Consider the following 55,789-nt stretch of genomic DNA (forward strand, 5'->3'; position numbering starts at 1 on the left):
GACCGGCACGGTACGGGGCCGCAACCGGATCGCCCGCGAGAGCTACGCGCGGGTCGAGTCCCACGGGGACTGCCGGACGCTGGTGAGCGAGGCCGGGATCAGCACCACGGGTGCCGGGCCCGACGGCTCCACCGTCGACTGGCAGGGCTTTTCCGGGTACTGCGAGACGCCGGAGCTGTTCGTGCTGAGCGAGAAGCGTGGACGCGCCCTCGTGGCACTGCCCAAGCGGGGCGCGACCGACCCCGCCGACCTGGCGCGCGTACGGGCCCTGCTGGACGGCAAGCTGCGCCGGTTCTAGCCGGCCGCCGCGCAGTCCGCGCAGGTGCCGAAGATCTCCACCGTGTGGGCGACGTTCACGTAGCCGTGCTCCGCCGCGATGGCCTCCGCCCACTTCTCCACGGCCGGACCCTCCACCTCGACGGCCTTGCCGCACTTGCGGCAGACCAGGTGGTGGTGGTGGTCCCCGGTGGAGCAGCGCCGGTAGACGGACTCGCCGTCACTGGTCCGCAGCACGTCGACCTCGCCGGCGTCCGCGAGGGACTGCAGGGTGCGGTAGACGGTGGTCAGACCCACGGAGTCGCCGCGGTGCTTGAGCATGTCGTGGAGTTCCTGGGCACTGCGGAACTCGTCCACCTCGTCCAGCGCCGCCGCTACGGCGGCCCGCTGTCGGGTGGATCGTCCTCGTACTGGCGCGGTATTCATCTCGCCAGGCGCAGTCGCCACCGGTTCCTCCTCGTTTCGGCCTCGGCCCATTGTGCCAGGCGGCCGAGTGCCCGAGCCCTTCAGACCTTCACGTCGTCCCGCGTACAGACCTCTTCGGCGGCGTGGGCGGCCCTGGCCCGGCGCCGGGCCAGGGGAGTGGACACGGCGGTCATCACCATGAAGACGGCGATGGCGAACAGCACGATCGTGGCGCCCGAGGGCACGTCGATGTAGTACGTGGTCGCCGTGCCGGAGAGGGAGACCAGCACGCCGATCACCATGGACACGGTCAGGGTGGCGGTGAACCCGCGGGTGACGCGCTGGGCGGCGGCGACCGGGATCACCATCATGGCGCTGACCAGCAGCAGGCCGACGATGCGCATCGCGACGGTGACGGTGACGGCGGCGGTGACGGCCATCAGCAGGTTCAGGAAGCGCACCGGCAGGCCGGTGACCCGGGCGAACTCCTCGTCCTGGCAGACCGCGAACAGTTGCCGGCGCAGACCGATGGTGACGGCGACGACGAACAGGGCGAGGATCACGACCGCGGTGATGTCCTCGGCCGAGACGGTGGTGATGGAGCCGAACAGGTAGCTGCTCAGGTTGGCCGTCGAGCCGCCCGGAGCCAGATTGATGATCATGACGCCGCCGGCCAGGCCACCGTAGAAGAGCATGGCCAGCGCGATGTCCCCGCTGGTCCGGCCGCGGGAGCGGATCAGCTCCATGCCGACCGCGCCGATGACCGCGACGAGGGTGGCCATCCACACCGGGCTGGTGTTGAGCAGGAAGCCGAGCGCGACGCCGGTCATGGCCACGTGCCCGATGCCGTCGCCCATGACCGCCTGGCGGCGCTGTACGAGGTACGTGCCGATCGCGGGGGCCGTGACGCCGACCAGGGCGGCCGCGATCAGGGCCCGCTGCATGAAGGCGTAGTCGAGGATGTCCATCAGCTCAGCAGTCCCGTCCGGAGCGGCTCGGCGTCGTGCGCCGAGTGGGGGTGTACGTGGTCGTGGCCGGGCAGCGCGTGCTGGCCCAGGGCCTCCGGGGGCGGGCCGTCGTGCGTGACGCAGCCGTCGCGCAGGACGACGGCCCGGTCGATGAGCGGCTCCAGCGGGCCCAGCTCGTGCAGGACGAGCAGCACGGTGGTGCCGGCGGCGACCTGGCTGCGCAGGGCGTTCGCCAGGACCTCCTGGTTGGCCAGGTCCACGCCGGCCATCGGCTCGTCCATGATCAGCAGCTCGGGCTCGACGGCGAGCGCGCGGGCGATGAGTACCCGCTGGTGCTGGCCGCCGGAGAGGGCGTTGACGGAGGCGTCGGCGTACGAGCCCATGTCGACCAGGTCCAGCGCGCGTTCCACGGCGGCCCGGTCGCTCTTGCGCAGGAACCCGAAACGGGTGCGGGCGAGCCGGCCGGCGGAGACGACCTCGCGGACGGTGGCCGGGACCCCGCTGGCGGCGGTGGTGCGCTGGGGCACGTAGCCGATGCGCGACCAGTCGCGGAACCGCTTGAAATCGGTGCCGAAGAGGGAGAGGGCGCCGTCGCTCAGCGGGACTTGGCCGACCACGGCGCGGACGGCCGTGGACTTGCCGGAGCCGTTGGCGCCGAGGAGGGCGACGACCTCGCCGCGGCGGACGGTCAGGTCGACGCCGCGCAGCACGGGGCGCGAGCCGAGCGAGGCGGTGGCCCCGCGCAGGGATATGACGGGCTGGTCCCGGGCCTCGGTGGGCTTGGACTCCATGGCTCGCGCCTCCGTTGCTGCTACTGCTGCCATTACTTGCTGCCGAGCGCCTTCTGGAGGTTCTTCAGGTTGGCCCGCATGACCTCGAAGTAGTCAGCGCCCTGGGACTTGTCCGTGATTCCCTCCATGGGATCCAGGACGTCGGTCTTCAGGCCGGTGTCCGCGGCGAGGGACTTGGCCGTCTTGTCGCTGGCCAGGGTCTCGAAGAACACCGTCGTCACATTGTCCTGCTTCGCCAGGGCCTGCAGGTCCTTCATCCGGGCCGGGCTCGGCTCCGACTCGGGGTCGACGCCGGAGATGCCCTCCTGGTCGAGGCCGTAGCGCTCGGCGAGGTAGCCGAAGGCGGAGTGGGTGGTGATGAAGGTCTTGGAGGCCGTGTTCTTCAGGCCGTCCTTGAACTCCGTGTCGAGCGTGCCCAGTTCGGCGACCAGCTCGTCCGTGTTCTTCTTGTAGTCCGCCGCGTGGTCGGGGTCGGACTTCTCCAGGGCCGCGCCGACGCCCTTGGCGATCTCCGCGTACTTGACCGGATCGAGCCAGACGTGCGGGTCCTGGCCGGCCTCGCCGTCGTTGTGGCCCTCTTCGGCGGCGTGATCGTGGTCGTCGTGACCGGAGGTGCTGTGCACCTCCAGCTCGGTGAGGCTGGCGGCGTCGACGATGTTCTTCACGCCGGACTGGGCGACGGCCTTGTCGACGGCGGGCTGCAGCGTCTTGAAGTAGAGGACGACATCGGCCTCGCCGAGCTGTGCGGTCTGCTTCGGGGTGATCTCCAGGTCGTGCGGCTCGACCCCCGGCTTGGTCAGGGTGTCGACCTTCACGTGGTCCTTGCCGATCTGCTCGGCGAGGAACTGCATCGGATAGAACGACGCCATCACGTCGAGCTTGCCGTCCTTGGCTCCGGCGGCTCCGGCCGTGCCCGAGCAGGCGGTGAGGGCCGTGGCGGCGAGGGCAGCGGCGCCGGCGAGGGCGGCGGTGGGTATGAGGCGTCGTCGTACGTTCATGACATCCATTTTCATCAAAGATGGAAACGATTGTCAACAACGCTGGTGGGAGGGGTGCCGGGGGCCGTGGGCGGGGGGCCCGATTTGAAGGAGGGGGTGCGGGCGCCGGTAACCTTGAGGCTTCGCCGTTCGTCCTCGTAAATGAAGAGAGCACCGTGGCCGCCGACAAGATCGAAACCATCGTCAGCCTGAGCAAGCGCCGTGGCTTCGTTTTCCCGTGCAGTGAGATCTACGGCGGCTCCAAGGCCGCCTGGGACTACGGCCCGCTCGGTGTCGAGCTCAAGGAGAACATCAAGCGCCAGTGGTGGAAGGCGATGGTCACCGGGCGTGAGGACATCGTCGGCCTCGACTCGTCCGTGATCCTGGCCCCCGAGGTCTGGGTGGCGTCCGGCCATGTCGGTACCTTCTCGGACCCGCTGACCGAGTGCACCTCCTGTCACAAGCGCCACCGCGCCGACCACCTGGAAGAGGCGTACGAGGCCAAGCACGGCCGCACGCCCGCCAACGGTCTCGCCGACATCAACTGCCCCAACTGCGGCGTGAAGGGCCAGTTCACCGAGCCCAAGCAGTTCTCCGGCATGCTGGAGACCCACCTCGGCCCCACCCAGGACACCGGCTCCAAGGCGTACCTGCGCCCCGAGACGGCCCAGGGGATTTTCACCAACTTCGCCCATGTCATGACCTCCTCGCGCAAGAAGCCCCCCTTCGGCATCGCGCAGATGGGCAAGTCCTTCCGCAACGAGATCACGCCCGGCAACTTCATCTTCCGCACCCGCGAGTTCGAGCAGATGGAGATGGAGTTCTTCGTCAAGCCGGGCGAGGACGAGCAGTGGCAGGAGTACTGGATGCAGGAGCGGTGGAACTGGTACCGCGACCTCGGCATCCGCGAGGAGAACATCCGCTGGTACGACCACCCGAAGGACAAGCTGTCCCACTACTCGAAGCGCACCGCCGACATCGAGTACCGCTTCAACTTCGGTGGCAATGAGTTCTCCGAGCTCGAAGGCGTGGCCAACCGCACCGACTTCGACCTCAAGGCCCACTCCGCCGCCTCCGGCCAGGACCTCGTCTACTTCGACCAGGAGACCAAGGAGAAGTACACCCCGTACGTCATCGAGCCGGCGGCCGGTGTGAACCGCGCCATGCTCGCCTTCATGCTCGACGCGTACAACGAGGACGAGGCCCCCAACGCCAAGGGCGTCATGGAGAAGCGCGCCGTGATGCGCCTCGACCCGCGCCTGGCCCCGGTCAAGGTCGCCGTCCTGCCGCTGTCCCGCAACGCGCAGCTGTCGCCGAAGGCCAAGGGCCTCGCCGCCGACCTGCGCAAGTTCTGGAACATCGAGTTCGACGACGCGGGCGCCATCGGCCGCCGCTACCGTCGCCAGGACGAGATCGGTACGCCGTTCTGCGTCACCGTCGACTTCGACACCCTCGACGACAACGCGGTGACCGTGCGCGAGCGCGACACCATGAAGCAGGAGCGCGTCTCCCTGGACCAGATCCAGAGCTACCTCGGCAGCCGTCTGCTCGGCTGCTAGGTTCCCGCCGCGAGAACGCTGTGGCCCGGTGCGCGACGCGCACCGGGCCACAGCCGTATCCGACGCAGGTCAGGCGGGCACGGGACCGGGCCCGGTGGCGGTCGCCAGAGCCGCTGCCCTGGCCTTGCCCTCGGCCTGCGTGCGCTTCGAGAACCGGACGGTCCAGAAGATCAGCGCGACAAGGAAGCCGTAGATCAGGACGGGGCTGACCACGACCATCGTGTCCACGCTCAGCGCGTAGGCCAGCGCCACCCGCAGCGAGGCCTCCACCAGGTACGCGACGCCCCACACGGTGGTCATCAGCCGCATCGCCTTGCGGAAGTCGGGGTACTGCCAGAGGCCGTTGAAGTACCCCACGCCCTCCTTCGTCCCGTCGGTCCCGAACTTCCGGCCGAAGTAGAACATCAGCGGCCGGGGAGTGAACAGGGTGGCGATGCAGAGCGCGCCGAACAGGCCGGTCACTCCCGAGTCCTTGACGAGCAGGGCGCGGGCCGAGTGGGTGCCGATCAGTGTGACGAGGGCGGTGATCACCAGGAAGACCAGGGTGACCACGGCGAATTCGTCGATCTTGCGCCGCCAGGCGAGGTGGACGAGGGAGTCGACCACCGGCCAGGCGCCACTGACCAGGAGCGCGGAGAACTCGCTCCAGCCCCGGTCGGTGAGCATGTTGTACGTGAGGATGGGCGCGACCACGTTGAACCCGATGGTCAGGATCCAGCCGATGGCGGCAGCGGCTCCGGACCGGGCCGGCGGCCCGGACTGTGCTGCCGGTACTTCTTGAGCGGACAAAGTTCCCCCTGGAACAGACCTGATGATGTGCGGTAGGGGGAACGTAGGAACACGGCCGGGGTGTGGCAAGGCCTGCCGCCCCAAGAAATGATCAAGCTGTCCGGAGTGGCCGATTCCATCCGGCCCTCGGACCCTGCCCTGCAGAGCGAACTGCCCGCCCCAAGAGGCATGTCCTAGGCGCGCAGACCCCGGATGACCAGGGCGGTGACCGCCTCGAACTCGGTGGTGATGGTCGGTGAGAGCCAGTCCGCCGCGTACTGCGGATCGTGGAAGCGGCCGGTGGCATCGAATACCGCGCGTGCGGCGGCCGGCACGTCGGGGGCGGTGAACGACCCCGCCGAGACCCCCTCGCCGATGATCCGGGACAGCTGCTCGATCAGCGCGGTCAGGTGGTCGTCGACCACGCCGCTGTTCTCGCCGAGCAGCACGATGTACGTCGCGAACAGCTCCGGGTCGTCACCCGCCTTGTGGCGCTTGGCATCGAACAGCGCCTCCAGCCACGACTCCAGCTTGGAGGGGGCAGGCTCGGCCGGCGCCGAGGCGATCTGCTCCAGCACGATCACGCTCTTGGCGAGCCAGCGGTCCGTGACGGCCTCGCGCAGCGCCGCCTTCGACGGAAAGTGCCGGTACACGCTGCCGTGGCTGACGCCCAGGGCGCGCGCCACGTCCACCACGGTCGCCTTGGTCGGGCCGAAGCGGCGCAGCACTTCCTCGGTGGTTTCGAGGATGCGCTCGGGGGTGAGGGGTTCGGCGGCTGCGGGTGGCATGAGGACGACCGTACAGCCGGATCAGTGCTCACTGTCCAGGTGGGCCATCTGCGCCGCCGGGTACCGCTCGCCGAAGGCCGCCCCGGCCGGGACCGCGTCCTCAATGGCCGCGAGATCGGCGGGGGTCAGCACCACCTGAAGGGCGCCCAGTGCCTCGGTGAGCCGGTCGCGGCTGCGGGCGCCGACCAGCGGCACGATGTCCTCGCCCCGGGAGAGGGCCCAGGCGATGGCGGTCTGGGCGACGGTGACGCCCTTCTCGTCGGAGACCTTGCGCAGGGCGTCGACCAGGTCGAGGTTCCGGTCGAGGTTGTCGCCCTGGAAGCGGGGGCTCATGCCGCGGAAGTCGCCCGGAGCCAGTTCCCGGTCGCGGGTGAAGTGTCCGCTGATCAGGCCGCGGGACAGCACCCCGTACGCCGTGATGCCGATGCCGAGCTCGCGGGCGGTAGGCAGGATCTCCTCCTCGATTCCGCGGGAGATCAGGGAGTACTCGATCTGGAGGTCGGAGATCGGAGCCACGGAGGCGGCACGGCGCAGGGTGTCCGCGCCGACCTCGGAGAGCCCGATGTGCCGGACGTGCCCGGCCGTGACGGCCTCGGCGATGGCGCCGACGGTCTCCTCGATCGGTATGTCCGGGTCCAGGCGGGCGATGCGGTAGATGTCGATGTGGTCCCGGCCGAGCCGCTGGAGCGAGTAGGCCAGGAAGTTCTTGACGGCCTCGGGCCGGCCGTCGTACCCGGTGAAGCCGCCCTCCACCGTGCGTAGGGCGCCGAACTTCACGCTGGTCAGCGCCTTGTCGCGGGCCGCGGCGGATGCGGTGCGCAGGGCTTCGTTGATGAGGAGCTCGTTGTGCCCCATGCCGTAGAAGTCGCCCGTGTCGAGAAGGGTGACCCCGGCGTCGAGGGCGGCGTGGATGGTGGCCAGGGACTCCGCCCGGTCGGACTCGCCGTAGAGGGCGGACATCCCCATGCAGCCCAGTCCCAGGGGGAAGGCGGCGGGGCCGGTGGTCCCGAGAGTGCGGTGCGGTGCCTTGAGCTGCGCTGAGGTGTTCCCGTTCGTCGTCATGAAACGAGAGTGGCATGACGGGTGACAGATTTCAATATCTGTCACCCGTCAGGGTGAGGGTGCGGTCGGAGTGGGGGTGTCCGGTCAGGCCGCCGCGCGCAGGGTCAGGGCGGCGGCCGCGACCACGGCGAGGACGGCCGCCGGGGCGAGCTCGTAGTCCTTCGCGCGCAGGTGGGTGAGGACCGCGCCGATGAAGTAGAGCGTCACGCCGACGGCGGCGGCTATGCCCAGCGGGGTCAGCCACAGGCCTGCGACCAGGCCGATCGCGCCCGCCACCTTGAGTGCGGCCAGGCGGGGAAGCCAGGAGTCCGGCACTCCGACCCTCTCCATGTTCGCCGTGATCGCGGGGTTCCGCTGCAGCGTGAAGGTGGCGGACGCGAGGAGGACGAGGGCGAGCAGTCCGGCGACGACGGCATAGGCGATGAACATGATGGGCTCCAACGATCGATAACGTATAACCATTGAATAGCATCAACGATCGGCAGAGCGCAATCATTTCCCGGTTGTTACGATGTGGACATGACGGCGCTTCAGGACTCCCCGGAACCCGCGGACCCCCCGCAGCGGCTGGGCATGCTGCTGGCCTGGCACGGATCGGTCGCCCAGACCCGCATGAAGAAGGCGCTCAGTGCCGCCGGACTCACCCCGCGCCACGCGATGACCCTGACGCACCTGGCCGACGGCCCCATCAGCCAGCGCGCGCTGGCCGAGCGGCTCGAAGTGGACCCGAGCGTGCTCGTCGGGATCCTCAACGACCTGGAGGGCGGCGGCCTCGCCGAGCGCCGACGCGACCCGGCCGACCGCCGCCGACACAACGTCGCCATCACCGACGCCGGCACCAGCGCCCTGGCCAAGACCAACGAGGCCCTCGACGCCGTGGAACTCGGGCTGTTCGCCGGCCTCTCCGACCAGGAGCAGGACCTGCTGCGCGGCTTGCTGGGCCGGATCGACTCGCACGCCGAGGACTTCGCCTGCGGCGAATAGCCGGAAGCCGGAAGCCGGAAGCCGGAAGCCGGACAGCCGGACAGCCGGGCCGCCGGGCCGCCGGACGGGAAGCACCGACGCGGCCCGCGTCAGTGCCGCGGCGCGGCGTCCTTGCGCAGAGGGCCGGCCGCGGGCTCCAGGGCCAGGGCCGTGCGCCGGGCCGTCTCCTGCGCCCAGTTCCCGCTGGTGGCGAAGCCGACGAAGAGGACGAGCAGCCCGCAGGCCGTGATGATCCACCAGGCCGGCTGGGCCGCCGCCGCGAAACCGGCGGCGGATCCGGTCCCGCCCCCGGCGCCGCCCGCCATCCCGGCGGCCAGGACCGCGCCGACGATCGCCACGCCCAGCGCCCCGCCGGTCTGCCGGCTGGTGGAGGCCACCGCCGCGGCCACTCCGGCCTGGGCGCGCGGCATCCCGGAAACGGCGGTGTTGGTGATCGGCGCGTTGACCAGACCGAACCCGATGCCGAAGAGCACGTACCCGCAGAACAGCAGCGGCGTCGAGCTCTCGGCCGAGAACGCGGCGAACAGCAGCCCGCTGGCCCCCATCGTCACGCCCGCGACCAGCAACGGCAGCCGCGGTCCCCGGGTCGCCACGAGCCGCCCCGAAACGGGTGCGCAGAGGAAGGCGAGCACGGCCATCGGCAGCATGTACAGGCCGGCGTCCAGGGCGCCGAGGCCCCGTACGTCCTGTAGGTACAGGGTGTTCAGGAAGAGGAACCCTGACAGTGCGGCGAAGGCGCTGACCGCGATCACCGTGGCCCCGCTGAAGGGGGCGCTACGGAAGAACCGCGGGTCGATCAGGGGCTCCGCCCGCCGTGACTCGTACGCCAACAGTCCGGCCAGGGACAGGACGGCGACGAGCCCGCACCCCAGGATCAGCGGAGAGCGCAGTCCGGCGGAGGGGGCCTCGATGATCCCGAACGTCACCGACCCGAGCAGCCCGGCGACCAGCAGCTGCCCGACCGGGTCGGGGCGGCGCGGGTGCTCGGCCCGGGACTCCGGGATGTAGCGCAGGGTCAGCACGAGGGCGAGGATGCCGACGGGGAGGTTGATCCAGAAGATGGAGCGCCAGCCGACGGAGTCCACGAGCAGGCCGCCGATCAGCGGGCCCGCGGCCATGGAGATGCCGACGACCGCCCCCCACACGCCGATGGCGCGGGCACGCTCGCGCGGTTCGGTGAAGGTGTTGGTGATGATCGACATGGCGACCGGGTTGAGCATCGAGCCGCCGACGGCCTGGATCATCCGGAAGGCGATCAGCCAGCCGAGGCTCGGGGCGAGCGAGCAGAGCACCGAGCCGGCGGTGAAGAGCACGACGCCGACGGTGAAGACCTTGCGGCGGCCGATCCGGTCCGCCGTGGAGCCGGCCAGCATCAGGAGTGCGGCCAGGACCAGCGTGTACGCGTCGATCGTCCACTGCATGCCGGCCACGGAGGCGTCCAGATCGCGGCGCATGGCGGGGAGGGCGACGTTCAGGACCGTGTTGTCCAGACTGACGATGAGCAGGCTCATGCAGCAGATCGAGAGGATCAGCAGGCGCCGCCGAGGGGTCAACTCGTCCATGGGCCGATAGTACGCCTAACTAAAGACATGCGATCAGTGGCGCGGCTGAGCCACAATGGTGGAATGACCACGCTCCCCCCGCCTCTCGCGATCGGCCCGCACACCGTGCAGCCCCCGGTGGTGCTCGCGCCGATGGCCGGCATCACCAACGCCCCGTTCCGTACCCTGTGCCGCGAGTTCTCGGGCGGCAAGGGGCTGTTCGTGAGCGAGATGATCACGACCCGGGCCCTGGTCGAGCGCAACGAGAAGACCATGCAGCTGATCCACTTCGACGAGACCGAGAAGCCTCGCTCGATCCAGTTGTACGGAGTCGACCCCGCGACGGTCGGCAAGGCGGTCCGCATGATCGTCGAAGAGGACCGCGCCGACCACATCGACCTCAACTTCGGCTGCCCGGTGCCCAAGGTCACCCGCAAGGGGGGCGGCTCGGCCCTCCCGTACAAGCGGAACCTGCTGCGCGCGATCCTGCGCGAGGCCGTCGCGGGCGCGGGCGACCTGCCGGTGACCATGAAGATGCGCAAGGGCATCAACGACGATCACCTCACCTACCTCGACGCCGGCCGGATCGCCGTCGAGGAGGGCGTCACCGCCATAGCCCTGCACGGCCGCACCACCGCCCAGCACTACGGCGGCACCGCCGACTGGGATGCCATCGCACGGCTCAAGGAGCACGTGCCGGAGATCCCGGTGCTCGGCAACGGAGACATCTGGTGCGCCGAGGACGCGCTGCGCATGGTCCGCGAGACCGGCTGCGACGGGGTGGTCGTGGGACGCGGCTGCCTGGGGCGGCCGTGGCTGTTCAACGACCTGGTCGCGGCCTTCGAGGGGCGCCCCGAGGACTTCCACAAGCCGACCCTGCGGGAGGTCGCGCACACGATGCTGCGCCACGCGGAGCTGCTCGGTGAGTGGATCGGCGACGAGGCGCGCGGGGTGATCGACTTCCGTAAGCACGTGGCCTGGTACACCAAGGGCTTCTCGGTGGGGTCGGAGATGCGGCAGAAGCTCGCCGTCACCTCCTCCCTGGCCGAGCTCGACGCTCATCTGAGCGAGCTGGACCTGGATCAGCCCTGGCCGGACAGCGCGGACGGTCCGCGGGGCCGTACGTCCGGAAACAACCGGGTTGTCCTGCCCGAGGGCTGGTTGAAGGATCCGTACGACTGCGCGGGTGTGAGTGAGGAAGCCGAACTGGACACGTCCGGAGGCTGAGAAACACCTGACAAACTGTGCCGTCGACGGCGTGACATACGCCACGCATGGGTGAGGTTTCGCTCAGATGAGCGAGATGGTCACGGGTAAGACTTTCAAAGGGTGGCACTGGGTGCCACCCTTTGTTCGTTCAAGTCTTGAACGCAAATGTATCGATGATCGCTCATCCGAGCGTAAGCAAGCCGGAGTGAGCCCCTCATCCTTCGGGAGATGAAGACTCTTCGTAGGTTTTGGCTACTGGCCAGTTACATTCGATCTGCTGGCACGCAGGTGGTTACGGCCACGTGACGGCCAAGTGGACGTACCCATAAGCCTTCGATCTGGGTATGTTCCTGGCCGTCAGGGCAGCCACCGAGCCTCGAGGAGTCGAGACCCGTGTCGGAAAACAAAGATCAGAAGTTCGTCTACGACTTCACGGAGGGCAACCGCGACCTCAAGGACCTTCTCGGTGGCAAGGGTGCCAACCTCGCCGAGATGACCAACCTGGGTCTGCCGGTCCCTCCCGGCTTCACCATCACCACCGAGGCCTGCAAGGTCTACCTCGACAGCGGCGAGGCCCCGGCCGACCTGCGCGAAGAGGTCAGCGCGCACCTCGCCGCCCTCGAGGCGAAGATGGGCAAGAAGCTCGGCCAGTCGGACGACCCGCTGCTGGTCTCCGTGCGCTCCGGCGCCAAGTTCTCGATGCCGGGCATGATGGACACCGTCCTCAACATCGGCCTCTCCGACAAGTCGGTGATCGGCCTCGCCTCCCAGTCCGGTGACGCGCGCTTCGCCTGGGACTCGTACCGCCGCCTCATCCAGATGTTCGGCAAGACCGTCCTCGGCGTGCACGGCGAGCTCTTCGAGGACGCCCTCGAGGAGGCCAAGGCCGCCAAGAAGGTCACCGTCGACACCGATCTCGACGCCGCCGACCTCAAGAAGCTCGTCACGCGCTTCAAGAAGATCGTCGCGAAGGACGCCGGCCGCGAGTTCCCGCAGGACGCCCGCGAGCAGATGGACCTCGCCGTCGAGGCGGTCTTCAACTCCTGGAACACCGACCGCGCCAAGCTCTACCGCCGCCAGGAGCGCATCCCCGGCGACCTGGGCACCGCGGTCAACATCTGCTCCATGGTCTTCGGCAACCTCGGCCCCGACTCGGGCACCGGCGTCGCCTTCACCCGTGACCCGGCCAGCGGCCACGCGGGCGTATACGGCGACTACCTCCAGAACGCCCAGGGCGAGGACGTCGTCGCGGGCATCCGCAACACCGTGCCGCTCGCGGACCTGGAGTCCATCGACAAGGCCTCGTACGACCAGCTCATGACGATCATGACGACGCTGGAGAACCACTACAAGGATCTCTGCGACATCGAGTTCACCATCGAGCGCGGCCAGCTGTGGATGCTCCAGACCCGGGTCGGCAAGCGCACCGCCGGCGCCGCCTTCCGCATCGCCACCCAGCTCGTGGACCAGGGCCTGATCACCGAGGGCGAGGCCCTCCAGCGGGTCACCGGACACCAGCTCGCGCAGCTGATGTTCCCGCGCTTCGACGAGGAAGCGAAGGCCGAACTGCTCGGCCGCGGCATCGCCGCCTCCCCGGGCGCGGCCGTCGGCAAGGCCGTCTTCGACTCCTACACGGCCGTCAAGTGGTCCCGCTCGGGCGAGAAGGTCATCCTGATCCGCCGCGAGACCAACCCGGACGACCTCGACGGCATGATCGCCTCCGAAGGCATCCTGACCTCGCGCGGCGGCAAGACCTCGCACGCGGCCGTCGTCGCCCGCGGCATGGGCAAGACCTGCGTCTGCGGCGCCGAGGACCTCGACGTCGACACCAAGCGCCGCCGCATGACGGTGGGCGGCACGGTCATCGAAGAGGGCGACGTCGTCTCCATCGACGGCTCCACCGGCAAGGTCTACCTCGGTGAGGTACCCGTCGTACCGTCCCCGGTCGTCGAGTACTTCGAGGGCCGCATGCACGCCGGCGCCGACGACGCCGACGAGCTCGTCGGCGCGGTGCACCGGATCATGGCGTACGCGGACCGCGTCCGCCGCCTGCGGGTGCGCGCCAACGCCGACAACGCCGAGGACGCGCTGCGCGCCCGCCGCTTCGGAGCCCAGGGCATCGGCCTGTGCCGCACCGAGCACATGTTCCTCGGCGAGCGCCGCGAGATGGTCGAGCGCCTGATCCTCGCGGACACCGACGACGAGCGCGAGGAGGCACTCAGTGCCCTCCTGCCGCTGCAGAAGAAGGACTTCGTCGAGCTGTTCGAGGCGATGGACGGACTGCCCGTCACGGTGCGCCTGCTCGACCCGCCGCTGCACGAGTTCCTGCCCGACATCACCGAGCTGTCGGTGCGCGTCGCCCTCGCCGAGTCCCGCAAGGACCACAACGAGAACGACCTGCGCCTGCTCCAGGCCGTGCACAAGCTGCACGAGCAGAACCCGATGCTGGGTCTGCGCGGCGTCCGCCTCGGCCTGGTCATCCCCGGCCTGTTCAAGATGCAGGTCCGGGCGATCGCCGAGGCCGCGGCCGAGCGCAAGAACGCCAAGGGCGACCCGCGCGCCGAGATCATGGTCCCGCTGGTGGGCACCGTCCAGGAGCTGGAGATCGTCCGCGACGAGGCCGACGCGGTCATCGCCGAGGTCGAGGCCGCCACCGGCACCAACCTCAAGCTGACCATCGGCACCATGATCGAGCTGCCCCGCGCCGCCCTCACCGCCGGCCAGATCGCCGAGGCCGCGCAGTTCTTCTCCTTCGGCACGAACGACCTGACCCAGACGGTGTGGGGCTTCTCCCGCGACGACGTCGAGGCCAGCTTCTTCACCGCCTACCTGGAGAAGGGCATCTTCGGGGTCTCGCCCTTCGAGACCATCGACCGCGACGGCGTCGGCGCGCTGGTCCGCAGTGCCGTCGAAGCCGGCAGGGCCACCCGCCCCGACCTCAAGCTCGGCGTCTGCGGAGAGCACGGCGGCGACCCCGAGTCCGTCCACTTCTTCCACGAGGTCGGCCTGGACTACGTCTCCTGCTCGCCGTTCCGGATCCCGGTCGCGCGCCTGGAGGCCGGCCGGGCCGCCGCCGAGGCGAAGGGCAGCGACAGCCGCTGACCGCTCCACGGCCCTGACGCCCAGGGCCCCCTCGACTGCGCCTGCCCCCGGGTTCCCTGACGCCCGGTGGCAGGCGCGTCCATTTTTTCGGCGTTCCCAGAGGTTCCCGGGGGTTCCCAGAGGTTCCCGGGGGTTCCCGGGGGTTCCCGGGGGTTCCCGGGCCGTGTCGGCGTTCTCGGGGTCTTCCCCGGCCTTACCCGGCGGGCAGTATTAGTTCAATGTTGTTCCACATGACTTAACGGCAACAGGCAGTGGACGGATCCCCACCCGTCCACTGCCTGTTGCCAATCCGCCGGACACGTCGGCGCTTCCCGGTGCGACCGACCGCCAGGCCCCGCAAAGCCCCCCACGGCCTTCGCGGAGCGTTTCGGTCGCGCCGGAGTGTGCCCGGCGGAGTACAGGATTTCGGTTGTCACACCCTCGCCGAAAGGGGTTTCAACTGTGGCTGAAAGGCCATGGTGACCACGTGTGACGGCGTGCATACTCGAGGGGCGGGGGGATTGCGGTTGCACAGGTGGGGGTTCGGGTGCTGCGTATCCATTTCACTGGAGTGGACCTCGCGCGCGTAAGGATGGCAGGGCGTCCGGATGCGTTGTGGGAAACGATTCTGAGTTTTCACCGGTTAAGAGACCGACGGGATAGCCGGCTCTTCGGCGATTGGCGTGCCGAAGCCCGCACCCGGTTGAATGGTGAAACACGACTTCTCGGTGCGCTGATACCGAGCCGGGGCTATTTCCCCGATTTCCTCACCCCCGTGGAGGGGCGCTACGGGTGGGACGTGGGCCTCGACGCGCTACGGGGGATCCGCCCCGAGCGGCTGCGGCGCGAGCTCACCCTGCTCGGCCGGGGCATAGAGGCCGGCTCCGGCATGGCGGCGGCCTTCGGGATGCCCCCCGCGGCCGACGGGGGCGCCTACCGCGGCGCCGAGACGCCGGTCCCCAGGCGGCTGCGGGACTTCATGGAAGGGGACACCGCGCACCTGCCCCGGCTGCTGGGGGAGCTCCGCGGCTACCACCGGGCGGCCGTGGAGCCGTACTGGACGCACATCCAGGCCCAGATCGAGGCCGAGCGGGCCGCGCGAGGGCGGGCGCTGCTCGACGGGGGAGCGGACGAGCTGCTGGCCTCGCTGCCGCCGATGCTGCGGTGGCGGGCTCCGGTGCTCGAGTGCGACTACCCCGTGGACCGGGACGTACGGCTACGGGGGCGCGGGCTGCTGCTCCAGCCCTCCTTCTTCTGCCGGCGCACGGCGGTGACCCTGCACGATCCGGAGCTGCCGCCCGTGCTCGTGTATCCGGCGGCGGCGGAGCCGTCCTCGGCCGCTGCCGGCGAGGCGGCCCGGCCGGCGGAGGAACGGCGGCGGAACCGCCAGCACACCCTGGGCAAACTGGTCGGGCACACCCGCTCCGTGGTGCTCCAGGCGATCGGTGACGGGGCCACCACCAGTGAACTGGCCCGGCGGGCCGGGGTCTCGCTGGCCTCCGCGAGCCAGCACGCCGGGGTGATGCGGGAGGCGGGTCTCGTCACCACGCTGCGGATGGGCAATGCCGTGCTGCACACCGTGACGCCGCTGGGCGCTGCGCTGCTCAAGGGTGGGGCCATGGTGTCGTGATCCGGCCGCGCCCCCGGCGGGGTCTCACCCCGCCGAGGTGCGGCCGGTGGTGCCGTGCGGCGTCCTTCCCGGGGGGCCTGCCCCCGGACCCCCGCGCCTCAAGTGCCGCCAGCTACCGCTGGGAGGGGCCCCGGGGCGGGGCTGGATTTGGCCCCGGCGGTGCTGGATTCGATCAGGTGCGGAACGGGCCCGTCACCTCGTACGTGATGCCGTCCGTGGAGCTGCCGGTGGTGCCGCGCTGGCTGCTGAAGTAGAGGCGGTTTCCGGCGGGGGAGAAGGCCGGGCCGGTGATTTCCGAGGAGGACTGGCCGGTGACCCGGAGGAAGGGGGCGACCACGTCGTCCGGGGTGATCACGCAGATCTCCAGGTTGCCGCCGTCCTCGGCGATGTAGAGGTCGCCGTACGAGGAGCCCGTGACGTTGTCGACGCCCGTCAGGGGGGCGCCGCCGCCGGAGACCAGGGAGTCGTCGTAGGCCAGCTCGTAGGTGCTGTTCGTGAGGTTGAGCTGCCAGACCCTGTTGTCGCCCTTGGTGGTGAACCACACCGTGTCGTTGGCGTAGTGGCAGCCCTCGCCGCCGTTGAACTTCTTCGAGCCCGAGACCTGGCCGCGCGTGGCGGTCGGCGAGCCGTCCGGGTCGGGGACGTCGGCCCAGGTGAAGGAGCCGGAGGCGGCGGTACCGGCCTTGAGGACTTGGAGGGTGCCGGAGGAGAGGTTGCCCCAAGTGGTGGGGATGAAGCGGTAGAAGCAGCCGCTGGTCTCGTCCTCGGTCAGGTAGACGACCTTGCGCACCGGGTCGGCGGCGGCCGCCTCGTGCTTGAAGCGGCCCATGGCGGGGCGCTGCACGGAGGCGTTCACCCCGTACGGGTCGGTCTCGTAGACGTAGCCGCGATCGACCTCCTCGCAGGACAGCCAGGTGTTCCACGGGGTCTTTCCGCCCGCGCAGTTCTGCCGGGTGCCGGACAGGATCCGGTAGGCGCCGGTGACGGTGCCCGAGGAGTCGAACTTCACCGCGCTCGCGCCGCCGGAGGGGTTGATCTCCGAGTTCGACACGTAGATCCAGCCCGCGCCGTCGGCGAAGCAGGCACCGCCGTCGGGGGCGCTGTGCCAGGTGTACGAGGTGCCGCCGACCGTCTGGCCGGAGCGGGCTATCACCCGGCTGCTGAAGCCCGTGGGCAGCATGATGCCGTTCGCGTCGGCGGCGCCGAGCGCCCCGTAGGGCCCGGCGCCGGGCTGGGCGGGGGCCGCGTAGGCCGCGCCGTGCATCAGCGTGCCGCCGAAGGCGGCTGCGGAGGAGCCGATGACGGCCCCGCGAAGGAAGGTACGACGTTCCACGGTCACTCCTGTGGGAGGAGAGGCTCCGCGCCCGGTCGGGCGGGGAGTCACACACGCGTCGAGGAACTTAGAGCCGTCGAGTTGACGTGACGTCAATTCCATATGACGCGGGAGCGACCGGCGGGAGGTCAATCCTCCCCGCGGGATTTCCGGAAAATTCGAACGGCGCGGGACGGCGTATCGCGGGACTTTCTGCCCTGGGGAGGGGGCGGGTGCGGGAGGATGGTGGACTGATGGACCACAACGCCGCCGCCCCCGACATCTCCGGCCGCGCCGACCTCGACGTCGTGCTGCGCCGCTTCTACACGGCGGCCTTCGCCGACCAGCGGATCGGGCCCTTCTTCACCGAGATCGCCGGCACCGACCTGGAGGTGCACCTGCCCCGGATCACCGACTTCTGGGAGCGGGCCCTCTTCCGCAGCGCCGACTACCGGCGCGACGCCTTCGCCCCGCACGAGGCCCTCCAGTCCGCCCGCGAGATGACCGCCGAGGACTTCGGCCGCTGGGTGCAGCTGTGGCGCGCCACGATCGACGGACTGCACCGGGGGCCGAACGCGGAGCGGGCCAAGGCCCAGGGCGAGCGGATCGCGCTGTCCCTGCACAAGCGGCTGTCCGGCGCCGGGCCCTCCGTGGAGAGCGCCGACGGGCTGGGTTTCGTACCGCTGGCGGCCCTGCGGCTGCGCTCGACCACGGGCTGACGCGGCCGGTCCCGGTCAGACCTGCTCCGACCGCTCTCCGACCTGGCCTGCGCTGACCGGTCTCCGACCTGCGGGTTCGGGGATTCTTGAAGAAACTTCGCCGGGAGCGATGAGTTTCCCGGGAGACCCCGGTCTACCTCTCGAAAGCAACGGGACCCCCCGTGGGAGCCGTGAGAACCGAGAGAAGAGAGACCGCGATGTCCTCCACCATGATCTTCGTCAACCTGCCGGTCAAGGACCTCGACGCGACCAAGGCCTTCTGGGGGAAGCTCGGCTACTCCTTCAACGCTCAGTTCACCGACGAGAATTGCGCCTCGATGCCCATCACCGACTCGATCGTGGCGATGTTCCTGACCGAGGCCCGCTTCAAGGACTTCACCCACAAGGCCATCGCCGACACCGCCACCACCACCTCGGTGCTGCTGTGTCTGAGCGCCGAGAGCCGCAGCGCCGTCGACGAGCTCGTCGACGGGGCCCTGGGGGCCGGCGCCACCGAGCCCCGTCCCGCCCAGGACCACGGGGTCATGTACGGCCGCGCCTTCGACGACCTCGACGGTCACACCTGGGAGATCATGTGGATGGACCCGGCGATGATCCAGGGCTGACGCCTGCCCCGGCCACGCCGGTCAGACGGAGGTCGCGGCGGTCCGTACCGGGTACGTCCGGACCGCCACCTCCTCGTCGTCCAGGCAGTGCCCCGACTCCAGGTCGAAGCGCTGCTTGAGCAGCGGCGAGGCCACGAAGAGGCGTCCGGCGGCCGAGCCGATCAGCCCGCGCGAGAGGACCTGCGCCCCGGTGAAGGGGTCCCGGTTGCCGATGGCGTACGGGCGCCCCGCGCGGTCGACGAACACGGCGGCCTGGCTTCCGTCGGGCAGCAGAGCCGCCACCCCGCGCCCGGGGATCAACGCCGACAGCTCGCACACGGTGAGCCATCCCTCATCCACCTGCAGTTCCACGGTCATCGGGTGCCTCCCAGGGGCTCCAGGGTGAGTACGGTCAGGTCGGGCTTGATCTGACCGCGTTCGGGGACGAACTGCACGCTCGGGTCGGGTGCGCCGGGAGCGTTGACGAAGGACACGAACCGGCGCAGCCGCTCCGGGTCCTCCAGGGTCTCGGCCCATTCGTCGCGGTAGTGCGCCACGTGGTCGGCCATCATCGACTCCAGCTCCGCGCACAGACCGAGCGAATCGTGCACGACCACGTCCCGCAGGTGCTCAAGGCCGCCCTCCAGCCGGTCCAGCCAGGTGGAGGTCCGCTCCAGCCGGTCGGCGGTGCGGATGTAGAACATCAGGAACCGGTCGATGAGCCGGACCAGTTCGGCGTCGGACAGGTCCTGGGCCAGCAGGTCGGCGTGGCGCGGAGTGGCCCCGCCGTTGCCGCCGACGTAGAGGTTCCAGCCGCTCGCCGTCGCGATGATCCCGAAGTCCTTGCTCTGTGCCTCCGCGCACTCGCGGGCGCAGCCGGAGACCGCCGACTTGAGCTTGTGCGGGGCGCGCAGGCCCCGGTAGCGCAGCTCCAGGTCGATGGCCATCCGTACGGAGTCCTGGACCCCGTAGCGGCACCAGGTCTGCCCCACACAGGACTTCACGGTCCGCAGGGCCTTTCCGTACGCGTGCCCGGACTCGAATCCGGCGTCGACGAGCCGGGCCCAGATGCGGGGTAGCTCGTCGATGGCGGCGCCGAAGAGGTCGATGCGCTGGCCGCCGGTGATCTTCGTGTAGAGGCCGAAGTCGCGGGCCACCTCACCGATCACGATGAGCTTGTCGGGGGTGATCTCGCCGCCGGGGATGCGCGGGACGACCGAGTACGAGCCGTTGCGCTGCATGTTCGCGAGGAAGTGGTCGTTGGTGTCCTGGAGGGCGGCCTGCTCCCCGTCCAGTACGTAGCCGCTCGCGCCGAGGGTGGGGGCGAGGGAGGCGATGATCGAGCCGACGGTGGGCTTGCAGACCTCGCAGCCTTCGCTGCCGCGGGCCTCCTCGCGGCCGTGGCTGTCGAGGAGCCGCTCGTACGAGGTCACGCGCAGGGTGCGAACGATCTCGTAGAGCTCGGCGCGGGTGAAGGCGAAGCAGTCGCAGAGCCCTTTGTCGGCCGCCGGCGGCATCAGCTGGCCGATCACCTTGAGGCAGCTGCCGCAACCGGTGCCCGCCTTGGTGCACTTCTTGACCTCGGGCACGGTCGTGTGGGCGGTGATGGTCTTCTTGGTGACGTTGTGGCAGGAGCAGATCACCGCGGAGTCGGGGAGCGAGGACGGGCCGAGCGCGACGGGTGCGCCGGCGCCGGCGGGCAGCACCAGCTGCTCGGGGGTGACGGGCGGTACGGAGCCGGTGAGCGGGCGCAGCAGACCGTAGGAGTCGGCGTCGCCGACCAGGACGCCGCCCAGCAGGACGCCTTCGGCGGAGACGACCACCTTCTTGTAGACGCCGGAGCGGGAGTCGGAGTAGACGACGTCGAGGCTGCCTGCGGTGGCGCCGTGCGCGTCGCCGAAGGAGGCCACATCCACGCCGAGGAGCTTGAGCTTGGTGGAGAGGTCGGCGCCGGTGAACTCCTTCTCGCGGCCCAGCAGGTCCGCGGCGGCCGTCTCCGCCATCTCGTAGCCGGGGGCGACCAGCCCGTAGACGCGGCCGTCGGTGGCGAGCGCGCACTCGCCGATGGCGTAGACGTGCGGGTCGGAGGTGCGGCAGTGGGCGTCCACGGCGATGCCGCCGCGCTCGCCGACGGTCAGGCCGCTGTCGCGGGCGAGCTGGTCGCGGGGGCGGACGCCGGCGGAGAAGACGACCAGGTCGGTGTCGACGGTGGAGCCGTCGGACAGCTTCATGCCGCTGACCGCACCGTCCTCGCCGGTGAGAACCTCCTGGGTACCTACGCCCGTGTGGACGGTGAGGCCCATGTTCTCGATGGTGCGCAGCAGGGCCGCGCCGCCGCCCTCGTCGACCTGGACGGGCATCAGCCGGGGCGCGAACTCCACGACGCGGGTGGTGAGCCCCAGGCCCTTGAGCGCGCCGGCCGCCTCCAGCCCGAGCAGGCCGCCGCCGACCACGGCGCCGGTGGTGCGGGTCTTGGCGTACTCCTCGATCGCGAGGAGGTCCTCGATGGTGCGGTACACGAAACAGCCCGGGGCGTCCTTGCCGGGGACGGGCGGCACGAAGGGGTAGCTGCCGGTCGCGAGCACGAGCACGTCGTACGGGAACACCTGCCCGGAGCGGGAGGTGACGGTGCGGGCGTCGCGGTCGATGGTCTCGGCGGGGTCGTCGAGGTGCAGGGAGATCCCGTGCTCCGCCATGAACCCGGCCGGGGTCATCGACAGGTCCTCGGGGGTGCTGCCGGAGAAGTACGAGGTCAGGCGCACGCGGTCGTAGGCGGGCCGGGGCTCCTCGCAGAGCACGGTGATGCGGTGCGTGGCGGTGGCGCCGACTTCGGCGAGCGCCTCCAGGTAGCGCTGGCCGACCATGCCGTGGCCGATGAGCACGATGGCGGGCTGGGCGGCGGCCTGGGCGGCGGCCTGGGCGGGCGTGGGCGTGGCTGCGGCCATGATCAGGAGCCTCCGTCGTCGGTGAGCAGATGGTGCAGGTCGGTGAGACCGTGTTTGTCGGTGAGGGGGGCGCCGTCCTCCCAGCTGCGGGCGAGGGCGCCCACACTGGAGAGTTCGCCGATCAGGACCCCGCCGACGAGGCGGTCGCCGCGGACGACGACCTTGCGGTAGGTGCGGCGGGTGGCGTCGGTGAGCCGGACCACGTCGTCGCCGGGGAGCGCGGTGGTCTCGCCGAAGGCGGCGAGATCGAGGGGCCGGTCGCCGCCTGCGGTGAGGGTGAGGCGGGTCAGGGCGCGGGTGCCGGTGTAGGTGGCGGGGATGGCTTGGGGCTCGTCCCTGGTGGGAGGGGCCGGCCTCGGGGCCGAGGTGATGCCCCGGCCGGTGCCCAGGAGGACCTTCGCCAGGGCGTCGGCCTGTTCGAGGGCGGGGCCCGCCAGGCCGTAGACGCGGCCCGAGTGCTCGGCGCAGTCGCCGACGGCGTGGATGCGGGGGTCGCTGGTGCGCAGCTCGTCGTCGATGACGATGCCCTTGCGGACGTCGAGGCCGGCGGCCTGGGCGAGGCCGGTGCGCGGGCGGACTCCGCAGGCGAGGACGACGAGGTCGGCATCGAGGCGGTAGCCGTTGGCGAGCTCGACCCCGGTGACCCTGCGGGGCGTCGCGGGCTCTGCCCCCTGCCGCGCCTCGAACGCCGTCGGGGCCGGCTGCGCGCCGGTGCCGTCGGCAGCGGGCGGGCCCGGATGGGGTGTCGAGGCGGTCGTCAGGCCGCGGACGCGGCATTCCGTGTGGATCTCCACGCCCAGGCCTGCCAGGTGCGTCCGCAGCAGCGCCGAGGCGTCCGCGTCGAGCTGGCGTTCCATCAGACGTTCGCCCTGCTGGGCGAGGACGACCTGGGCGCCCCGCTCGGCCAGGGCGCGGGCCGCCGAGACGCCGAGGAGGCCGCCGCCGATCACCACCGCGCGCACGCCGGGACGTACGGCCGAGGACAGGGCCAGGCAGTCGTCCATGGTGCGGAAGGCGTGGACCCCGGCGGGGAGGTCCCGCCCTTCCGGTTCGAAGAGGCCGCGCAGGGCGGGCAGGACCGGGTTCGACCCGGTGGCCAGGACCAGCGTGCCGTAGGGCTCGACCGTTCCGTCGTCGCAGTGCACCACCTGCTCCGCCCGGTCGATCCGGACCGCCCGCACGCCCCGGCGCAGCGCCGGACCGGGGGCCGGGAGTGCCGTCACTTCCGGGGAGTACCGGCCGGCCAGGACCTCCGCGAGGAGGACCCGGTTGTAGGGGGCGTGCGCCTCCTCGCCGAGGACGCGTACGTCCCCGCCCAGCCGGGCGGCGAGCCGCAGGCCCGCGAGGCCGCCGCCGATCACCACCACGCGTTGCTGTTCCGAGGTCATGACATGAGAGTGCGCGGCCGCTGTTTCCCCACGGCACCGACTCTGTTTCCCCAACGGAACGCCGACCTCAGCGTGCGGGTTAAGCGCCAGTGAGGCGTTCCTCAAGGCCGCCTTAAGGATCACCGGGAGGCCCGGGAGCCCGCGGAACCGCCCTTAGCGTGGCCGTATGCGAGAGCGAGACATGGCGGTTCGGGTCAAGGGCGGGATGCTCGGCGGAGCGGGAATTGTCGCCCTGCTGTGGGCCGCCCAGGTGCGGCCCTCGGCCCGGCTCGACGCGCTGTTCGCGACCGCCGCGCACCTGTCCGGCCTGCTCGCCGGGTACGGGGTGCTCGTCCTGCTGTTCCTCATGGCCCGGGTCCCCGCCGTCGAGCACGGGGTGGGCGCGGCCCGGCTCGCCCGCTGGCACGCGTTGGGCGGACGCCACGTCCTGCTGACCTGTTTCGGGCACGGGCTCTTCGCGCTCTGCGGCTATGCCGTGCACGAGGGGGTCGATGTGATCTCCGCCGTCCGGGAGCTGCTCGGCTACCCGGCCCTGGCCGCCGCGGTGGCCGGGACCGTCCTCCTGGCCGCCGTCGGCATCACCTCCGCCCGCTCCGTACGCCGCCGCGTCTCCCACGAAACCTGGCGGGGGATCCACCTCCTCGTATACCTTGCCGCGGCCCTTGCCTTCGGGCACCAGCTCGCCGGCCCCGATCTGGCGCCCGTCACCTGGTTCTGGGCCCTCGCCCACGCCGTGGTCGCCGTCCTGCTCGTCTGGTACCGCGCCGTGGTCCCCGTACGCCAGGCCCTGCGGCACGCGCTGCGCGTCGCCGAGGTCCGTACGGAGGGGCCCGGGGTGGTCTCCGTCCTCGTCTACGGGGAGCACCTCGCGGAGCTGCGTGCGGAGCCGGGGCAGTTCCTGCGCTGGCGGTTCCTGCAGCGGCGGCTGTGGCACACCGCGCTGCCGTTCTCGCTGTCGGCGCCGGTCCGCGGGGACACCCTGCGGATCACCGTGAAGGCCCTCGGCGGCCACTCCCGCCGGATCCGCCGGCTGCGGCCCGGCACCCGGGTCCTCGCCACCGGGCCCTTCGGGGCGCTCACCGCCGCCCGGCGGACCAGGACCAAGGTGCTGCTGATCGCCGGCGGAGTGGGGATCACCCCGATGCGGGCGCTGTTCGAGACCCTGCCCGGCGGGCCGGGGGACATCACCCTGCTCTACCGGGCCGGCGCCGAGGAGCACCTCGTGCTGCGCTCCGAGCTGGAGGCCATCGCCGCCGAACGACAGGCCGGGCTGCACTACCTGCTCGGGCCGTCGGGCGCCTCCTTCGACCCGCTGGCTCCGCAGGCGCTGGCGGAGCTGGTCCCGGAGCTGGCCGAACACGACGTGTACCTGTGCGGGCCGCCCGGAATGGCGGACGCCACCCAGGCCGCACTGCTGCGGGCCGGGGTGCCGGCCGGGCGGATCCACGCCGAGTGCTTCGGCTTCTGAGCCCGTTGGGCTTCCGCTTCGGCTCGCGCTTCCGCTCGCGCTTCGGCTCCAGTTCCCCTTGGCCTTCGCCTCCCCTTCTCTCCAGTTCTCCCTCCGCCTCCGAGAGGTCGCCGCATGATGCGCCACCCGCTGCACGTCGCCGTGTCCGTGTCCCCGTCGGCCGGCGCCGTCGGGCAGGCCGTGCCGGGCGGTGGCCGCCCGGCACCGCAGACCCCGTACCTCCCCGGTGCAAGCGGTGCTGGCCGCGCTGGGGTCCGTACCGCCCGCGCGGCGGCTGGCGGCCGGGCTCGGGCTGGCCAGTGTGCTGGCCGCGAGCGTGCTGACGGTGGCGGTGGATCCGTCGGCTCCGCCGGCCCCCGACAGGGCGCCGGCCAGGCAAAGCTCAACCTTTGCGCAAGTTTCCGGGGATTGATGGCCACTGCACCCAACCCCTCCATAAAGTCGGGCCGTGCCTGACATATCGACAACCATGATCATCGTGCTGTGCGTGGCCGCTGCGGCGGCCGGATGGATCGACGCCGTCGTGGGCGGCGGCGGCCTGCTGCTCCTGCCCGCCCTGCTCCTCGGCCTGCCCAGCGCCCACCCCGCCACCGTCCTCGGCACCAACAAGGCCGTGGCCATCGTCGGAACCTCGGGCGCGGCCGTCTCGTACCTGCGCAAGACCTCGGTGGACGTGAAGCTCGCCGTCCGCATCGGTCTGGCCGCGCTGATCGGCTCGATGGGCGGGGCCGCCCTGGCGGGCGGCATCAGCAAGGACGCGCTGCGCCCGCTGATCATGGCGGTCCTGGTGATCGTCGGTGCGTTCGTCCTCTTCCGCCCGGCCTTCGGCGTCGCTCCCGGGGCCGCTCGCGTCAGCCGCCGACGTGTTCTGCTCGCCATCGCGCTGGCCGGCCTCGGCATCGGCTTCTACGACGGGCTCATCGGCCCCGGCACCGGTACCTTCCTGGTCCTGGCGCTGACGGCCCTCCTCCACCTCGACCTGGTCACGGCCTCCGCGACGGCGAAGATCGTCAACGTGTGCACCAATGCCGGAGCGCTCGCCATGTTCGCCTACCAGGGCATGGTGCTGTGGCAACTGGCCGCCCTGATGGCCGTGTTCAACCTGGTCGGCGCCATGATCGGCGCCCGGATGGCGCTGAAGAAGGGCAGCGGCTTCGTCCGGGGGGTCCTCCTCACGGTCGTCGGAGCCCTGGTCGTGAAGCTGGGTTTCGAACAGTGGGGCTGATCCACGCCCGAGGCGGTCGTGGTGTGAACGCACGATGACCGGACGGCAAGCCGGAGCGCGGAGCAATAGCAACCGTCACGGGGCTGGCGGCGGGGGCCAGTTGTTGCTCAGGTCGTCGCTAGGCTCACGCCATGTCTATCGATCCCGGTTTCACCTGCTCCAGTTGCGGCGAACGCCACACTGAGCTCCCCATGAGTTACTCGGCCGCGGCCCCCGACGTCTGGAATGCCGGCTTCGAGGCTGATGCGGACAGCATGCTGTCGTCGGACCAGTGCGTGATCAAGGGCCACCACTTCTTCATCAGGGGCATGATCGAGATACCCGTGATCGGCAGCACGGACATCTTCTCGTGGGGCGTCTGGGTCTCGCTGAGCAGAGACGACTTCACGCGCGCCCTGGACGTATGGAACGCCGAGGGCCGCGAGGCCGAGAAGCCCTACTTCGGCTGGCTCAGCACCGAGCTCGCGCTCTACTCCGAGGGCACCGCCGACCTGAAGACCAACGCTCACACCCGGCCGGTCGGCAAACGTTTCTCCATCGAGCTGGAGCCCACCGGCCACCCCCTCGCCGTCGAGCAGCGCACCGGGATCACTCGGGAACGCGTACGCGAGATCGCCATGGCCGTGCTGCACCCGGCCTGACCGGCTCCGTGGGTCCGACTCCGTTGAGACGGGGCCGCTGTCCGGGTCGGCACGGTCGCACTGCCGCAACGTCCTGGGCCGACCAGCCGGTCATCAGTTCGGGCCGGGTGCGGCACTAGGTCACAGATCCGCAGCTGATCTTGGTCTGACCGGGGTCTGACCTGGGGCCGGCCCGTCGGCGGGGATAAAGTTCCGGTCGTGCCCCACCTTGAGATATCCGACCTGATCACCGTCACCGACCCGCTCAGCGGGGCGCGACTGCCGGTCCGGCGGGGTGATGTGGTTCGCCGGTTCGAAGAGTCGGGGGACCCGCGCGCCGCCCGGATCGTCGCCGGGCTGCCGGCCGGCCCGGACGACGTGCTCGACCCGCTCGCCGTGGACCGGCTGATGATCGGCGTCCACACCGAGATGCAGCGGCTCAGTGAGGAACTGCGCATCGGGGAACGGCTGGTGCACGTACTGAACCCGCTGTTCGAGGCCATCCGTGAGATCGCCGGCCGCCGCGGCCGGTTCCGTCTGGTCGACATCGGATCCGGGCTCGGCTACCTCGTCCGGTGGCTCGCCGCCACCGGCGCCCTGGGACCGAACGTCGAGCTGATCGGCGTCGACCTCGACGCCGCGCTCGTCGCCGAGGCCGACCGGCTGGCCCGCGCGGAGCGGCTCGACTGCCGGTTCGTCCACGGCAACGCCTTCGACCTGCCGGAGGTCGCCACCGTCTACGTCTCCACCGGCGTGCTGCACCACTTCCGCGGCCCCGCGCTCGCGGAGTTCTTCGAGGCCCAGGCCGACTCCCAGGCGCTCGCCTTCTGCCACTTCGACATCGCGGCCACCCGGCTGGCACCCGTGGGCGCCTGGGTGTTCCACCGGGCCCGCATGCGCCATCCGCTCGGCCGCCACGACGGGGTCGTCTCCGCCCGGCGCGCCCACTCGGACGAAACCCTGCTGCGTGCCGCGACCGTACCCGGCATCACTCCGCTGCTCTACGAACCCCGGGGCCTGTCCAACCCCTTCTGCACCACCCTGCGCCCGGTCCTCGGCATCCGGCCCTACCTGGAGGACCCGCTGCGCCAGGCCCTCGGCCGCGCCTCGCGCCGGCTCGTGGGCGCGGAGCAGCTGACCCGCGGCGGACCGCCGGAGCCGGGCGCCGCCTCCCGGTCCGGCGCCGGAGCCGGAGCCGCGCGATGAACCCGGTCCTGCCGCTCGCTGCCCTCGGCCTCGTCGACGCGGCGTTCAGCGGCTTCCGCGCCTACGCCGGCCGGGACGCCCGGATCCGCAAGCAGCGTGCCGTCGTCCGTGCGGCCCTGCGCGGACTGGCGGTCGGCGCCGTCCTGCTGCTCGCCCCCGCCCTCACGGCCGGCGCGGTCCTGCTGGCCGCCGAGGACCCGGACCGGGCGTACGGGGCCCTAGCCGACGGCGGGGTCGGCTTCCTCGTCCCGCTCGGGGCCTACGCCCTCGCGGTCGGGCTCTCCCTCGCCGCCTACCTCACACTGCCGTTCCGGGCCGGCACCCTCGCCGTGGTCGTCGGACTCGGCCCGCTGACCCTGGCCCGGCCGCTGGTCCTGGCCGCCGCCTGCGCCGGAGCGCTCGTCGCCGGGGGCGGCTGGACCTCGCTCCTGGTGGGAGCCGTGGCGGGCGCCGCGGTCCTGTGCGTCGAGCCGTTCGTCCACCGCCGCTGGTACCCGCGCCCCCTGTAGGGCCGTCTCGAGGCCGTGACTCCGCCCGGGAGGCCCGTAGCGTGAAGAGGAGCCCGGGCGACGGAGCAGACTGGCCCGATGGACAGGGATGCCGAACTCGCGCGGACGCTCGACGCCATCGGGCCGCGGCTGCGTGCGCTGCGGCGCGAGCGCGGACTGACCCTGGAGGCCCTCTCCGGGGACACCGGGATCTCCGTGAGCACGCTCTCCCGCCTGGAGTCGGGCAAGCGGCGTCCGACGCTCGAACTGCTCATCCCGCTCGCGCGAACGCACCGCGTCGCACTGGACCAGCTGGTCGCGGCCCCGGCCACCGGTGACGCACGCGTCCACCTGAGGCCCCTGCGCAGGGACGACGGGAGCGTCATGGTCCCCCTGACGCAGTACCCCGGCCGGGTCCGGGCCTTCAAGCAGGTGCTCGCGTACCGGGAACCGAAACTGGCGACCCACACCGGCTACGAATGGCTCTACGTGCTCGCCGGCGAGCTCCACCTCGTCATCAGCGAGCGCACCTTCAGCCTCCGCCCCGGTGAGGTCGCCGAGTTCGACACCACCGAACCGCATTGGTTCGGCCCCGCCGAAGGCGAGTCGGTGGAGATCCTGCACCTGTTCGGCCCGCACGGCGACCAGGCCGTCGTCCGGACCGGCTAGTGCTGTGACCGGCCCGGCCCGTCCTAGTAGGTGCCCGTCAGGTGGGCGAAGACGACCACGTTCCCCTGGTAGCCGGTGCGCGGGGAGAAACCCCCGCCGCAGGTGATGACGCGGAGCTCGGCGCGCGGCACCGACCCGTACACCCGGGAGTCCGGGAAGGCCTTGGCCTCGTAGACCTCCACCGCGTGGACGGTGAACACGGCCGTACGCCCATCAGCGCGGGCGATCTCGATCAGAGCCCCTCGGCGCAGTGCGCCCAGGTGGTAGAAGACCGCGGGACCGGTGGCGTTGTCCACGTGCCCGGCGACGACGGCGGTGCCGTTGGCGCCCGGGGTGGTGCCTTCGCGATACCAGCCCGCCAGGTCCCGGCGGGCGGGCGGCGGTACCTCGAGACTGCCGTCGCCCTGCAGCCCGAGCCCGGTGAGCGGGGCGTCCACCCGGATGGACGGGATGCGGATCCGGGTGGGCGGGGAACCGGGGAGCGCGGAGATGGCCCCGGGGAACTGCGCCTGCGCGCTCAGCGCCTCACCGGGGGAGGGCAGCGGAGGGCGGACGGGCTCGCTGGAGCCGCTGCCGATGAGCCAGACGCCGACGCAGGCGGCGAGTGCTACGAGCCCGCCACCGCGGGCGCGGCGTGACTCCATGCGGGCCCCCTTGCCGTGGCGCTGTCGTTGGCTTGGTGACGTGTGACGTGTGACGTAGTGACTGGCCGTCGCCCGGCCCCGCGAACGGGGGGGACCTCGCGGGGCGGGCGACGGGGGACGGTACCGGTCGGACCGCGGCCGAAGCCGCGGTGGGCGTCCGTCAGCTCCGCGTGCCGCTCGCCCGGCGACGCAGGAGCCAGATACCGCCGACGGCGGTGGCGGCCAGCACTGCCGCTCCCGCCGCGATCTTGGCGGGGTCGGTGGTGGTGGTCATGCCACCGCCCACCCCGGTGCGCACGTGGCCCTGGGGGGCGCGGTCGTGCTCGGTGACGATCAGGTCGCCGGTCGCGAACTTGCCGTTCGCGCAGGTGGCGCCGATCTCGTAGGGGCCGGGCCGGGTGCCGTGGGCGACCTGGAACTGCCCCACGACCACCTCCTTGTGGGTGCCCGGGCTCAGTTTGAAGCGGCCGCCCCCGACGGTGCTGGCATCGCCTTCCGCGTGACTGGCGGGACCGCAGGCCTTCGTGTTCACCGTGACGGTGGTGCCGGGGGCCGCGGACTTGGGCCAGACCTCCAGCGGGGCGAAGTCGCCGGCCGCGAAGCCCGTCATGCCCAGGTCCGCGGCGGCGACCGCGCCGGCAACCGGGCCGGTGAACGCGGCGGCGGTCAGCGCGGTGGCGGTGAGCACGTGGGCGGTGCGTCGACGCATGAGGAGTCTCCTGGGGACACGGGGTCGTGTTTCCGAGGTAACCCGGGCGGCCGGGCGGCCGCCTGCTGATGCGGTGTCAGATCGATGCCGGGAAGTGAGGTGGCGCGCCGTTATCGCAGGTCAGACGGGATAAAGAGGCCATCCGTGGACCCCCACCCCGTCCGGGTGACGGCCGCCCCGCAGGCGTGGGTCGCCGCTGCGCGCCGGGGTCAGGCCGGAGGGAGGGTGAGCGTGGCGCAGGCGCCGGCGGGGCCGGGGTTGGTGAGGGTGATCCGGGCGCCGACGACCTGGGCCTGGCCCAGGGCGATGGTCAGGCCCAGGCCCGTGCCCTGGCCGCGTTCGGTCGCGCCCGTCAGGAACCGCTGCGGGCCGTCCCGCAGCAGGGTCTCCGGGAAGCCCGGGCCGTGATCGCGGACGGTGACCGTGTTTCCGGTCACCGTCACGGTGATCGGGTCCCCGCCGTGCCTGCGGGCGTTGACCAGCAGGTTCGTCAGAATCCGGTCCAGCCGGCGGACATCCGTACGGACGCGGGCCGTGCCGTCGGCGCCCAGTACCCGCGCCTGAACCCCCGACCGCCGGGTGACCGACTCCACCAGCGGCCCCAGCAGGTGCGTGTCCAGCTGGGCCACCTCCCGGTCCCCGTCCAGCCGGGCCACCTCCAGGAGGTCCTCGGTCAGGCTGCGCAGGGCCGAGACCCGGTCGCGCACCAGCTCCGTGGGCCGCCCCGGCGGGAGCAGCTCGGCGGCGGTGTGCAGACCGGTCAGCGGGGTCCGCAGCTCGTGCGCCACGTCCGCCGTGAACCGCTGCTCCGCCACCAGCCGCCGCTGCAGGCTCGCCGCCATCGTGTCGACCGCCGCGGACAGTTCGGCCACCTCGTCGCGAGTCCCCGGAACGCCCGACGGGCCGATCCGGGCGTCCAGTTCCCCCGTGCTGATCCGCCGGGCCGTCTCGGCCGCGGACCGCAGGTCCTTGCTCAGCCGACTGGCCAGCGCCGCCCCGCCGATCGCCGCGAGGGTGACGACCACCACGCCGAAGAGCATCAGCTGCTGGTCCAGTTCCCACAGTTCCGCCTTCTCGGAGGTGAGGGACTGGCGTACGGAGAGCACCTGGTCGCCGCCGGCCGGCCGGGCGGCCCACACCGCCGGTTGGGGGCCGTTCAGCTCGAGGTAGGTGGTGCGCTGTCCGGAGAGGGCGGCGCGGCGCAGCGGCTGCGGCAGGCCGGGGCAGTCGAGGCGGGCGTCGGCCTCACCGACCTTGTCGAAGTCCAGCCGGCCCGTGAGCTCGTACACCTGCCGCACCCGGACGAGTTGTGCGACGGCGCTCTTGCGCGCCGCGTCGGCCACCTGGTGCGCGCGGGCCTCGTGGATCAGGATGCCGATGGTGAGCGCGACGAGCGAGCAGCCGGCGGCGAGCAGGACGGCGATCTTCCAGCGCAGGCTGAGGGAGTGCAGGAGGCGGCGCAAGCGGAGCAGGGAGTGTTTCACCGGCTGGCCGGGCCCTGGGCGGCGGGGGGTGCGGAGCCGGACGGGCGCGGGGCCGGGGAGCCGCCGGACGCCGGGCCGGCGATGGCGTTGCCGAACTGGTGCTCGTCGCTGAGCACGCTCATCCGCCGGCCGTCCCAGTGGTAGCGGATCATGTGCGTGGACCCGTCGTCGGCGGTGCGGATCAGCAGGTCGCTGCCGATGATCTCGGCGCTCATCCGCCGGCCGCCGGTGAGCAGGATCGGAACGATCTTCCCGCCGATCGCGGTATAGACGCTGAGCACCGAATGCCCGGTCGCGCTGTCGCCGGCCACGATCAGCTCGTGGTTCCCGTCGCCGGTGAGATCCGCGTACCGGGGCGGCCGGACCCCGGCCTTGCCCGGACCCGCGATCTCCCGCGCGTTGCCGTACTGCTTCATCGCCTTGTCCGCGCGCAGGATGTCCCGCACGTCGACCTTCTCGATCCCCTCCGGTCCCACGGCCGGGGCCTCGTCGAGCGGTTGCGGCGGCGGTACCCGGCCGGCCACTGCCGTGCCGCTGGAGCTCGGGGTGTCGGTCCACAACGGCCACAGCGGTTCCGGCCGGGACTGGGAGGAGACGGGTGGCGCGGTCTCTGCGTGCCCGAGCCCGCCGGGCGCGGCGCAGCCGCCGAGGCCGATGCAGAGCAGGGCGGCGGCGAGGCTGCGGCGGGTCGGTCGAGTCATGGAGGGCGGAACCGTCGGGTGGTGGGGAGGGCGGCCGGGGAGGGCGGGGAACAGGGAGGCAGACTGACGGTAGGGGGCGTCGGTCACGGGTACCGGGCGCTCGTGCAACGGCGGTGCGTACGCGGGCTCCCGCAGCCGGAGCCGGGACCTTCGGCCCCGTCCGCGGCCGGTGGAAGCCCCCGGCGGGCAGCTCAGTCTGGATCGAGGGAGGCCCGCATGACATCGGCCGATCGGCCGCAAGGCCACGCCGAAGGAACGGTTCCACCGACGGGGGAGCTGCCGTTCTTCGTCTACGGCACCCTGCGGCCGGGCGAGGTCAACCACGACCTGTTCCTGCGCGGCCGCACGGCCGCCGAGGAGCCCGCCCGCCTCCCGGACGCGGCGCTGTACGAGGGTCCCGGATACCCGTACGCCGTGGACCGCCCCGGCTCCGCCATAGCGGGAGAGCTGATCACCCCGGCCCCCGGGGCCTACCGGGAACTCCTCGTCGCGCTCGACCTGCTGGAGGAGTACGCGGGCCCCGGACACCCCGCCAACATCTACGACCGCACCGCCCGCGAGACCCTGCGCCCCGACGGCACCCCGGTCCGCGCCTGGGTCTACCTGGCGGCGCCCGTACTGGCCCGCCGCCTCGCGCGCTCCGGTACGGAGATCCCCGGCGGCGACTGGCTGCGCCGCTGAGCCGTCGTCTCGCCCAGAGCGCGCCTCGGGCCCGCAGGGAGGATCGTGGAAGGAGACCCTGAACGCACCTGCCCCCGCCCTCCCGCCCGAGCGTGGCTCGGGCGGCGACGGCGGCAGCCGTACCGCCAATCGGGAGGACACCATGCGTAAGGTCGTTGACTGCAGGGACTACCCCAGCGAGTCCAAGTGCACCCTGACCATCGCGGGCGGGGAAGAAGAAGTGGTCCGGGCGGCCGCCGAGCACTCCGTGTCCGTGCACGGCGAGACCGACACGCCGGAGTTCCGCACCATGTTGCGGACGATGCTGAAGGATGAGGCGCCTCAGGACGCCTGACATCCGGCCGCCTGACGTCCAACCGGTCCACCGGCCGGTCTACAGGCCTTCCGCGCCCCGGTTGCGCAGGAGCCGGCCGTACTGCTGGAGGACCCACAGCTCCTCCTGGACCGCCGCCAGCTGCTCCGGCGAGCCCTGGTGGCCGAGGCGCGCCATCGTGCCCTGGATCTCGTGCACCCGGCGGTCGACGGCGCGCAGCCGGACCTGGACCAGATGGACCCCGGCGTAGATCTCGTCGACCGTCTTCGCGTGGATGGCCTCGACGACGAGCTCGGTGACGAGTGCGCGGACGGTGTCGTTCGGAGCGGCCTCCCGGACCCGGATCAGATAGTCCTCGGTGCCCAGGGAGGCTCCGCCCGCGTCCTGGATGGCCTGGCGGACGGCCGCGTAGGGGGGCGCGGTGAACTCGTCCATCCCGAAGGCGTCGAAGGCGGGGGAGACCAGGGCTGGGCGCTGGAGCGCCAGCTTGAGCAGCTCGCGCTCGGTGATGTGGGCCGGGCTGCGCAGGTTCAGCGCGGGGCCGGCAGGTGCGGCGGCCGGTGCCGCGATGTCCTCGTAGGAGTGGCCGGAACGGCCCCGGCGCTGCTCCTGGGGCTGGTTGCCGCGCTCCCGGGCCCAGCGGTCGAGCTGGGCGATCCGCTTGACCACGAACTGCTCGTCCCGCATGCCCAGCATCCCCGCCAGCTGGACCGCCGACTCGTGCTGGATGCCGACGTTCTTGATCTTTTTGATGATCGGTGCGGCCTCGTCCAGCGCGGCCGACCGTCCCGCCGGGTTCTCCAGGTTGTGCCGGGCCACGATGTGCTTCAGCGCGAACTCGAACAGCGGAGTCCGGGCCTCGACCAGTCCGGCCACGGCCGCGTCGCCCTGCGCGAGGCGCAGGTCGCACGGGTCCATACCGTCCGGGGCGATGGTGATGGAGGTCTCGGCGGCGAACTTCTGGTCGTCCTCGAAGGCGCGCAGCGCCGCCTTCTGCCCGGCCGCGTCCCCGTCGAAGGTGAAGATCACCTCGGCGGTCGCGTTGTCCATGAGCAGTCGGCGAAGGATCTTGATGTGGTCGCCGCCGAAGGCGGTGCCGCAGGTGGCGATCGCGGTGGTGACCCCGGCCATGTGGCAGGCCATGACGTCGGTGTAGCCCTCGACCACGACGGCCCGGGAGGTCTTGGCGATCTCCTTCTTGGCCAGGTCGATGCCGTACAGCACCTGGGACTTCTTGTAGATCGCCGTCTCGGGGGTGTTCAGGTACTTGGGCCCGTTGTCGTCGTCGCGCAGCTTGCGCGCGCCGAAGCCGACGACCTCGCCGCTGATCTCGCGGATGGGCCACATCAGCCGGCCGCGGAAGCGGTCGATGGGCTTTCCGCTGCGGCTGTCCTGGGACAGGCCCGAGGTGATCAGTTCCTTGTCGGTGAAGCCCTTGCCGCGCAGGAAGCGGGTCAGGTGGTCCCAGCCGGCCGGGCTGTAGCCCACGCTGAAGTGCGCGGCCGCGGCCTGGTCGAAGCCGCGCTCGGCCAGGAACTTGCGGCCGATCTCCGCCTCCGCGCTGCCCAGCTGGTCCATGTAGAAGAGGGCCGCGGCCTTGTGCGCCTCGACCAGGCGGATGCGCTCGCCGCGGCCGCTGCTGCCGGCCGTGTAGCCGCCCTCTTCGTACCGCAGGGTGATGCCGGCCAGGCCGGCCAGCCGCTCGACCGCCTCGGAGAACGAGAGGTGGTCGATCTTCATGACGAAGTCGAGGGTGTCCCCGCCCGCCTGGCAGCCGAAGCAGTGGTAGAAGCCCTTGCTGGGGCTGACCTGGAAGGACGGGGACTTCTCGTCGTGGAACGGGCAGAGGCCCTTGAGGTTGCCGCCGCCGGCGTTGCGCAGCTGGAGGTACTCCGAGACCACGGCGTCGATCGGGACCGCGTCCCGTACCGCCTTCACGTCGTCGTCGTTGATCCGTCCTGCCACGCGTGAAGTCTACGGCCGGGCGACGACATTCTCGTCAGGCCCCCTCCGCCGGAACCAGGGCCGAAAGCGGAACTGCCGGGTCCGCCAGTTTCTCGCGGTCCACGGGCGCCTTCGACCTGATCAGAGCCTGGATGTCCTCCGTGACGTCCCACACGTTCACGTTCATCCCGGCCAGGACCCGGCCGTCCGAGAGCCAGAAGGCGATGAACTCCCGCTTGCCCGCGTTCCCGCGGATCAGGACCTGGTCGTAGCCGCCGGCCGGGGCGTACCCCGAGTACTCCAGGCCCACGTCGTACTGGTCGGAGAAGAAGTACGGCACCCGGTCGTACGAGACCTCCTGTCCCAGCATCGCCCGTGCGGCGGCCGGACCCCCGTTGAGCGCGTTCGCCCAGTGCTCCACCCGCAGCCGGGTCCCCAGCATCGGGTGGTGGGCGGCCGCCACGTCCCCGACGGCGAAGACGTCCGGGTCGGAGGTGCGCAGCGAGGCGTCCACGGCGATCCCGCCCCCGTGCTCCCGGTCCACCAGGGCCAGGCCCGAGCTCTCGGCCAGCGCGGTCCGCGGGGCGGCTCCGATCGCCGCGAGGACCGCGTGCGCCGGGTGCTCCTCCCCGTCGTCCGTGCGGGCCGCCAGCACCATGCCGTCGTGCCCGACGATCTCCGTCAGATGGGCCCCGAAGTGGAAGCGGACCCCGTGATCGGTGTGCAGGTCCGCGAAGAGCCGCCCGATCTCCGGACCGAGCACCGCGTGCAGCGGGGTCTGCTCCGGCTCGATCACGGTCACCTCGGCCCCGTACCCGCGGGCCGCCGCGGCGACCTCCAGGCCGATCCAGCCGGCGCCCGCGATCAGCAGGTGCCCGTTGTCCCGGCCGAGGCCCGCCAGGGCCTTGCGCAGCCGTTCCGCGTGCGAGAGCCGGCGCAGGTGGTGCACCCCGACCAAGTCGGTGCCCGGGATGTCGAGCCGGCGCGGCTCGGCGCCGGTGGCGAGCAGCAGCTTGTCGTAGGGCAGCGCCGTACCGTCGCCGAGGACCACCTTCTTGGCCTCCCGGTCGAGCTGGACCGCGGGCTGGCCGAGGTGCAGCTCGATGTCGGAGGCCGCGTACCAGGAGGCTTCGTGCACGAAGACGCTCTCGCGCTCCTCCTTGCCCGCCAGGTACCCCTTGGAGAGCGGCGGCCGCTCGTACGGATGCTCACGCTCGTCGCCGATCAGGATCACCCGCCCCGTGAACCCCTCGGACCTCAGCGTTTCGGCCGCCTTAGCCCCGGCGAGCCCTGCGCCGACGATGACGAACGTCCGGTGTGCGTCGACCACCTGATGCCTCCTCATAACCTCTGCGCCACATGCGGGCACATGCGAGCGTCCCGCACCGAGCCTGCCGCGTGAAGGGGGAGTGGCCCGATCGGCTCACCCTTCGGCGCGTCGCGTGCGCTGTGTGAGGCGGGCGTGCAGGGAGCGCGCCGCTGCGTCCGTGAGGGCCGCGATCTGGTCCACGACCGCACGCTTCCTGGCCCGGTCGTCCGGGGCCTCGTCGAAGATCGCGCGGAACTGCGGGTCCAGGCCCTCGGGCGCGCGGGCGCTGAGCGCCTCCGCCAGTTCGGCCAGGACGATGCGCTGATCGGCGCGGATCCGCCCCTGCTCGTCGCGCTGCATGACGTACAGGTCGGCCACCGCCTTCAGCACCGCGCACTCGTTGCGGGCCTCGCGCGGCACCACCAGCTCCGCCGCGTACCGGGTCAGCCGGCCGGTTCCGTGCGCCTGCCGGGTGGCGCCCTCGGCGGCCAGGCAGAAGCGGCCGATCAGCTGGCTGGTCGCGTCCTTCAGCCGGGCCTGGGCCACGGCCGAGCCGTCGTACCCGTGCGGCCACCACTGCTGCTCCATCAGCCGGTCCAGGGCCTCGCGGAGCTCCTCCGGTTCGGTGTCGGAGGGCACGTACCGGCCGATGGCCACCCGCCAGATCTCGGCGCGCTCGGGCTCGGCGAAGAGCAGGTTCGGGTCGAGGTGGCCGGCGTGCAGGCCGTCCTCGAAATCGTGGACGGAGTACGCCACGTCGTCCGACCAGTCCATGACCTGCGCCTCGAAGCACTTGCGGTCCGCGGGCGCGCCGCGGCGCAGCCACTCGAAGACCGGCAGGTCGTCCTCGTAGGCGCCGAACTTCACCGACGTCGGGTCGGTGGGGTGGTCCCCGCGCGCCCAGGGGTACTTGGTGGCGGCGTCCAGGCAGGCCCGGGTGAGGTTGAGTCCGACGCTGACCAGCTCGCCGGTCGCCGGATCGGGGACGAACCGCTTGGGTTCCAGCCGCGTCAGCAGGCGCAGCGACTGGGCGTTGCCCTCGAAGCCGCCGCAGTCCTTGGCGAACTCGTTGAGCGCTTCCTCGCCGTTGTGGCCGAAGGGCGGGTGCCCCATGTCGTGCGACAGGCAGGCGGCCTCGACCAAGTCGGGATCGCAGCCGAGCGCGGCGCCGAGCTCGCGGCCGACCTGGGCGCATTCGAGGGAGTGCGTCAGCCGCGTACGAGGACTCGCGTCCCAGTCGTGGGAACGCGTCCCGGGGGTGACCACCTGGGTCTTCCCGGCGAGCCGGCGCAGGGAGGCGGAGTGCAGTACGCGGGCGCGGTCGCGCTGGAAGGCGGTCCGCCCGGGCCGTTTGTCGGGCTCGGTCGCCCAGCGTTCGGTATCGGCGGGTTCATACGGCTCGCCGGGCTGGTCGGGGCCGGGTCGGACAGGTGCGGTGGTGCCTTCCATGCCTTCCATGGTCCAAACGGTAACCGCACGCGCCGACAAGACGAGGCAAGAGGAGCGATCCCAGCGATTGTGAACCAACCCGGTCGTTACGCGGTGGCCAGTTCCCGCGAGTGCTCCTGCCGTACGGGCGCTACGAGCGCCGCCCGGGCTTCGTCGTAGCGCTGCAGCACCAGGCGGGCCAGCGCCGGATGGGCGCCCAGCGGAGCGGCGGCCGGGCCCGGGGCGGCGGCGGCGCTCGCGGAGGCGAAGCGGCCCGGGGCGGTGAAGTAGGAGGCGACGGCGACCCGGTGGAGGCCCCGCGCGGCCAGGGCCCGTACGGCGTCGGCGACTCCGGGCGAGGCGCCCGACGCGTAGGCCGCCATCACGGGCACCCCGCCGAGCCGTTCCGAGAGCAGACCGGCGGTGGCCCGCACGTCGGTGGCGGAGTCGGGGTCGCGGGACCCGGAGGCGGCCAGCACCACCGCCGACCCGGGGCTCCAGCCGGCCTCCACGAGCCGCTCGTACAGGGCCTCGACGAGCAGCGGATGCGGTCCGAGCGGGGCGGCGATGCGGATCCGCAGGTGCCCGGCGCGGGCGGCGGCGGCCGGCAGGTCCCGCTTGACGTGGGTGCCCCGGCCGAGCAGCAGCGGCACCAGGACGGCGGATCCGGCGGCCCGTTCGAGGGTGCGGCCCAGCAGCGGGTGGTTCAGCTCGATGTGACCGAGCCGGACGTCGAGGCGGGGGCGTAGTTCACGGACCCGTTCGAGCAGGGCCTCGGCGGTGAGGAGGGCGCGCGGATCGCGGCTGCCGTGGGCCACGGCGACGAGGGCGGGCTGCTGCATGGGAGGACTCCTGCGTGGTGTCGGGGGCGCAGACCGCTGAGCTGCGTACCGAGCTGGGCGGTGATCCGGGTCAGGAGCTCCGCGGTGGTGGCGGGCTGAAGCGGAAACGCGGGCGGGAGGGGACGCGGGGGTGGAAGTGGAAGGGAACGCGCGGGCGGGGGCAGGGACTCGGGAGGGTGCGCCGGCTCCGTCATGAACCGATCCTGCGCGCCGCACGTTGCCGATGCGTTGCGCCGGGGTGACGGGTGTTTTCCGCCTTCTCACAGGGGGGTGGCCGCAGGGGGTGCGGCCGGGGCAGGCGTGAACCCATGCGCGGATCCGCGCCGGAGCCCTTCGCGGCCCCTCCGGCGGACGGTCCCGCCCCTGCCCCCGCCCTGGTGTCCAGGCCGGTCCTCCGGGCTCCCGCAGCGGGGCCCGAGGCAACCGCCGGATCCGCCTCCGCGTCCTGAGCTGCGGAAGAGGCACCGGGAGAGCACGGGGGACACGCATGCGCGGCATCGGTACACGGCTGGCCGGGCGGCTTCGGCCGGGGGCGCTGCCGCCCTGGGCCGTACGGGCGCTGCCGCCCTGGACGCCAGGGGCTCTGCTGCCGCGGACGGTACGGGCCCGGCGGCGGGCCGTGCGCGTGGTGATGGCGCTCTGCGTGCTGGCCCTGCTGCCCTCGGCGTGGACGCACGCGGCCGCCGGGCCCCGGCTGAGGACCGTCGCCGACGCGCCCGCCGCCGAGGTGGCCGTGGTCTTCGGCGCCGGGCTGTGGAACGGCCGGCCCACCCCCTACCTGGCCCGCCGCCTCGACGCCGCAGCCGAGCTCTACCGCGCGGGGAAGGTCAAGGTCGTCCTCGTCACCGGCGACAACAGCCGTACCGATTACGACGAGCCCGACGCGATGCGCGGGTACCTGACGGGTCACGGCGTGCCCGACGCCCGGATCGTCAGCGACTACGCCGGCTTCGACTCGTGGGACTCCTGCGTCCGGGCCCGGGAGGTCTTCGGCGTGCACCGGGCGGTGCTGATCAGCCAGGGCTTCCACATCCGCCGGGCGGTCGCGCTGTGCGAGGCCGCGGGCGTGGACTCGTACGGGGTCGGGGTGGCCGACGTACACGACGCGACCTGGTACTACGGCGGCGCGCGGGAGGTCTTCGCGGCGGGCAAAGCGGCGCTGGACGCGGTGTTCGAGCCGGAGCCGCGCTTCCTGGGGCCGAAGGAGGAGGGGGTGTCGCGGGCCCTGGCCTCTCTGACAGACTGACGCCGCGATCGGTGTATGCCGATTAGCCATATAGCTTTTAGGGCTATCCGTCGGATGCGTCAGGGGTGTGGAACCGTGGCTGTTGTGGATCTGAGCGGCAAGGTCGTCGTCGTCACCGGTGGGGCCCGCGGCCTCGGCGCGGCGGCCGCCCAGGCCGTGGTGGACGGCGGCGGCAAGGTGCTGATCACCGACGTCCTGGAGGCGGAGGGCGCCGAGACGGCGGCCGGGCTCGGCGACGCGGCGCGCTTCCTGCGCCACGACGTGACCAGTGAATCCGACTGGGAAGCGGCCCTCGCCTTCGCCCTCGCCGAGTTCGGCCGCATCGACGGACTGGTCAACAACGCCGGCATCGCCACCGGCCAGTTCCTGGAACACGAGAGCGTCGAGCACTTCCGCAAGGTCGTCGAGATCAACCTGGTCGGCGTGTTCATCGGCATCAAGGCCGCGATCCCGCTGATGCGGGAGAACGGCGGCGGCTCCATCGTCAACATCTCCTCCGCCGCCGGACTCACCGGCCTCGCCATGACCGCCGGCTACGGAGCCTCCAAGTGGGGCGTGCGCGGACTGTCGAAGATCGGTGCGGTCGAACTCGCCGAGTCCAGGATCCGCGTGAACTCGGTACACCCCGGCATGACCCTCACCCCGATGACGGCCCCGGTCGGCATCCAGGCGGGCGAGGGCAACTACCCCGGCGCCCCCCTCGGCCGCGTCGGCCTCCCCGAGGAGATCGCCGCCGCCGTCGCCTTCCTCCTCTCGGACGCCGCGGGCTACATGACCGGCGCCGAACTCGCCGTGGACGGCGGCTGGACGGCCGGCCTCACGGTGAAGTACCTCACCGGGCAGTGACCGGGGCCGGGCGGCCGCCCGGACGGCCGGACGCCCGGACGGCCGGATCGTGTACGGGGAGATCCTCCACGGACCCGAGTTCCGCCGGCCCTCACCGGACGGCGGGGCTCGTGCTGAGGTGCCCGTACAAGAGGCGTAACAGGGGGCGGCGGCGCGCGTAACACCGCCGCCGCATGGTGGGCCCATGCACACCCCGGGAGCCGCACCGGCCGATACCGCCTCCGCCGCCGTCACCGCCACGCACTGCCCGTACTGCGCTCTGCAGTGCGGAATGAACCTCCGCCCCGAACCGGGCGGAGCGGGTGGCGTGACGGTGGAGGAGCGGGTGGACTTTCCCGTGAACCGGGGCGCGCTCTGCGGCAAGGGACGCACCGCCCCCGCCGTGCTCTCCTCCCGGGTGCGCCTCACCCAGCCGCTCATCCGCACCCACGCCGGGCGGCTGGAGCCGGCCACCTGGGAGGAGGCCCTCGACGCCGTCGCCGAGGGCCTCGCCCGCACGCGACGGTCGTACGGGGCCGACGCGGTCGGGGTGTTCGGCGGCGGCGGGCTGACCAACGAGAAGGCTTACGCCCTCGGGAAGTTCGCCCGCATCGCGCTGGGAACCTCGCAGATCGACTACAACGGCCGGTTCTGCATGTCCTCGGCCGCCGCCGCGCACCAGCGGGCCTTCGGGCTCGACCGGGGGCTGCCCTTCCCGCTGGAGGACATCCCCCGGACCGGCTGCGTCATCCTCGTCGGATCCAACCCCGCCGACACCATGCCGCCCGCGCTGCGCTTCTTCCGGGAGCTCCGCGAGAACGGCGGCACGCTGATCGTGGTGGACCCGCGCCGCACGCGCACCGCCGAACAGGCCGACCTGCACCTGGCACCGCGCCCCGGCACGGACCTCGCGCTGGCGCTCGGACTGCTGCACCTGGTGGTGGCGGGCGGGCACACGGACGAGGAGTTCATCGCCTCCCGCACCACCGGCTGGGAGGAGGCCCGCGCGGGCGCGATGGCGCACTGGCCGGAGCTGGTCGAGCGGATCACCGGCGTGCCCGTCCCCAAACTCCGCGAAGCCGTCGCGATGTTCTGCGCCCCCTCCGCCGCGATGGTGCTCACCGCGCGCGGACCCGAGCAGCAGTCCAAGGGCACCGACACCGTCGGAGCGTGGATCAACCTCTGCCTCGCCACCGGCCGGGCCGGCCGCCCGCTCTCCGGCTACGGCTGCCTCACCGGCCAGGGCAACGGCCAGGGCGGCCGCGAACACGGCCAGAAGGCCGACCAGCTCCCCGGCTACCGAAAGCTCACCGACCCGGCGGCCCGCGCCCACGTCGCCGGGGTCTGGGGCGTCGACCCCGACGAGCTCCCCGGGCCCGGGCGCAGCGCCTACGAACTCCTCGACGCCCTCGGCACCGACGTGAAGGCCCTCCTCCTGATGGGCTCCAACCCGGTGGTCTCGGCCCCCCGCGCGGCCCACATCGAGGAACGCATCCGCTCCCTGGACTTCCTGGCGGTCGCCGACGTGGTCCTGTCCGAGACGGCGGCCCTGGCGGACGTGGTCCTCCCGGTCGCCCAATGGGCGGAGGAGACAGGCACCACGACCAACCTGGAGGGCCGCGTCCTGCTCCGCCGCCGGGCCCTGTCCCCGCCGCCGGGCGTCCGCTCCGACCTGGAGGTCCTGCACGGCCTCGCCACCCGGCTGGGCATGCCGAAGGCCTTCCCGACCGACCCCGAGGAGGTCTTCGAGGAGCTGCGCCGCGCCTCGGCGGGCGGCCCGGCGGACTACTCGGGCATCAGCTACGCCCGGATCGAAGCCGAGCAGGGAGTCTTCTGGCCGTGCCCGGCGGCCGCCCCGCCGGGCACGGCTGCGGCTCCGGCAGCGGCTCCGGCTCCGGGGGAGCCCCACCCCGGCACCCCGCGCCTCTTCCTCGACCGCTTCGCCACCGAGGACGGCCGGGCCCGCTTCGTCCCCGTCACCCACCGCGACGCCGCCGAGGTCCCGGACGCGCAGTACCCGCTGCTGCTCACCACCGGCCGGGTCGTCGCCCAGTACCAGTCGGGCGCGCAGACCCGCCGGGTGGACGAGCTCAACGAAGCCGCCCCCGGCCCCTTCGTGGAACTCCACCCCCGCCTCGCGGCCCGCCTGGGCGTGAGCGACGGCGCCCCGCTCGCCGTCACCTCCCGCCGCGGCCGCGCCCTCGCCCCGGCCCGCATCACGGACACCATCCGCGCGGACACCGTCTTCATGCCCTTCCACTGGCCGGGCGAAGGCCGCGCCAACACCCTGACCAACCCGGCGCTGGACCCCGTCTCCCGCATGCCGGAGTTCAAGGTCTGCGCGGTCCGGGTGGAACCGGCCTAGCCCGCCGCGAAGGTGGGCTCCAGGGCCTTCAGCAGGCGGCCCGCGTAGGACTCGGCGGACCCGGGGATCCCCGGGTACTCCTTGTGGAACGTGCTCCAGTCCGTCCGCGCGAACCCGTCGAACACCCCTGGGGTGGGCGGCTGTTGGACGCCACCCGCCTCGAATTCCCCGGAGAGCCGGAACACTTCCGCCAGAAGCGGGTACGGCAGTTCGCAGCTCTCCGCCAGCAGGACGGCGTCGTACAGGTCCTTGCCCTGCGGGTACATGTCCCCGGCCAGCCACACCAGCTTCCAGGCGAGGGAGAGTTCCCGGGTGGCCCCCAGGAGCTGGACCCCCGCCACCTTCACGGGCTCCGCCGCGACGGGCAGCGGTTCGTTGAAGACGAAGTCCAGCTGGACTTGACCGCCGCGCGTGCCCGGCGAGGACCACGGGAGGACCAGCCTGCGCCCCGGTACCCGTTCGTACGTCCAGATGTACTCCGAGACCGCCTCCGACGCCGGCATCACCAGATCCGCGTACCCCGCCCTGCGATCGGCCTCGGCGGCGATGGCCTCCAGCATCCGCCCGGTGCGGTCCTCCTCGATCATCCAGTCCACGGGGACCACGACGAAGTCCAGGTCGTGCGGCTCCCGCGAAGCCTTCCTGAACCACTGGGACATCAGCGTGCTGCCGCGCAGCACCAGCGAATCCGCGAAGCCCGAGGCCCCGACCGCGCGCAACGCCACGTCCATCGCGGAGCGTCGGGCCGACCGCCAGGCCGCCCGCGCAGCCGGCTGCGCGATCACCGGATCCAGCGGCCGGTACGCCTCGTAAAAGTGCTTGAGCGCGGGATCGAAGGCCACACCGGCCGGGTCACTCCTGCCGCTCGTCCGCATGGTCCGGGGAGGCTCCGACATCCGCCGGGTCCGCTCCGTCTCCGGTTCCGCCGGATCATCCGGTCCGCCTGGAATCGACGGCTTCCACTCCTGGCCGCTCATGGAACCGGCTCCTCCTCGATCCACCCGTCGTCCACCGACAGGTCGCTGTCGTACAGCACGAACTCCCGCTCCTCGGAGCGGATGTCGTACCCGGCCTCCACCAGCGCGGCGACCAGCGCATCGCACTGCGCCGCCGCCCGCTGCGCCGTGCCCCGGCAGCGCTGGGTCACGAAGCGCTCGTGGCGGGCCCCGGTCAGGATCCGGCGGGCGTTCCACGAGAGGTGCGCCGCATGGCGGACCGCCAGGGACTCCAGGGCCGCACGGTCCCAGTCGGCCGGGAGCCGGAGCCCCAGATGGTGTTCGTAGTAGCCGCCGCCCGGGCCTGCCGGGTCAGTGCTCCACGGGACGGTCTCCACCTTGACCCGGACCGGGTCGAAGCCGGCCGCGCGCAGCGCGGGCACCAGCCGCTCGTGGCCCTCGCGGTCGGGCAGGGTCAGCATCGGCTGCGAGGTCATCCGGCCCCGGGCCAGCACGATGTGGGTCACCTTCAACTTCCGTTCCCCGGACCATGTTTCGAGCCGGGCCAGCTCCGCCGGGTCCGGGCAGCGGACGGTTATGTGGGATTCGTACACGGGCATGGCGACGATCATCTCGGACATGTGTCCGATCCGCATCGGGGTTCTGGTCCGGGGGTAACCATGGGTCACGCACCGGACCCAGAAAGTGGTCGCACGCCCCTCGTGGCAGCGATGTGTCGTACCCCACACTGAGGTGCGGTGCACCCGTCCTCGGAGCCTGTGGAGGTCGCCCCCGTGCAGACCCAGAGCTTGACCGTCACCGTCACCGTCAGCCCGTCCGCCGAAGTGCCCGCGGCCGAAGAGGCCGAGCCGGAGGCCGACGCCATGCACGAGGAGGAGGCGGAGGAGCCCGAGGTCCCGGAGTTGGCCGAGAAGGTGCCCGCGCCGCGCAAACGCGCGGCCGAGGGCTCCGGCGGGGCGGGACCGTCCGCCGACCTCTTCCGGCAGTACCTGCGCGAGATAGGCAGGATCCCGCTGCTCACCGCCGTCGAGGAGGTCGAGCTCGCGCGGCGCGTGGAGGCCGGGCTGTTCGCGGAGGAGAAGCTCGGCAGCGGAGCTCAGCTCGATCTTCAGCTCACCCTCGACCTCGACAAGCTCGTCGTCATGGGGCGCATGGCCAAACGCCGCCTCATCGAGTCGAACCTGCGGCTCGTTGTCTCCGTGGCCAAGCGCTACGTCGGCCGCGGACTCACCATGCTGGACCTGGTCCAGGAGGGAAACCTCGGACTGATCCGCGCCGTCGAGAAATTCGACTACGCCCGCGGCTACAAGTTCTCCACCTACGCCACCTGGTGGATCCGCCAGGCCATGTCCCGGGCGCTGGCCGACCAGGCCCGCACCATCCGGGTGCCCGTCCACGTCGTGGAGCTGATCAACCGCGTGATCCGCGTCCAGCGCCGCATGCTCCAGGAGCGGGGGTACGAACCCACCGCCGAAGAGGTCGCCGTCCACCTCGAGCTGACTCCCGAACGGGTCCTGGAGGTGCTGCGCCTCGCCCAGGAACCGATCTCGCTGCACGCACCCGTGGGCGAGGAGGACGATGTCGCGCTCGGCGACCTCATCGAGGACGGCGACGCCGCCTCCCCGGTCGAATCGGCCGCGTTCTTCCTGCTCCGCGAGCACCTGGAAGCGGTGCTCTCCACCCTCGGGGAGCGGGAACGCAAAGTCGTCCAGCTGCGCTACGGGCTCGCCGACGGGCGGCCGCGCACCCTGGAGGAGATCGGGCGGATCTTCGGGGTGACCCGGGAGCGGATCCGGCAGATCGAGTCCAAGACCCTCAACAAACTCCGCGACCACGCCTTCGCGGACCAGCTGAGGGGATATCTGGACTGACGGAAAAGGGGCGCCCCGAAGGGCGCCCCTCGCCGAACGGTCCGGCCGGCCGCGCTAGTCGACCTCGGCCACGGCCTGCGCGAACTGCGCCGCGTACAGGCGCGCGTACGCGCCGCCCGAGAGCAGCAGCTCCTCGTGCGTGCCCTGTTCCACGATGGAGCCGCTCTCCATCACCAGGATCAGGTCCGCGTCGCGGATCGTGGACAGCCGGTGCGCGATCACGAAGGACGTACGGCCGTGCGCGAGGCGCGCCATCGCCTTCTGGATCAGCACCTCGGTACGGGTGTCCACCGAGCTCGTCGCCTCGTCGAGCACCAGGATCACCGGGTCGGACAGGAACGCCCGGGCGATGGTGATCAACTGCTTCTCGCCCGCGCTGACTCCGGCGCCCTCGTCGTCCAGCACCGTGTCGTAGCCCTCGGGCAGTGTGCGGACGAACCGGTCGGCGTGGGCCGCCCGGGCGGCCTCCTCGACCTCGGCGCGCGTGACCTCGCGCGTGGCGCCGTAGGCGATGTTCTCCGCGATGGTGCCGCCGAACAGCCAGGTGTCCTGGAGCACCATGCCGATGCCGCCGCGCAGTTCCTCGCGGGTCATCTTCGCGATGTCCACGCCGTCGAGGGCGATCTCCCCGCCCGTGACCTCGTAGAACCGCATCAGCAGGTTGACCAGCGTGGTCTTGCCGGCGCCGGTCGGGCCGACGATCGCGACCGTGTGACCGGGGTCGACGCTGAGCGAGAGGTTCTCGATCAGCGGCTTGTCCGGCGCGTAGCGGAAGGCGACCTTGTCGAAGGTGACCTGGCCGCGCAGGGTCTGCGGACGCTCCGGAACCTCCGCGTCCGGCTCCTGCTCCGGCGCGTCCAGCAGCTCGTAGACCCGCTCCGCGGAAGCGACGCCGGACTGCACCAGGTTCGCCATGGAGGCGACCTGCGTGAGCGGCATCGAGAACTGGCGCGTGTACTGGATGAAGGCCTGGACGTCACCGATCGACAGGGTGCCCGAGGCCACCCGCAGACCGCCGACGACCGCGACGAGCACGTAGTTGATGTTCGAGATGAACAGCATCACCGGCTGCATGATCCCGCTGACCAGCTGCGCCTTGAAGGAGGCCCTGAACAGCGCCTCGTTCTGCTCGGCGAACAGGGCCGCGGACTCCTTCTGCCGGCCGAAGACCTTGACCAGCGTGTGACCCGAGTACATCTCCTCCACGTGCGCGTTCAGGGCGCCCGTGGTCTTCCACTGCGCCACGAACTGCGGCTGCGACTTCTTGCCGATCTTCGCGGCGACGTACACCGACACAGGGATGGTCACCAGTGCGACCAGCGCCAGCAGCGGCGAGATCCAGATCATCATCGCCAGCACGCCGATGATCGTCAGGAACGAGTTGAGCAGCTGCCCCATCGTCTGCTGGAGCGTCTGCCCGATGTTGTCGATGTCGTTCGTGGCCCGGCTGAGCACCTCGCCGCGCTTCTGCTGGTCGAAGTACGACAGCGGCAGCCGCGAAAGCTTCGCCTGCAGCTGCTCGCGCATCCGGTACACGGCGGCGTTCATGATGTGGTTCGACAGTCGCGTGGCGACCAGCATCAGCAGGCCGGCGAGCGTGAAGACGGCCAGCGCCCACAGCGCCACCGTCCCGACGGCGCCGAAGTCGATGCTCTTGCCCGGGGTGAAGTCGGTGCCGGACAGCATGTCCGCCATCCCGTCCTGCCCCTTGGCGCGCAGACCGTCCAGCGCCTGCTGCTTGGTGGTGCCCGCCTTCATGTTCCGGCCGACGATCCCCGCGAACACGAGGTCGGTGGCCTCGCCGAGTATCTTCGGGCCGGTCACCGACGCGGCGACGCTGCCGAAGACCGCGAGGATCATGCCCCACAGCTTGGCCCGGTCGCGCGCCAGCTCGCGCAGCAGCCGCTTGCCCGAGCCCTTGAAGTCCATGGACCGCGTCGTCGGCGGCCCCATCATCATCCGTCCTCCGGGCCCGCTCACGCCGCCTCCGCCTCAGTCAGCTGGGAGAGCACGATCTCCCGGTAGGTCTCATTGCCGGCCATCAGCTCGTGGTGGCGCCCTTCGCCCACCACCTGGCCCTCGTCGAGGACGATGATCCGGTCGGCGTCGCGGATCGTGGAGACCCGCTGGGCGACGATGACCACGGTCGCCTCCTCGGTCTCCCGGGCGAGCGCGGAGCGCAGTGCGGCGTCCGTCGCGTAGTCCAGGGCCGAGAAGGAATCGTCGAACAGGTAGATCTCCGGGCGCTGAACGAGCGTGCGCGCGATCGCGAGCCGCTGGCGCTGGCCGCCGGAGACGTTGGTTCCGCCCTGGTTGACCGGCGCGTCGAGCCCGCCCTCCAGCTCGGACACGAAGTCCTTGGCCTGCGCCACCTCCAGCGCGTGCCACAGCTCTTCGTCGGTGGCGTCGGGGCGCCCGTAGCGCAGGTTGGTGGCGACCGTCCCGGAGAAGAGGTACGGCTTCTGCGGCACCATGCCGACCGTCCGGGCGAGCAGTTCCGGGTCGATGCGCCGTACGTCCTCCCCGTCCACGAGCACGTCGCCGCCGGTCGCGTCGAACAGCCGGGGGACCAGCCCCAGCAGCGTGGACTTGCCGCTGCCGGTGGAGCCGATCACCGCGGTGGTCTCGCCGGGGCGGGCCACCAGGTCGACTCCGCGCAGGACGGGGGCCTCGGCGCCCGGGTAGCGGAAGTCGGCGCCGCGCAACTCCAGGCGGCCGCGGTGGAGCAGCTTGCGGATCGGGTCGGTGGGCGGGATCACACTGGATTCGGTGTCCAGCACCTCCTGGACGCGCTCGGCGCAGACCTCGGCGCGCGGCACCATCATGAACATGAAGGTGGCCATCATCACGGACATGACGATCTGCATCAGGTAGGCGAGGAAGGCCGTCAGCTGGCCGATCTCCATGCCGCCGCTGTCGATGCGCATCGCGCCGAACCAGATGACGGCGACGCTGGAGATGTTCACGACCACGATCACGGTCGGGAACATCAGCGCGAGCAGCTTGCCGGCCGCCAGCGAGACGCCGGTGAGGTCCGCGTTGGCCTTGCGGAAGCGGTCCTTCTCGTAGTCGTCGCGGATGAACGCGCGAATCACACGGTTGCCGGTGATCTGCTCGCGCAGGACCCGGTTGACCGTGTCCAGACGCGTCTGCATCGCACGGAACAGCGGCCGCGTCTTCAGCACGATCGCGCCGACCGCCAGGCCGAGGACCGGGACCACGGCCAGCAGCACGCCCGACAGCTTCACGTCGAGCGAGAGAGCCATGAAGATACCGCCGACGCACATGATCGGCGCCGAGACCATAAGAGTGAAGGTCATCAGGACGAGCATCTGGATCTGCTGCACGTCGTTCGTCGTACGGGTGATCAGCGACGGGGCGCCGAAGTGGCCGAGCTCACGCGCGGAGAAGCTCTGCACGCGGTCGAAGATGCCGGCCCGCAGGTCCCGGCCGAAGGCCGCGGCGGTGCGGGCTCCGTAGTAGACGGCGCCGACGTTGCAGACGAGCTGTACCAGCGAGACGCCGAGCATCAGCGCGCCGAAACGCAGGATGTACCCGGTGTCGCCGTTGACGACACCGTTGTCAATGATGTCGGCGTTCAGCGTGGGCAGGTAGAGGCTCGCGCTGGTCTGCAGCAGTTGCAGCAGGACCAGCACGGCGATCGGTTTCCGGTACGGGCCCAGGTGGGTCCGCAGAAGTCGTATGAGCACGCGCAGGCTCCGGTCGGCATGATCGAGGGGGTTCACACCATCTTGAGCCAAACGGAGGTCTGATCCCCAACGCTTTTCGCAAAGGCAGGTCAAAAGGAGTACGCGCGGAGCGTGAGTCCTAGGCCTGCCGCGCCGTGCCCGCGCGCCGTGCCGATCGCGTGGGCCGGGAGGAGACTGGGGGAGGGAGAGAGTGCGTGGCCGGGGGAATCCTGGGGGGAATCTCGGGACGGATCGGCCGTGGAGGAACCCATGACGGCAACCAATCGCGAGCAGACCCCCGTCGTTGTCGCAGGTCCTGGCGCCGAGGTGCGTGTGCAGGAGCTCGGCGGAGGCTACTCGGTGGCGTTCGGGCGGTTCGACAAGGGCGTGGACATGACCCCGGCGTTCAAGGGACTGCCGGACGACCTGTGCCCGTGCCCGCACTACGCCTACGTGCTCAAGGGCCGGATCAAGATGCACACGAAGGACGGCGAGCAGATCTACTCGGCGGGGGATGCCTGCTACTGGGAACCCGGCCACGCTCCAGAGGCCCTCGAGGACACCGAGTACCTCGACTTCTCGCCCACGGAGGAGTTCCAGGCGGTCATCGACCACGTGAAGGCGCAGCTGTCCTGAGCAGCGACGTGCCCGGCCCGGCCCGGCCCGGCCCCGGGACCCGGCTCGAAGACCCGGCCCGGGGACCTGCCTAGAACGCGCCCGGGTGGATCTGGTCCCGCGTCGCGACGTACTGCTGGCGCACGCCCTGCCAGGCCGGGTACTCCTCGTCCGGCTCGAACAGCTGCGCCGCCGGCGCCGGCCACACGGGCGGGGCGTCGGGGGCCGCGGTGCCCCGGGCCACGCCGAGTGCCCACGCCGCCTGCCGGGCCGCGCCCAGCGCCGCGTAGTCCGCCGGCCCCGGTACGAGGACCTGGGTGCCGAACAGCCCCGGCGCGAAGGCCTGTACGGCGGGCAGGTCGGCCGCCGCGCCCAGCAGGAACACCCGGCGGATCTCCACGCCGCGGCTGCGCAGCACGTCGAGCGCGTCCACCAGCCCGCACAGCATGCCCTCGAAGGCGGCCCGTGCGAGGTGCTCCGGCTTCATGGAGTCCCGGCGCAGCCCCGACAAGGTCCCGGCGGTGTGCGGCAGGTTGGGCGTCCGCTCTCCCTCCAGGTACGGCAGGAGTACGAGTCCGTGCGCGCCCGGGGTCGACTTCAGCGCGAGCTCGCTCAGCCCCTCCAGATCGGTGCCCAGCAGTTCGGCGGTGCCGCGCAGGGCCCGTACGGCGTTCAGGGTGTTCACCACCGGCAGGTGCATCCCGGCGGCGTCGGCGAACGAGGTGATCAGCCCGCCCGGCTCCGACAGTGCCTCGTGGTGCACCGCCATCACCGACCCGGAGGCGCCCAGCGAGACCACGGCGTCGCCGGGCCCCATGCCCAGCCCGAGCGCGGCCGCCATGGTCTCGCCGGTACCGGCGGAGATCAGCAGCCCCTCGGGCGTGGTCCCGGCGGCTTCGGACGGTCCGAGCACCTCGGGCAGCAGTGCCCGGTGCCCGAGCGCGAGCTCGACCAGGTCGGGCCGGTAGGCGCCGGTGGCCGCCGACCAGTACCCGGTACCGGAGGCGCCACCGCGGTCGGTGGTCCGCCGGGCCGGCCGGCCCAGCAGCTGCCACACCAGCCAGTCGTGCGGGGACATCAGCACGGCCACCCGCCGGGCCGCCTCCGGCTCGGTACGGGCCAGCCAGGCGAGCTTCGCGACCGGCTGCGCCGAATGGGGGACCGAGCCGACGGCCCCGGCCCAGGCCTGCCGACCGCCGAGCGACTCGATGAGGTCGGCGGCGGCGGCCTGTCCGCGCTTGTCGTTGCCGACCAGCGCGGGACGGACGAGGCCGCCCTGCGCGTCCAGCGGCAGCAGACCGTGCTGCTGCGCGGAGACCCCTATGGCCTGCACGCCTTCGAGGAGCCCGCCGCCGGCGGCCTCGCCGAGCGAGAGCAGCCAGGCCTGTGGATCGGTTTCGTGCGGCACGGCCTCGCCGGCGGGCTGCGGATGAGGGGCGTACCCCTGGCGCAGCACGGCGCCCGTCTCGGTGTCACAGACGACGATGCGAGTGAATGCGGAAGAGCTGTCCAGCCCGGCGACTATCCCCATGCGGAGGATTCTGCCGCACGCCGGCGCGGGTTCGACCGCCCCGGTATGCGCGGGACCGGGCCGGTCCCGGTGCGGGACGGCCCGGTCCCCGGTGCGGGACAGGGCGCAGCCATGTCCCGCACCGGGCGCAAACCTGTGTGGGACCCGACCGGTCAGGTGTTGCTGGTGCCCCAGTCGTCCTCGCCCGCGCCACCGCCGCCGACCCGCGCCCGCAGGCCCCGTACCCGCCCGGCCAGGGCTTCCGGCACCGCGTGGCCCATCTTGTCGCTCACCGCGGCGAAGGCCTTGCCGGCGAACTCCCGGCCGCTCTGACCAGCGCTCTCGGCGGTGTTGCGCACCGCGGGGTTCTGCGCGAGCTCGCGTGCGGACTTCTTCAACTGTTCATACCGCTCGCGTCCGGCCCGGGTCCCGAGGACGTACCCGACGGCCAGTCCGACCGCGAACGTGACCTTGTAACGCATGCCTGCCACCCTTCGTCGTGTGGTGCCCGGCCCGCTGTCGATACCGATTGGCGGAGCACCCCCCTGCTTGCGCTAATCTATGACTCGCAACGGGCGCTCGCCCCCTGGCCAAGGCCGGAGGTGGGCTGTTCGGTGCAACGCAGCAATCCCCTGTAGCTCAATTGGCAGAGCAGCCGACTGTTAATCGGCAGGTTACTGGTTCGAGTCCAGTCGGGGGAGCGCGGTCCCCTGTAGCTCAATTGGCAGAGCAGCCGACTGTTAATCGGCAGGTTACTGGTTCGAGTCCAGTCGGGGGAGCAAGAAGGAAGAGGACCCCGGGTGGGTCCTTTTTCTTTTTTACCCACTACGCGCAACCGGGCAGCGCCCCGCGCTGTCTCTCCGGGCAGGCGAAGCCGATCATGCGAGGCATCCGAGGCAGGAGATCGTATGAGCGGCTATGCTGCGGCAGACGGCGCGCACACATGTACGCGCCACGCCGTGAAGGGGCGGTAGCTCAGCCGGTTAGAGCAGCGGACTCATAATCCGTCGGCCGTGGGTTCGAGTCCCACCCGCCCCACTCGGAAGAATCGTCGTGACCTGCGGACGCAGGGTCTTTGGCCTGATGTCCTCGGGTCATTCGCCTCGCGGACCCTTCGCGACCCGTTCTGCAGCACCCTCCCGTCGGCCGTGTACGCCAATCCGTGCGCCGTGCGATTCGAACTCGTGCGCGAACATCCGCCCTGGAGTGGTGCGTACAGCCGGAAACCGTCGTATCGAGTGTCCGGCATGCGGCGCAGGTGGGCCGGTGACTCCTGTAGCGTTTTCGTCACGCAGTCGTGGTTCCGAAGTTCTCGCCCGCGGTGTTGACGCCGTGGGCGTTTTCGCTGTCCAGCACCTCCGGACCAGGCGGTCGTATCAGGGTTCCGCACCGCGTGGAACCCGTCCCCTAGAAGGAGATCAGCATGGCTCTTGGCACCGTGAAGTGGTTCAACGCCGAAAAGGGCTTCGGTTTCATCGAGCAGGACGGTGGCGGCCCGGACGTGTTCGCCCACTACTCGAACATTGCCAGCCAGGGCTTCCGTGAGCTCCAGGAGGGCCAGCGCGTCAACTTCGACGTGACGCAGGGCCAGAAGGGCCCCCAGGCCGAGAACATCGTTCCGGCCTAAGCCCTTGCCGAAGGCCCGGAGCCGCATCACGCGGCTCCGGGCCTTCGGCGTCTCCCTGATCCCGGGGTCGGACTCTGATCGCGGCGTAGGCCAGGGCAGGGGGTCAGGACGGGGGGCAGGGCGTGGGGCAGGGCGGGGGTCAGAAGGCCTCCGTCTCCTCCACCAGATGGCGCAGGACGTCCGTCAGGTCCCCGCGGCGGGCGAAGGCCGTGCGTTGGCGGTGGGCGCCCGAGCCGTTGCGCAGCAGGCCGGCCAGGGTTCTCGACGCGTGGTCGAGGTCGCCGGAGGCGTCCAGTTCGGGGGCCACCCGGTCGAGCAGCGCCTCCGCCAGGTCCGCCGCCGGGAGTTCGACGCCCGTGTACGGGTCCAGGCCGAAGCCCTCCAGCCCGTCGTGGGCCGCCCGCCAGCGCGCGAGGCGCAGTACGTCGTCCCGTACGGGTGGATCGGGCCGCTGCTCGGCGATTTCGCGGAGGGCCGTGGCGACGAGGGCGCGGGCCAGTTCGGCCTGGAGGATGGCCGAGTCGATGTCCGGGGACATGTCGGGGGCGCGGATTTCGAGCGTCGGCCAGTTCCCCGAGGGGCGGAGGTCCCAGTAGACCATCTTGGTGTCGAGGGCCGCCCCGGAGCCGAGCAGGGTCTGCACGGAGCGCCGGAAGTGGGCCGTTGAGGTGAAGTGCGGCGGCAGTCCCGCCGAGGGCCAGCCCGCCCAGGCCATCGCCCGCCAGCTGGCGTGGCCGGTGTCGCGGCCTCCCCAGAAGGGTGAATTGGCCGCCAGCGCGATCAGGGTGGGCAGCCAGGGCCGGACCCGGTTGGAGACGGCCACCGCGGTGTCCACGTCGAGGGTGCCGATGTGGATGTGCCGGCCGCAGCTGACGAGGGTGTCGGTGAGCGCGCCGAAGCGCCGGTGCTGTTCGCGCTGGCGCGGCTCGTCGTCGGTCAGGTGGAGCGGGCCCTCCACGGCGAACACCGGCGAGGGCGCGGCCAGCAGCCGGCAGCCGTGCGCGCGGGCGGCCCGCGCGAGGGTGCGCCGCAGGCCGGCGAGTTCCCTGCGCAGGATCACCGCCGAGTCGGCGACGGGGGTGGCGATCTCCACCTGGTAGCGGGTGCCCTCGGCGTGCAGTTCGTGGGGGAGCCCCGCGGCGGTGGACAGGACGAGCGGGGCGGCCGGGACCACCCTCAGGGTGCGGGCGTCGACGAGGAGGAACTCCTCCTCGACCCCCACGGTGAGCGGAAAGACCGGATCGGTCGCGCTCGGTGCCCCTGTGTTCGTGGTGCTGGTACCGGTGCTCGTGGTGCTGGTGCCAGGTTCGATCACTACGCCTCCCTGGACATACGAGTCTTTTCATCATGAGCTGAACTCCAGGCGAGGAGAGCGCGCCTATCCGGTCAAATGTCCGGTGGTGGTGGCGAGTTAGCGGCAACCAGCGTCCCGTCGCGGGACCCCGGTTCCGGGTGGGGCGACTGGTGTGCGTGCGTGGAAAGGGGAGTCGGCTTCCACCGGGCTCCCGGCCCCGGACGGCGGCGGCTTATCATCCTTTGTGCCCCGTACGACCGCTCCGCCACCGCCCACCCGCCCCCGGCGCCGCATATTGGCCGACCTCACCCCGCTGAGAACCTCCCCGGACTTCCGGCGGCTGTGGTTCGGCGGGATCATCTCCTGGCTGGGCCAGGCGATGACGGCCCTGGCGATCTCGCTCCAGGTCTACGAGATCACCGGGTCCAGCTTCTCCGTCGGACTGGTCGGGCTCTTCTCGCTCGTCCCGCTCGTCGTCTTCGGGCTCTACGGCGGGGCCGTCGCCGACACCATCGATCGCCGCAAACTCGGCCTCTTCAGCGCGCTCGGCATGACCGCGCTGTCCTTCGCCCTGGCCGGCGCCGCGCTCCTGGACTACCACCGGGTCTGGCTGCTGTACGCCGTCGTCGCGCTCCAGGCCGTCTGCGGGGCGCTCAACGGGCCCGCCCGGTCGGCGATGATCCCGCGGCTGCTGCCCGCGGAGCAGCTGCCCGCCGCCAACGCCCTGAACTCCGTGACCACCACCTTCGGGATGACCGCCGGCCCGGCGCTGGGCGGGATCATCGTCGGCTGGTGGGGCTACCAGGCCGCGTACCTCATCGACGTCGCGACCTTCGGCGCCGCCCTCTACGCGATGTGGCGGCTGCCGTCGATGAGGCCCGAGCGGAAGGAGGGCGCGAAGGGGCGCGCCTCCGTACTCGACGGCCTGCGCTTCCTCGGGACCCGGCCCAACATCCGGATGACCTTCTTCTCCGACATGGCCGCCATGGTGCTGGCCCAGCCGAAGGCACTGTTCCCGGCCATCGCCGTGCTCTGGTACGGCGGCGACGCCAAGACGGTCGGCCTGCTCGTCG

At 71.5% G+C, this 55,789-nt stretch carries 50 protein-coding genes, 3 tRNA genes and 1 pseudogene (2 of these 54 only partly in view); 26 read left to right on the plus strand and 28 right to left on the minus strand.

Going from position 1 to position 55,789, the window contains the following annotated elements:
- Positions 1-298, plus strand: the 3' portion of a protein-coding gene (locus OTB20_RS05620) for a YcxB family protein (RefSeq protein WP_267815475.1). It extends 215 nt beyond the left edge of the window; only the last 298 of its 513 coding nucleotides appear in the window; the start codon falls outside the window, past its left edge; the stop codon is at positions 296-298.
- On the opposite strand, the gene OTB20_RS05625 is transcribed toward OTB20_RS05620, so the two are convergent.
- Genes OTB20_RS05625 through OTB20_RS05640 form a run of 4 tightly spaced genes read right to left on the minus strand, consistent with a single transcriptional unit; the run spans position 295 to position 3,438 of the window.
- Complete coding sequence (locus OTB20_RS05625) at positions 295-723, minus strand: transcriptional repressor (protein WP_324289282.1); 429 nt, start codon at positions 721-723, stop codon at positions 295-297. The two genes, OTB20_RS05620 and OTB20_RS05625, sit on opposite strands and share 4 nt — an antisense overlap.
- Before the next feature lie 59 nt (positions 724-782).
- Entirely contained in the window at positions 783-1,649 is an 867-nt protein-coding gene (locus tag OTB20_RS05630; protein ID WP_267815476.1) for a metal ABC transporter permease, read from the minus strand.
- Positions 1,649-2,440, minus strand: a complete 792-nt coding sequence (locus OTB20_RS05635; protein WP_267815477.1) for a metal ABC transporter ATP-binding protein — start codon at positions 2,438-2,440, stop codon at positions 1,649-1,651. The genes OTB20_RS05630 and OTB20_RS05635 overlap by 1 nt, the downstream gene beginning before the upstream one ends.
- A 32-nt stretch (positions 2,441-2,472) precedes the next feature.
- Positions 2,473-3,438, minus strand: a complete 966-nt coding sequence (locus OTB20_RS05640) for a metal ABC transporter substrate-binding protein (RefSeq protein ID WP_267815478.1) — start codon at positions 3,436-3,438, stop codon at positions 2,473-2,475.
- A 155-nt stretch (positions 3,439-3,593) separates the two neighbouring features.
- Between OTB20_RS05640 and OTB20_RS05645 the strand changes: the two genes are divergently transcribed.
- Positions 3,594-4,976 carry a glycine--tRNA ligase gene (locus tag OTB20_RS05645; protein ID WP_267815479.1) on the plus strand — a complete coding sequence of 461 codons (1,383 nt, stop codon included), beginning with the start codon at positions 3,594-3,596 and terminating at the stop codon, positions 4,974-4,976.
- Positions 4,977-5,045: 69 nt separating this feature from the next.
- Here the strand turns inward: OTB20_RS05645 and OTB20_RS05650 are convergent, their stop codons facing one another.
- The 4 genes from OTB20_RS05650 to OTB20_RS05665 form a co-directional block, all read right to left on the minus strand.
- A complete protein-coding gene (locus tag OTB20_RS05650) occupies positions 5,046-5,765 on the minus strand; it encodes a VC0807 family protein (protein ID WP_267815480.1) in 720 nt (239 codons plus the stop codon).
- A gap of 173 nt (positions 5,766-5,938) precedes the next feature.
- Entirely contained in the window at positions 5,939-6,532 is a 594-nt protein-coding gene (locus tag OTB20_RS05655; protein ID WP_267753333.1) for a TetR family transcriptional regulator, read from the minus strand.
- Positions 6,533-6,553: 21 nt separating this feature from the next.
- Positions 6,554-7,594: an aldo/keto reductase gene (locus OTB20_RS05660; protein ID WP_267815481.1), complete on the minus strand. Its 1,041-nt coding sequence runs from the start codon at positions 7,592-7,594 to the stop codon at positions 6,554-6,556.
- Between the two features lie 84 nt (positions 7,595-7,678).
- Positions 7,679-8,023, minus strand: coding sequence for a DoxX family protein (locus OTB20_RS05665; RefSeq protein ID WP_267815482.1), 345 nt, complete (start codon positions 8,021-8,023; stop codon positions 7,679-7,681).
- 90 nt (positions 8,024-8,113) lie between these two features.
- On the opposite strand from OTB20_RS05665, the gene OTB20_RS05670 reads away from it, so the two are divergent.
- A complete protein-coding gene (locus OTB20_RS05670) occupies positions 8,114-8,578 on the plus strand; it encodes a MarR family winged helix-turn-helix transcriptional regulator (RefSeq protein ID WP_267815483.1) in 465 nt (154 codons plus the stop codon).
- An 89-nt stretch (positions 8,579-8,667) separates the two neighbouring features.
- Here the strand turns inward: OTB20_RS05670 and OTB20_RS05675 are convergent, their stop codons facing one another.
- Positions 8,668-10,140: an MFS transporter gene (locus tag OTB20_RS05675; protein ID WP_267815484.1), complete on the minus strand. Its 1,473-nt coding sequence runs from the start codon at positions 10,138-10,140 to the stop codon at positions 8,668-8,670.
- 63 nt (positions 10,141-10,203) lie between these two features.
- On the opposite strand from OTB20_RS05675, the gene dusB reads away from it, so the two are divergent.
- The 3 genes from dusB to OTB20_RS05690 all read left to right on the plus strand — a co-directional run bounded on the left by dusB (position 10,204) and on the right by OTB20_RS05690 (position 16,039).
- A complete protein-coding gene (dusB, locus tag OTB20_RS05680; RefSeq protein ID WP_267815485.1) occupies positions 10,204-11,346 on the plus strand; it encodes a tRNA dihydrouridine synthase DusB in 1,143 nt (380 codons plus the stop codon).
- Between the two features lie 375 nt (positions 11,347-11,721).
- Positions 11,722-14,430: a pyruvate, phosphate dikinase gene (ppdK, locus tag OTB20_RS05685; protein ID WP_267815486.1), complete on the plus strand. Its 2,709-nt coding sequence runs from the start codon at positions 11,722-11,724 to the stop codon at positions 14,428-14,430.
- 526 nt (positions 14,431-14,956) lie between these two features.
- The gene (locus OTB20_RS05690; protein WP_267815487.1) at positions 14,957-16,039 is read left to right on the plus strand and encodes an ArsR/SmtB family transcription factor; all 1,083 of its coding nucleotides are present in this window, start codon (positions 14,957-14,959) and stop codon (positions 16,037-16,039) included.
- A gap of 172 nt (positions 16,040-16,211) precedes the next feature.
- Here OTB20_RS05690 and OTB20_RS05695 read toward each other — a convergent pair whose 3' ends face one another.
- Complete coding sequence (locus OTB20_RS05695) at positions 16,212-17,372, minus strand: alkaline phosphatase PhoX (RefSeq protein WP_267815488.1); 1,161 nt, start codon at positions 17,370-17,372, stop codon at positions 16,212-16,214.
- A gap of 233 nt (positions 17,373-17,605) precedes the next feature.
- Between OTB20_RS05695 and OTB20_RS05700 the strand changes: the two genes are divergently transcribed.
- Positions 17,606-18,070 carry a group III truncated hemoglobin gene (locus tag OTB20_RS05700; RefSeq protein ID WP_267815489.1) on the plus strand — a complete coding sequence of 155 codons (465 nt, stop codon included), beginning with the start codon at positions 17,606-17,608 and terminating at the stop codon, positions 18,068-18,070.
- Positions 18,071-18,267: 197 nt separating this feature from the next.
- A complete protein-coding gene (locus OTB20_RS05705) occupies positions 18,268-18,675 on the plus strand; it encodes a VOC family protein (RefSeq protein WP_267815490.1) in 408 nt (135 codons plus the stop codon).
- Between the two features lie 21 nt (positions 18,676-18,696).
- Here OTB20_RS05705 and nirD read toward each other — a convergent pair whose 3' ends face one another.
- From nirD to OTB20_RS05720, 3 genes are read right to left on the minus strand one after another with little or no spacing between them, the layout of a single operon-like run.
- Entirely contained in the window at positions 18,697-19,032 is a 336-nt protein-coding gene (nirD, locus tag OTB20_RS05710; RefSeq protein WP_267815491.1) for a nitrite reductase small subunit NirD, read from the minus strand.
- Positions 19,029-21,599 carry a nitrite reductase large subunit NirB gene (gene nirB / locus OTB20_RS05715; RefSeq protein ID WP_267815492.1) on the minus strand — a complete coding sequence of 857 codons (2,571 nt, stop codon included), beginning with the start codon at positions 21,597-21,599 and terminating at the stop codon, positions 19,029-19,031. The genes nirD and nirB overlap by 4 nt, the downstream gene beginning before the upstream one ends.
- A 2-nt stretch (positions 21,600-21,601) precedes the next feature.
- Positions 21,602-22,987: an NAD(P)/FAD-dependent oxidoreductase gene (locus OTB20_RS05720; protein WP_267815493.1), complete on the minus strand. Its 1,386-nt coding sequence runs from the start codon at positions 22,985-22,987 to the stop codon at positions 21,602-21,604.
- A 166-nt stretch (positions 22,988-23,153) separates the two neighbouring features.
- On the opposite strand from OTB20_RS05720, the gene OTB20_RS05725 reads away from it, so the two are divergent.
- The 6 genes from OTB20_RS05725 (at position 23,154) to OTB20_RS05750 (ending at position 28,663) form a co-directional block, all read left to right on the plus strand.
- Entirely contained in the window at positions 23,154-24,455 is a 1,302-nt protein-coding gene (locus tag OTB20_RS05725; RefSeq protein ID WP_267815494.1) for a ferredoxin reductase family protein, read from the plus strand.
- 448 nt (positions 24,456-24,903) lie between these two features.
- On the plus strand, positions 24,904-25,680 hold the full coding sequence (locus OTB20_RS05730) for a sulfite exporter TauE/SafE family protein (protein ID WP_267815495.1): 777 nt from the start codon (positions 24,904-24,906) through the stop codon (positions 25,678-25,680).
- Between the two features lie 131 nt (positions 25,681-25,811).
- On the plus strand, positions 25,812-26,321 hold the full coding sequence (locus OTB20_RS05735; RefSeq protein WP_267815496.1) for a DUF2199 domain-containing protein: 510 nt from the start codon (positions 25,812-25,814) through the stop codon (positions 26,319-26,321).
- A gap of 198 nt (positions 26,322-26,519) precedes the next feature.
- Positions 26,520-27,506, plus strand: a complete 987-nt coding sequence (locus OTB20_RS05740; RefSeq protein WP_267815497.1) for a class I SAM-dependent methyltransferase — start codon at positions 26,520-26,522, stop codon at positions 27,504-27,506.
- The gene (locus tag OTB20_RS05745) at positions 27,503-28,015 is read left to right on the plus strand and encodes a hypothetical protein (protein WP_267815498.1); all 513 of its coding nucleotides are present in this window, start codon (positions 27,503-27,505) and stop codon (positions 28,013-28,015) included. Before OTB20_RS05740 ends, OTB20_RS05745 begins: the two co-directional genes overlap by 4 nt.
- Positions 28,016-28,093: 78 nt before the next feature.
- Positions 28,094-28,663 carry a helix-turn-helix domain-containing protein gene (locus tag OTB20_RS05750; RefSeq protein ID WP_267815499.1) on the plus strand — a complete coding sequence of 190 codons (570 nt, stop codon included), beginning with the start codon at positions 28,094-28,096 and terminating at the stop codon, positions 28,661-28,663.
- Positions 28,664-28,686: 23 nt separating this feature from the next.
- On the opposite strand, the gene OTB20_RS05755 is transcribed toward OTB20_RS05750, so the two are convergent.
- The 4 genes from OTB20_RS05755 to OTB20_RS05770 all read right to left on the minus strand — a co-directional run bounded on the left by OTB20_RS05755 (position 28,687) and on the right by OTB20_RS05770 (position 32,201).
- Positions 28,687-29,307 (minus strand): class F sortase, encoded by a 621-nt coding sequence (locus OTB20_RS05755; RefSeq protein ID WP_267815500.1) that lies wholly within the window; start codon positions 29,305-29,307, stop codon positions 28,687-28,689.
- 160 nt (positions 29,308-29,467) lie between these two features.
- On the minus strand, positions 29,468-30,016 hold the full coding sequence (locus OTB20_RS05760) for a hypothetical protein (protein WP_267815501.1): 549 nt from the start codon (positions 30,014-30,016) through the stop codon (positions 29,468-29,470).
- A 209-nt stretch (positions 30,017-30,225) separates the two neighbouring features.
- The gene (locus tag OTB20_RS05765; protein ID WP_267815502.1) at positions 30,226-31,479 is read right to left on the minus strand and encodes a sensor histidine kinase; all 1,254 of its coding nucleotides are present in this window, start codon (positions 31,477-31,479) and stop codon (positions 30,226-30,228) included.
- A 17-nt stretch (positions 31,480-31,496) separates the two neighbouring features.
- On the minus strand, positions 31,497-32,201 hold the full coding sequence (locus OTB20_RS05770; protein WP_267815503.1) for a hypothetical protein: 705 nt from the start codon (positions 32,199-32,201) through the stop codon (positions 31,497-31,499).
- 216 nt (positions 32,202-32,417) lie between these two features.
- Between OTB20_RS05770 and OTB20_RS05775 the strand changes: the two genes are divergently transcribed.
- Both OTB20_RS05775 and OTB20_RS05780 read left to right on the plus strand, forming a co-directional pair.
- Positions 32,418-32,882: a gamma-glutamylcyclotransferase family protein gene (locus OTB20_RS05775; RefSeq protein ID WP_267815504.1), complete on the plus strand. Its 465-nt coding sequence runs from the start codon at positions 32,418-32,420 to the stop codon at positions 32,880-32,882.
- 142 nt (positions 32,883-33,024) lie between these two features.
- Positions 33,025-33,216, plus strand: coding sequence for a DUF1059 domain-containing protein (locus OTB20_RS05780; protein WP_267815505.1), 192 nt, complete (start codon positions 33,025-33,027; stop codon positions 33,214-33,216).
- A gap of 39 nt (positions 33,217-33,255) precedes the next feature.
- On the opposite strand, the gene dnaG is transcribed toward OTB20_RS05780, so the two are convergent.
- The 4 genes and pseudogenes from dnaG to OTB20_RS05800 form a co-directional block, all read right to left on the minus strand.
- Entirely contained in the window at positions 33,256-35,160 is a 1,905-nt protein-coding gene (dnaG, locus tag OTB20_RS05785; protein WP_267815506.1) for a DNA primase, read from the minus strand.
- Between the two features lie 34 nt (positions 35,161-35,194).
- Positions 35,195-36,469, minus strand: coding sequence for an NAD(P)/FAD-dependent oxidoreductase (locus tag OTB20_RS05790; protein WP_267815507.1), 1,275 nt, complete (start codon positions 36,467-36,469; stop codon positions 35,195-35,197).
- 93 nt (positions 36,470-36,562) lie between these two features.
- The gene (locus OTB20_RS05795; RefSeq protein WP_267815508.1) at positions 36,563-37,906 is read right to left on the minus strand and encodes a deoxyguanosinetriphosphate triphosphohydrolase; all 1,344 of its coding nucleotides are present in this window, start codon (positions 37,904-37,906) and stop codon (positions 36,563-36,565) included.
- Positions 37,907-37,983: 77 nt separating this feature from the next.
- A pseudogene (locus tag OTB20_RS05800) lies at positions 37,984-38,912 on the minus strand (sirohydrochlorin chelatase).
- A gap of 437 nt (positions 38,913-39,349) precedes the next feature.
- Here OTB20_RS05800 and OTB20_RS05805 point away from each other — a divergent pair.
- From OTB20_RS05805 to OTB20_RS05815, 3 genes are all read left to right on the plus strand, one after another.
- Entirely contained in the window at positions 39,350-39,964 is a 615-nt protein-coding gene (locus OTB20_RS05805; RefSeq protein WP_267815603.1) for a SanA/YdcF family protein, read from the plus strand.
- A 54-nt stretch (positions 39,965-40,018) separates the two neighbouring features.
- A complete protein-coding gene (locus OTB20_RS05810; protein WP_267815510.1) occupies positions 40,019-40,810 on the plus strand; it encodes a glucose 1-dehydrogenase in 792 nt (263 codons plus the stop codon).
- Positions 40,811-40,994: 184 nt separating this feature from the next.
- Positions 40,995-43,154, plus strand: coding sequence for a molybdopterin oxidoreductase family protein (locus tag OTB20_RS05815; protein WP_267815511.1), 2,160 nt, complete (start codon positions 40,995-40,997; stop codon positions 43,152-43,154).
- On the opposite strand, the gene OTB20_RS05820 is transcribed toward OTB20_RS05815, so the two are convergent.
- Both OTB20_RS05820 and OTB20_RS05825 read right to left on the minus strand, forming a co-directional pair.
- The gene (locus tag OTB20_RS05820; RefSeq protein ID WP_267815512.1) at positions 43,151-44,131 is read right to left on the minus strand and encodes a nucleotidyl transferase AbiEii/AbiGii toxin family protein; all 981 of its coding nucleotides are present in this window, start codon (positions 44,129-44,131) and stop codon (positions 43,151-43,153) included. The two genes, OTB20_RS05815 and OTB20_RS05820, sit on opposite strands and share 4 nt — an antisense overlap.
- Positions 44,128-44,730, minus strand: a complete 603-nt coding sequence (locus tag OTB20_RS05825) for a hypothetical protein (RefSeq protein ID WP_267815513.1) — start codon at positions 44,728-44,730, stop codon at positions 44,128-44,130. The genes OTB20_RS05820 and OTB20_RS05825 overlap by 4 nt, the downstream gene beginning before the upstream one ends.
- Before the next feature lie 153 nt (positions 44,731-44,883).
- Here OTB20_RS05825 and OTB20_RS05830 point away from each other — a divergent pair, with 153 nt between their 5' ends.
- Positions 44,884-45,981 (plus strand): RNA polymerase sigma factor, encoded by a 1,098-nt coding sequence (locus tag OTB20_RS05830; protein WP_267815514.1) that lies wholly within the window; start codon positions 44,884-44,886, stop codon positions 45,979-45,981.
- A gap of 54 nt (positions 45,982-46,035) precedes the next feature.
- On the opposite strand, the gene OTB20_RS05835 is transcribed toward OTB20_RS05830, so the two are convergent.
- Together OTB20_RS05835 and OTB20_RS05840 are read right to left on the minus strand one after the other, a co-directional pair.
- A complete protein-coding gene (locus OTB20_RS05835) occupies positions 46,036-47,961 on the minus strand; it encodes an ABC transporter ATP-binding protein (protein ID WP_267815515.1) in 1,926 nt (641 codons plus the stop codon).
- On the minus strand, positions 47,958-49,691 hold the full coding sequence (locus OTB20_RS05840; protein ID WP_267815516.1) for an ABC transporter ATP-binding protein: 1,734 nt from the start codon (positions 49,689-49,691) through the stop codon (positions 47,958-47,960). The genes OTB20_RS05835 and OTB20_RS05840 overlap by 4 nt, the downstream gene beginning before the upstream one ends.
- Before the next feature lie 249 nt (positions 49,692-49,940).
- Between OTB20_RS05840 and OTB20_RS05845 the strand changes: the two genes are divergently transcribed.
- Positions 49,941-50,306, plus strand: a complete 366-nt coding sequence (locus OTB20_RS05845; protein WP_267754746.1) for a hypothetical protein — start codon at positions 49,941-49,943, stop codon at positions 50,304-50,306.
- A gap of 70 nt (positions 50,307-50,376) precedes the next feature.
- On the opposite strand, the gene OTB20_RS05850 is transcribed toward OTB20_RS05845, so the two are convergent.
- On the minus strand, positions 50,377-51,816 hold the full coding sequence (locus tag OTB20_RS05850) for an FGGY family carbohydrate kinase (protein WP_267815517.1): 1,440 nt from the start codon (positions 51,814-51,816) through the stop codon (positions 50,377-50,379).
- Positions 51,817-51,968: 152 nt separating this feature from the next.
- Positions 51,969-52,277: a YtxH domain-containing protein gene (locus OTB20_RS05855; protein ID WP_267815518.1), complete on the minus strand. Its 309-nt coding sequence runs from the start codon at positions 52,275-52,277 to the stop codon at positions 51,969-51,971.
- Between the two features lie 146 nt (positions 52,278-52,423).
- On the opposite strand from OTB20_RS05855, the gene OTB20_RS05860 reads away from it, so the two are divergent.
- From OTB20_RS05860 to OTB20_RS05875, 4 genes are all read left to right on the plus strand, one after another.
- Positions 52,424-52,496: transfer RNA gene (locus OTB20_RS05860), tRNA-Asn, on the plus strand.
- Between the two features lie 5 nt (positions 52,497-52,501).
- Positions 52,502-52,574 (plus strand) — tRNA-Asn (locus OTB20_RS05865).
- A 185-nt stretch (positions 52,575-52,759) separates the two neighbouring features.
- Positions 52,760-52,833, plus strand: a tRNA-Ile gene (locus OTB20_RS05870).
- A gap of 385 nt (positions 52,834-53,218) precedes the next feature.
- A complete protein-coding gene (locus OTB20_RS05875) occupies positions 53,219-53,422 on the plus strand; it encodes a cold-shock protein (protein WP_267754785.1) in 204 nt (67 codons plus the stop codon).
- A gap of 139 nt (positions 53,423-53,561) precedes the next feature.
- Here OTB20_RS05875 and OTB20_RS05880 read toward each other — a convergent pair whose 3' ends face one another.
- On the minus strand, positions 53,562-54,737 hold the full coding sequence (locus OTB20_RS05880; RefSeq protein WP_267815519.1) for a carboxylate-amine ligase: 1,176 nt from the start codon (positions 54,735-54,737) through the stop codon (positions 53,562-53,564).
- A 223-nt stretch (positions 54,738-54,960) separates the two neighbouring features.
- Between OTB20_RS05880 and OTB20_RS05885 the strand changes: the two genes are divergently transcribed.
- A protein-coding gene (locus tag OTB20_RS05885; RefSeq protein ID WP_267815520.1) for an MFS transporter crosses the window boundary here: on the plus strand, positions 54,961-55,789 show its 5' portion. Its footprint extends 443 nt past the window's final position; only the first 829 of its 1,272 coding nucleotides appear in the window; the start codon lies at positions 54,961-54,963; its stop codon lies beyond the right edge, outside the window.

Source organism: Streptomyces sp. H27-H1 (assembly GCF_026627445.1).
GTDB lineage: Bacteria > Actinomycetota > Actinomycetes > Streptomycetales > Streptomycetaceae > Streptomyces.

What these genes read in the sequence shown, in the direction of transcription:
- OTB20_RS05805 (WP_267815603.1), top strand. Translation starts at nt 39,350, where the DNA reads ATGGCGCTCTGCGTGCTGGCCCTGCTGCCCTCGGCGTGGACGCACGCG.
- OTB20_RS05820 (WP_267815512.1), bottom strand. Translation starts at nt 44,131, where the DNA reads ATGAGCGGCCAGGAGTGGAAGCCGTCGATTCCAGGCGGACCGGATGAT.
- OTB20_RS05630 (WP_267815476.1), bottom strand. Translation starts at nt 1,649, where the DNA reads ATGGACATCCTCGACTACGCCTTCATGCAGCGGGCCCTGATCGCGGCC.
- OTB20_RS05845 (WP_267754746.1), top strand. Translation starts at nt 49,941, where the DNA reads ATGACGGCAACCAATCGCGAGCAGACCCCCGTCGTTGTCGCAGGTCCT.
- OTB20_RS05725 (WP_267815494.1), top strand. Translation starts at nt 23,154, where the DNA reads ATGCGAGAGCGAGACATGGCGGTTCGGGTCAAGGGCGGGATGCTCGGC.
- OTB20_RS05855 (WP_267815518.1), bottom strand. Translation starts at nt 52,277, where the DNA reads ATGCGTTACAAGGTCACGTTCGCGGTCGGACTGGCCGTCGGGTACGTC.
- OTB20_RS05875 (WP_267754785.1), top strand. Translation starts at nt 53,219, where the DNA reads ATGGCTCTTGGCACCGTGAAGTGGTTCAACGCCGAAAAGGGCTTCGGT.
- OTB20_RS05810 (WP_267815510.1), top strand. Translation starts at nt 40,019, where the DNA reads ATGCGTCAGGGGTGTGGAACCGTGGCTGTTGTGGATCTGAGCGGCAAG.
- OTB20_RS05735 (WP_267815496.1), top strand. Translation starts at nt 25,812, where the DNA reads ATGTCTATCGATCCCGGTTTCACCTGCTCCAGTTGCGGCGAACGCCAC.
- OTB20_RS05655 (WP_267753333.1), bottom strand. Translation starts at nt 6,532, where the DNA reads ATGCCACCCGCAGCCGCCGAACCCCTCACCCCCGAGCGCATCCTCGAA.
- OTB20_RS05700 (WP_267815489.1), top strand. Translation starts at nt 17,606, where the DNA reads ATGGACCACAACGCCGCCGCCCCCGACATCTCCGGCCGCGCCGACCTC.
- OTB20_RS05750 (WP_267815499.1), top strand. Translation starts at nt 28,094, where the DNA reads ATGGACAGGGATGCCGAACTCGCGCGGACGCTCGACGCCATCGGGCCG.
- OTB20_RS05675 (WP_267815484.1), bottom strand. Translation starts at nt 10,140, where the DNA reads ATGGACGAGTTGACCCCTCGGCGGCGCCTGCTGATCCTCTCGATCTGC.
- nirD (WP_267815491.1), bottom strand. Translation starts at nt 19,032, where the DNA reads ATGACCGTGGAACTGCAGGTGGATGAGGGATGGCTCACCGTGTGCGAG.
- OTB20_RS05775 (WP_267815504.1), top strand. Translation starts at nt 32,418, where the DNA reads ATGACATCGGCCGATCGGCCGCAAGGCCACGCCGAAGGAACGGTTCCA.
- OTB20_RS05815 (WP_267815511.1), top strand. Translation starts at nt 40,995, where the DNA reads ATGCACACCCCGGGAGCCGCACCGGCCGATACCGCCTCCGCCGCCGTC.
- OTB20_RS05795 (WP_267815508.1), bottom strand. Translation starts at nt 37,906, where the DNA reads ATGGAAGGCATGGAAGGCACCACCGCACCTGTCCGACCCGGCCCCGAC.
- OTB20_RS05720 (WP_267815493.1), bottom strand. Translation starts at nt 22,987, where the DNA reads ATGACCTCGGAACAGCAACGCGTGGTGGTGATCGGCGGCGGCCTCGCG.
- OTB20_RS05780 (WP_267815505.1), top strand. Translation starts at nt 33,025, where the DNA reads ATGCGTAAGGTCGTTGACTGCAGGGACTACCCCAGCGAGTCCAAGTGC.
- dusB (WP_267815485.1), top strand. Translation starts at nt 10,204, where the DNA reads ATGACCACGCTCCCCCCGCCTCTCGCGATCGGCCCGCACACCGTGCAG.
- OTB20_RS05825 (WP_267815513.1), bottom strand. Translation starts at nt 44,730, where the DNA reads ATGTCCGAGATGATCGTCGCCATGCCCGTGTACGAATCCCACATAACC.
- OTB20_RS05755 (WP_267815500.1), bottom strand. Translation starts at nt 29,307, where the DNA reads ATGGAGTCACGCCGCGCCCGCGGTGGCGGGCTCGTAGCACTCGCCGCC.
- OTB20_RS05705 (WP_267815490.1), top strand. Translation starts at nt 18,268, where the DNA reads ATGTCCTCCACCATGATCTTCGTCAACCTGCCGGTCAAGGACCTCGAC.
- OTB20_RS05640 (WP_267815478.1), bottom strand. Translation starts at nt 3,438, where the DNA reads ATGAACGTACGACGACGCCTCATACCCACCGCCGCCCTCGCCGGCGCC.
- OTB20_RS05665 (WP_267815482.1), bottom strand. Translation starts at nt 8,023, where the DNA reads ATGTTCATCGCCTATGCCGTCGTCGCCGGACTGCTCGCCCTCGTCCTC.
- OTB20_RS05660 (WP_267815481.1), bottom strand. Translation starts at nt 7,594, where the DNA reads ATGACGACGAACGGGAACACCTCAGCGCAGCTCAAGGCACCGCACCGC.
- OTB20_RS05745 (WP_267815498.1), top strand. Translation starts at nt 27,503, where the DNA reads ATGAACCCGGTCCTGCCGCTCGCTGCCCTCGGCCTCGTCGACGCGGCG.
- OTB20_RS05635 (WP_267815477.1), bottom strand. Translation starts at nt 2,440, where the DNA reads ATGGAGTCCAAGCCCACCGAGGCCCGGGACCAGCCCGTCATATCCCTG.
- OTB20_RS05770 (WP_267815503.1), bottom strand. Translation starts at nt 32,201, where the DNA reads ATGACTCGACCGACCCGCCGCAGCCTCGCCGCCGCCCTGCTCTGCATC.
- OTB20_RS05670 (WP_267815483.1), top strand. Translation starts at nt 8,114, where the DNA reads ATGACGGCGCTTCAGGACTCCCCGGAACCCGCGGACCCCCCGCAGCGG.
- nirB (WP_267815492.1), bottom strand. Translation starts at nt 21,599, where the DNA reads ATGGCCGCAGCCACGCCCACGCCCGCCCAGGCCGCCGCCCAGGCCGCC.
- OTB20_RS05850 (WP_267815517.1), bottom strand. Translation starts at nt 51,816, where the DNA reads ATGGGGATAGTCGCCGGGCTGGACAGCTCTTCCGCATTCACTCGCATC.
- OTB20_RS05760 (WP_267815501.1), bottom strand. Translation starts at nt 30,016, where the DNA reads ATGCGTCGACGCACCGCCCACGTGCTCACCGCCACCGCGCTGACCGCC.